Annotated in this window: 51 protein-coding genes and 2 tRNA genes (1 of these 53 running past the window's edge); 42 read left to right on the top strand and 11 right to left on the bottom strand. The window is 54.6% G+C overall.

What is annotated here, in order from left to right; translation table 11 throughout:
* The 3 genes from xni to queF form a co-directional block, all read right to left on the bottom strand.
* Positions 1-235, bottom strand: the start of a protein-coding gene (gene xni / locus VH86_RS18175) for a flap endonuclease Xni (protein WP_045833717.1). It extends 521 nt beyond the left edge of the window; 235 of the gene's 756 nt are visible here — the first part of the coding sequence; the start codon lies at positions 233-235; the stop codon falls past the left edge of the window.
* Positions 236-273: 38 nt separating this feature from the next.
* The gene (gene ppnN, locus VH86_RS18170) at positions 274-1,629 is read right to left on the bottom strand and encodes a nucleotide 5'-monophosphate nucleosidase PpnN (protein ID WP_045833716.1); all 1,356 of its coding nucleotides are present in this window, start codon (positions 1,627-1,629) and stop codon (positions 274-276) included.
* Positions 1,630-1,815: 186 nt separating this feature from the next.
* Positions 1,816-2,661: an NADPH-dependent 7-cyano-7-deazaguanine reductase QueF gene (gene queF, locus VH86_RS18165; protein ID WP_045816415.1), complete on the bottom strand. Its 846-nt coding sequence runs from the start codon at positions 2,659-2,661 to the stop codon at positions 1,816-1,818.
* A 62-nt stretch (positions 2,662-2,723) separates the two neighbouring features.
* Between queF and syd the strand changes: the two genes are divergently transcribed.
* The 4 genes from syd (at position 2,724) to VH86_RS18140 (ending at position 5,425) form a co-directional block, all read left to right on the top strand.
* Complete coding sequence (gene syd / locus VH86_RS18160) at positions 2,724-3,272, top strand: SecY-interacting protein (RefSeq protein ID WP_045833715.1); 549 nt, start codon at positions 2,724-2,726, stop codon at positions 3,270-3,272.
* Positions 3,273-3,860: 588 nt separating this feature from the next.
* Positions 3,861-4,187 carry a YqcC family protein gene (locus VH86_RS18150; protein ID WP_045833713.1) on the top strand — a complete coding sequence of 109 codons (327 nt, stop codon included), beginning with the start codon at positions 3,861-3,863 and terminating at the stop codon, positions 4,185-4,187.
* Complete coding sequence (truC, locus tag VH86_RS18145) at positions 4,187-4,966, top strand: tRNA pseudouridine(65) synthase TruC (RefSeq protein ID WP_045816417.1); 780 nt, start codon at positions 4,187-4,189, stop codon at positions 4,964-4,966. The genes VH86_RS18150 and truC overlap by 1 nt, the downstream gene beginning before the upstream one ends.
* 12 nt (positions 4,967-4,978) lie before the next feature.
* Positions 4,979-5,425: a flavodoxin gene (locus VH86_RS18140; RefSeq protein WP_038645126.1), complete on the top strand. Its 447-nt coding sequence runs from the start codon at positions 4,979-4,981 to the stop codon at positions 5,423-5,425.
* 126 nt (positions 5,426-5,551) lie between these two features.
* Here VH86_RS18140 and garD read toward each other — a convergent pair whose 3' ends face one another.
* A complete protein-coding gene (garD, locus tag VH86_RS18135) occupies positions 5,552-7,111 on the bottom strand; it encodes a galactarate dehydratase (protein WP_045833712.1) in 1,560 nt (519 codons plus the stop codon).
* Positions 7,112-7,617: 506 nt separating this feature from the next.
* Between garD and VH86_RS18130 the strand changes: the two genes are divergently transcribed.
* From VH86_RS18130 to VH86_RS18105, 6 genes are all read left to right on the top strand, one after another.
* Positions 7,618-8,964, top strand: a complete 1,347-nt coding sequence (locus tag VH86_RS18130) for an MFS transporter (RefSeq protein WP_038645129.1) — start codon at positions 7,618-7,620, stop codon at positions 8,962-8,964.
* A gap of 9 nt (positions 8,965-8,973) precedes the next feature.
* Positions 8,974-10,320, top strand: a complete 1,347-nt coding sequence (locus VH86_RS18125; RefSeq protein WP_045833711.1) for an enolase C-terminal domain-like protein — start codon at positions 8,974-8,976, stop codon at positions 10,318-10,320.
* Positions 10,321-10,330: 10 nt separating this feature from the next.
* On the top strand, positions 10,331-11,662 hold the full coding sequence (gene gudD / locus VH86_RS18120) for a glucarate dehydratase (protein ID WP_045833710.1): 1,332 nt from the start codon (positions 10,331-10,333) through the stop codon (positions 11,660-11,662).
* Between the two features lie 52 nt (positions 11,663-11,714).
* The gene (gene garL, locus VH86_RS18115) at positions 11,715-12,482 is read left to right on the top strand and encodes a 2-dehydro-3-deoxyglucarate aldolase (protein ID WP_038645135.1); all 768 of its coding nucleotides are present in this window, start codon (positions 11,715-11,717) and stop codon (positions 12,480-12,482) included.
* 19 nt (positions 12,483-12,501) lie between these two features.
* Positions 12,502-13,386 carry a 2-hydroxy-3-oxopropionate reductase gene (gene garR, locus VH86_RS18110; protein ID WP_034823058.1) on the top strand — a complete coding sequence of 295 codons (885 nt, stop codon included), beginning with the start codon at positions 12,502-12,504 and terminating at the stop codon, positions 13,384-13,386.
* 85 nt (positions 13,387-13,471) lie between these two features.
* Positions 13,472-14,611, top strand: a complete 1,140-nt coding sequence (locus tag VH86_RS18105; RefSeq protein ID WP_045833709.1) for a glycerate kinase — start codon at positions 13,472-13,474, stop codon at positions 14,609-14,611.
* 196 nt (positions 14,612-14,807) lie between these two features.
* On the opposite strand, the gene barA is transcribed toward VH86_RS18105, so the two are convergent.
* Positions 14,808-17,537, bottom strand: coding sequence for a two-component sensor histidine kinase BarA (barA, locus tag VH86_RS18100; RefSeq protein WP_038645139.1), 2,730 nt, complete (start codon positions 17,535-17,537; stop codon positions 14,808-14,810).
* A 90-nt stretch (positions 17,538-17,627) separates the two neighbouring features.
* Between barA and rlmD the strand changes: the two genes are divergently transcribed.
* The 6 genes from rlmD to queE all read left to right on the top strand — a co-directional run bounded on the left by rlmD (position 17,628) and on the right by queE (position 26,260).
* A complete protein-coding gene (gene rlmD / locus VH86_RS18095) occupies positions 17,628-18,944 on the top strand; it encodes a 23S rRNA (uracil(1939)-C(5))-methyltransferase RlmD (RefSeq protein WP_045833708.1) in 1,317 nt (438 codons plus the stop codon).
* Positions 18,945-18,976: 32 nt separating this feature from the next.
* Positions 18,977-21,211 carry a GTP diphosphokinase gene (gene relA, locus VH86_RS18090; RefSeq protein WP_034823050.1) on the top strand — a complete coding sequence of 745 codons (2,235 nt, stop codon included), beginning with the start codon at positions 18,977-18,979 and terminating at the stop codon, positions 21,209-21,211.
* A gap of 176 nt (positions 21,212-21,387) precedes the next feature.
* Positions 21,388-22,179, top strand: a complete 792-nt coding sequence (mazG, locus tag VH86_RS18085) for a nucleoside triphosphate pyrophosphohydrolase (RefSeq protein ID WP_045833707.1) — start codon at positions 21,388-21,390, stop codon at positions 22,177-22,179.
* Positions 22,180-22,428: 249 nt separating this feature from the next.
* Entirely contained in the window at positions 22,429-24,066 is a 1,638-nt protein-coding gene (gene pyrG, locus VH86_RS18080) for a glutamine hydrolyzing CTP synthase (RefSeq protein WP_034823046.1), read from the top strand.
* A 77-nt stretch (positions 24,067-24,143) separates the two neighbouring features.
* Positions 24,144-25,439, top strand: a complete 1,296-nt coding sequence (gene eno / locus VH86_RS18075; protein ID WP_034823037.1) for a phosphopyruvate hydratase — start codon at positions 24,144-24,146, stop codon at positions 25,437-25,439.
* Positions 25,440-25,588: 149 nt separating this feature from the next.
* Positions 25,589-26,260: a 7-carboxy-7-deazaguanine synthase QueE gene (queE, locus tag VH86_RS18070; protein ID WP_038645147.1), complete on the top strand. Its 672-nt coding sequence runs from the start codon at positions 25,589-25,591 to the stop codon at positions 26,258-26,260.
* Between the two features lie 106 nt (positions 26,261-26,366).
* On the opposite strand, the gene VH86_RS18065 is transcribed toward queE, so the two are convergent.
* Entirely contained in the window at positions 26,367-26,966 is a 600-nt protein-coding gene (locus VH86_RS18065; protein ID WP_045833706.1) for an inorganic diphosphatase, read from the bottom strand.
* A 130-nt stretch (positions 26,967-27,096) separates the two neighbouring features.
* Entirely contained in the window at positions 27,097-27,459 is a 363-nt protein-coding gene (queD, locus tag VH86_RS18060; RefSeq protein WP_176505758.1) for a 6-carboxytetrahydropterin synthase QueD, read from the bottom strand.
* 294 nt (positions 27,460-27,753) lie between these two features.
* Between queD and cysJ the strand changes: the two genes are divergently transcribed.
* The 3 genes from cysJ to VH86_RS18045 are packed head-to-tail and all read left to right on the top strand — an operon-like array spanning position 27,754 to position 32,014.
* Positions 27,754-29,559: an NADPH-dependent assimilatory sulfite reductase flavoprotein subunit gene (gene cysJ / locus VH86_RS18055; protein ID WP_045833705.1), complete on the top strand. Its 1,806-nt coding sequence runs from the start codon at positions 27,754-27,756 to the stop codon at positions 29,557-29,559.
* The gene (gene cysI / locus VH86_RS18050) at positions 29,559-31,283 is read left to right on the top strand and encodes an assimilatory sulfite reductase (NADPH) hemoprotein subunit (protein ID WP_045833704.1); all 1,725 of its coding nucleotides are present in this window, start codon (positions 29,559-29,561) and stop codon (positions 31,281-31,283) included. Before cysJ ends, cysI begins: the two co-directional genes overlap by 1 nt.
* Positions 31,280-32,014, top strand: a complete 735-nt coding sequence (locus tag VH86_RS18045) for a phosphoadenylyl-sulfate reductase (RefSeq protein ID WP_038645152.1) — start codon at positions 31,280-31,282, stop codon at positions 32,012-32,014. Before cysI ends, VH86_RS18045 begins: the two co-directional genes overlap by 4 nt.
* A 99-nt stretch (positions 32,015-32,113) precedes the next feature.
* Here VH86_RS18045 and VH86_RS18040 read toward each other — a convergent pair whose 3' ends face one another.
* On the bottom strand, positions 32,114-32,398 hold the full coding sequence (locus tag VH86_RS18040) for a YciI family protein (RefSeq protein ID WP_045833703.1): 285 nt from the start codon (positions 32,396-32,398) through the stop codon (positions 32,114-32,116).
* Between the two features lie 9 nt (positions 32,399-32,407).
* Entirely contained in the window at positions 32,408-33,427 is a 1,020-nt protein-coding gene (locus tag VH86_RS18035; protein ID WP_038645156.1) for an aminopeptidase, read from the bottom strand.
* 247 nt (positions 33,428-33,674) lie between these two features.
* On the opposite strand from VH86_RS18035, the gene cysG reads away from it, so the two are divergent.
* The 13 genes from cysG to rpoS all read left to right on the top strand — a co-directional run bounded on the left by cysG (position 33,675) and on the right by rpoS (position 45,108).
* On the top strand, positions 33,675-35,090 hold the full coding sequence (cysG, locus tag VH86_RS18030; protein ID WP_045833702.1) for a siroheme synthase CysG: 1,416 nt from the start codon (positions 33,675-33,677) through the stop codon (positions 35,088-35,090).
* 9 nt (positions 35,091-35,099) lie between these two features.
* A complete protein-coding gene (cysD, locus tag VH86_RS18025) occupies positions 35,100-36,008 on the top strand; it encodes a sulfate adenylyltransferase subunit CysD (protein WP_034823008.1) in 909 nt (302 codons plus the stop codon).
* Positions 36,009-36,018: 10 nt separating this feature from the next.
* The gene (gene cysN, locus VH86_RS18020; protein WP_045833701.1) at positions 36,019-37,446 is read left to right on the top strand and encodes a sulfate adenylyltransferase subunit CysN; all 1,428 of its coding nucleotides are present in this window, start codon (positions 36,019-36,021) and stop codon (positions 37,444-37,446) included.
* Positions 37,446-38,051 carry an adenylyl-sulfate kinase gene (gene cysC / locus VH86_RS18015; protein ID WP_034823004.1) on the top strand — a complete coding sequence of 202 codons (606 nt, stop codon included), beginning with the start codon at positions 37,446-37,448 and terminating at the stop codon, positions 38,049-38,051. Before cysN ends, cysC begins: the two co-directional genes overlap by 1 nt.
* A 56-nt stretch (positions 38,052-38,107) precedes the next feature.
* Positions 38,108-38,428 (top strand): DUF3561 family protein, encoded by a 321-nt coding sequence (locus VH86_RS18010; RefSeq protein ID WP_038645163.1) that lies wholly within the window; start codon positions 38,108-38,110, stop codon positions 38,426-38,428.
* A gap of 171 nt (positions 38,429-38,599) precedes the next feature.
* Positions 38,600-38,917, top strand: coding sequence for a cell division protein FtsB (gene ftsB, locus VH86_RS18005; RefSeq protein ID WP_007893240.1), 318 nt, complete (start codon positions 38,600-38,602; stop codon positions 38,915-38,917).
* Between the two features lie 3 nt (positions 38,918-38,920).
* Positions 38,921-39,637 (top strand): 2-C-methyl-D-erythritol 4-phosphate cytidylyltransferase, encoded by a 717-nt coding sequence (ispD, locus tag VH86_RS18000; protein ID WP_045833700.1) that lies wholly within the window; start codon positions 38,921-38,923, stop codon positions 39,635-39,637.
* Positions 39,637-40,113: a 2-C-methyl-D-erythritol 2,4-cyclodiphosphate synthase gene (gene ispF, locus VH86_RS17995; RefSeq protein ID WP_045816453.1), complete on the top strand. Its 477-nt coding sequence runs from the start codon at positions 39,637-39,639 to the stop codon at positions 40,111-40,113. Before ispD ends, ispF begins: the two co-directional genes overlap by 1 nt.
* A 2-nt stretch (positions 40,114-40,115) precedes the next feature.
* Positions 40,116-41,159 carry a tRNA pseudouridine(13) synthase TruD gene (gene truD, locus VH86_RS17990; RefSeq protein ID WP_045833699.1) on the top strand — a complete coding sequence of 348 codons (1,044 nt, stop codon included), beginning with the start codon at positions 40,116-40,118 and terminating at the stop codon, positions 41,157-41,159.
* Between the two features lie 217 nt (positions 41,160-41,376).
* Positions 41,377-42,138, top strand: a complete 762-nt coding sequence (surE, locus tag VH86_RS17985; protein ID WP_038649911.1) for a 5'/3'-nucleotidase SurE — start codon at positions 41,377-41,379, stop codon at positions 42,136-42,138.
* Positions 42,132-42,758 carry a protein-L-isoaspartate(D-aspartate) O-methyltransferase gene (locus tag VH86_RS17980; RefSeq protein WP_038645170.1) on the top strand — a complete coding sequence of 209 codons (627 nt, stop codon included), beginning with the start codon at positions 42,132-42,134 and terminating at the stop codon, positions 42,756-42,758. Before surE ends, VH86_RS17980 begins: the two co-directional genes overlap by 7 nt.
* A 166-nt stretch (positions 42,759-42,924) precedes the next feature.
* Positions 42,925-44,064, top strand: coding sequence for a murein hydrolase activator NlpD (nlpD, locus tag VH86_RS17975; RefSeq protein ID WP_038645172.1), 1,140 nt, complete (start codon positions 42,925-42,927; stop codon positions 44,062-44,064).
* A 51-nt stretch (positions 44,065-44,115) separates the two neighbouring features.
* Complete coding sequence (gene rpoS / locus VH86_RS17970) at positions 44,116-45,108, top strand: RNA polymerase sigma factor RpoS (RefSeq protein ID WP_045833698.1); 993 nt, start codon at positions 44,116-44,118, stop codon at positions 45,106-45,108.
* 112 nt (positions 45,109-45,220) lie between these two features.
* On the opposite strand, the gene mutS is transcribed toward rpoS, so the two are convergent.
* Positions 45,221-47,782, bottom strand: coding sequence for a DNA mismatch repair protein MutS (mutS, locus tag VH86_RS17965; RefSeq protein ID WP_072050622.1), 2,562 nt, complete (start codon positions 47,780-47,782; stop codon positions 45,221-45,223).
* A 348-nt stretch (positions 47,783-48,130) separates the two neighbouring features.
* Between mutS and mltB the strand changes: the two genes are divergently transcribed.
* Both mltB and VH86_RS17955 read left to right on the top strand, forming a co-directional pair.
* Positions 48,131-49,213 (top strand): lytic murein transglycosylase B, encoded by a 1,083-nt coding sequence (mltB, locus tag VH86_RS17960; protein WP_038645215.1) that lies wholly within the window; start codon positions 48,131-48,133, stop codon positions 49,211-49,213.
* Positions 49,214-49,299: 86 nt separating this feature from the next.
* Positions 49,300-49,635, top strand: coding sequence for a zinc ribbon domain-containing protein YjdM (locus VH86_RS17955; protein ID WP_038645217.1), 336 nt, complete (start codon positions 49,300-49,302; stop codon positions 49,633-49,635).
* A 35-nt stretch (positions 49,636-49,670) separates the two neighbouring features.
* Here VH86_RS17955 and VH86_RS17950 read toward each other — a convergent pair whose 3' ends face one another.
* Positions 49,671-50,558, bottom strand: coding sequence for a dihydrodipicolinate synthase family protein (locus VH86_RS17950; RefSeq protein ID WP_045833696.1), 888 nt, complete (start codon positions 50,556-50,558; stop codon positions 49,671-49,673).
* Positions 50,559-50,725: 167 nt separating this feature from the next.
* Here VH86_RS17950 and tam point away from each other — a divergent pair, with 167 nt between their 5' ends.
* The 8 genes from tam to VH86_RS17910 all read left to right on the top strand — a co-directional run bounded on the left by tam (position 50,726) and on the right by VH86_RS17910 (position 57,568).
* Positions 50,726-51,502: a trans-aconitate 2-methyltransferase gene (gene tam / locus VH86_RS17945; protein WP_045816440.1), complete on the top strand. Its 777-nt coding sequence runs from the start codon at positions 50,726-50,728 to the stop codon at positions 51,500-51,502.
* A gap of 101 nt (positions 51,503-51,603) precedes the next feature.
* On the top strand, positions 51,604-52,098 hold the full coding sequence (gene pncC / locus VH86_RS17940) for a nicotinamide-nucleotide amidase (RefSeq protein ID WP_045833695.1): 495 nt from the start codon (positions 51,604-51,606) through the stop codon (positions 52,096-52,098).
* Between the two features lie 94 nt (positions 52,099-52,192).
* Positions 52,193-53,263, top strand: a complete 1,071-nt coding sequence (gene recA / locus VH86_RS17935) for a recombinase RecA (RefSeq protein ID WP_034822205.1) — start codon at positions 52,193-52,195, stop codon at positions 53,261-53,263.
* 110 nt (positions 53,264-53,373) lie between these two features.
* Positions 53,374-53,889 (top strand): regulatory protein RecX, encoded by a 516-nt coding sequence (locus VH86_RS17930; protein ID WP_231647285.1) that lies wholly within the window; start codon positions 53,374-53,376, stop codon positions 53,887-53,889.
* Positions 53,890-54,023: 134 nt separating this feature from the next.
* Positions 54,024-56,651 (top strand): alanine--tRNA ligase, encoded by a 2,628-nt coding sequence (gene alaS, locus VH86_RS17925; RefSeq protein WP_045833693.1) that lies wholly within the window; start codon positions 54,024-54,026, stop codon positions 56,649-56,651.
* Positions 56,652-56,901: 250 nt separating this feature from the next.
* On the top strand, positions 56,902-57,087 hold the full coding sequence (gene csrA, locus VH86_RS17920) for a carbon storage regulator CsrA (protein WP_004155916.1): 186 nt from the start codon (positions 56,902-56,904) through the stop codon (positions 57,085-57,087).
* A 303-nt stretch (positions 57,088-57,390) separates the two neighbouring features.
* A tRNA-Ser gene (locus VH86_RS17915) sits at positions 57,391-57,483 on the top strand.
* Between the two features lie 8 nt (positions 57,484-57,491).
* A tRNA-Arg gene (locus tag VH86_RS17910) sits at positions 57,492-57,568 on the top strand.
* The last annotated feature ends 103 nt before the right edge of the window (positions 57,569-57,671 follow it).

The raw sequence follows: 57,671 nt of genomic DNA, 5'->3' as shown, positions 1-57,671 counted from the left end.
TCTGCAAATCATCCGGCATCGGTGGGCGGCCCGCTTTGTAGTCGGGTAGCAGCTGATGCCGCCAGCCAGGGTGACGATCGTGGCTATCAAATACCGCGACGACGTGCGTCGGTTGCGTGTGGCCTAATAGCTGATGCAGCGCTGCGATGCAGGCTTCGCGGCAGGGCGTGCCTTGCACGGCATGCAAACGGCGGATCAGGTTCAGCGCATCAATAATCAGAAGATGAAACGACATAGTGATAGTGGCAGCCCGCAGGCTGCCTTCCTGATGGGTTATTTAATGATTTCGTAGCAGGGGATGTAGGCGCTGCCTGGCAACTTCATACGCTGCTGGGCGACGAAGCCCTGCAGCAGTTCATCCATGCGATGCATAATGTCGGCGTCGCCGTGCAGTTTGTAAGGCCCCTTCTCGCGGATTTCGCGAATGCCGACCTCCTTAACGTTGCCGGCAACAATACCAGAGAAAGCGCGACGCAAATCTGCAGCCAGTTTTTCCGCTGGCTGGTTCGGGAACAGTTTCAGGTTAGCCATGTTTTCGTGCGTCGGTACAAACGGTACCTGCAACTCTGGCGCGATGCGAATCGACCAGTTAAAACTGTAGGCATCGCCAGTTTCGCGACGATACTCTTTGACCTGCGGCATGGCCTTCTTCATCAGACGTGCCACTTCAGCAGCATCATCAATGATGATCTTGTAGTGCTGACGTGCGGTTTCACCCAGCGTATTAACGATGAAATCATCCAGCACCCGGAAGTAGTCGGCGCTCTCTTTCGGGCCGGTGAGAATCAGCGGCAGGACCTGGTCGCTGTTGTGTGGATTCATCAGGATCCCCAACAGATACAGCAACTCTTCTGCGGTGCCGACACCACCCGGGAAGATCACGATGCCATGGGCAATACGTACAAACGCCTCAAGACGCTTTTCGATATCCGGCATGATGATCAGTTCATTCACCAGCGGATTTGGGGGCTCAGCCGCGATAATTGACGGTTCGGTCAGGCCAATGAAACGACTGTCGTGGTAGCGTTGCTGTGCATGACCTACTGCGGCACCTTTCATCGGCGCTTCCATCACGCCAGGTCCACAGCCGGTGCAGATGTTGAGTTCACGCAGGCCCATTTGCGTGCCGACATTGCGGCAATACTGATACTCCACTGCGTTAATCGAGTGACCACCCCAGCACACCACGGTGTTGGGATATTCACCAATGTGCAGCGCACGCGCGTTACGCAGAATTGAAAACACCTGATTCGTGATGTGAGCGGAATCGTCAGCGTTTTTCTGATCGCTGCGCTCAAGCTGGCCATTCACAAACAGAATATCGCGTAGCACGGCAAACAGGTTGGCCTGCAATGAGCGGATAATACGGCCATCAACAAAGGCTTCTTCCGGCGGATTAATCAGTTCGAGTTTGACGCCACGCTCACGGCGCAGCACGTTGATGTCGAAATTTTCAAAACGGGAGAGCAGTTCCTGACTACTGTCGGTCTGGCTGCCGGAGTTGAGCACCGCGAGTGAGCAGTTGCGAAAAAGCTGGTAAAGGTCGCTGCTGGCCGTTTGCTTCAGCATGTCGACTTCCAACTGGGAGAGCAGATCCATTGAGCCAAGCGGGCTGATATGTGTAATCAAGAGAACTCCTTTACACGCAAATGCGTGACGGGTGACGCTGCGCTTAACTTGCTGAACGCAGTGACGAAAATCCTTCGGAACGCAGGTTTAAACCTTAGCGCCTTTGACAGAGTAACGTTGTCCGCAGTGAATGCTCAAGTGGAACCGCGCATCCGTGCTGCGGCCTGCGAGGCGTCTCGCAATCTGTTACTGACGTACCAGGCGGGAAAACCCAGGAGAGAAGGGAACGTTGCTGCGCCACGGATTAATATCCAGTCCACCACGGCGCGTATAACGAGCATAAACGGTCAGGGATTCTGGTTGGCAAAAGCGTTGAATGTCGTTGAAAATGCGCTCAACGCACTGTTCATGGAACTCATTGTGCTGACGGAATGAGATCAGGTAACGCAGCAGGGCTTCACGATCGATACGTGGGCCTTTGTAGCGAATCATTACGGAACCCCAATCAGGCTGATGGGTGATCAAACAGTTGGATTTCAGCAAATGGCTCACCAGCGTTTCTTCCACCACTTCACTGCCCGCAGCCTGCGCTAAATAATCGGCGTTAAAAGCATAGTCGTGAATCTCGATATCCTGCTCGTCGATGACATCGCCATTGAAATGGCCGATTGGCTGGCCTTCCACTTCGCCCAGACGGAACAGTGCCACGCTGACTTCGCCATTAGCGCAGGCGCGCAGATCACGTTCGAGTGTCTGGCGCACGTCGCCCCAGTCCGCGAAACGCGTCTGGTTAAAGCTGTTAAGATAGAGCTTAAAGCTCTTGGACTCGATCAGGTTTTCGCTATCAGCGCGCAGCACCACTTCGCCCACCGCCACCTGCGGCACGCCCTTGCTGTTGAGCCAGGAGAGTTCGTACAGCGTCCAGATATCTGCGCCCTGGAACGGCAGATTATCCGGGTAGAGCCCCAGCGGTTCACGATTCAGGCTGCGCGGCACCGATTGCAGCAGCGTGTTATCGTAACGATCAACATAAGCCGTGGGCTTACCTAACGTCAGGCCGCTTAACGCCTGATCGCGGTTTTCAGAAGACATATCGGTTACCACTAAATTCCATCAAAGTGGCTAAGTGTAACCGATCACAAGCGAGAAGAAGAATGATGCAACAAACCGCAGACGCCCTGCGTGAGTTTACCGCCCGTTATGTGCAACATTGGCAGCAGCAGGCTGGACATCTGCCGGCAAGCACGGATCTACTGGGGGTGCCATCCCCCTGTATTGTCAGCACACTGGATGATCGTGTGTTGTGGCAACCACAACCGTTCACCTTGCCAGCCACGCTGGAAGCGGTTGAGCGTGCACTGGATATCCAGTTGCAATCGGAAATCAGTGCTTTTTACACGTCGCAGTTTGCCGGGGATATGACCGCAACCTTTCAGCAGCAGCAGATTACCTTGTTACAGGTGTGGAGCGAATCAGACTTTACCCGCTTGCAGGAGAATCTGATTGGACATCTGATCATGAAGCGCCGCTTAAAACAGAGTCCAACATTATTCATTGCGACGACTGAATCGGAGCAGGATGTGATTGCTCTGTGTAACCTTTCCGGTGAAGTGATTCTGGAACAGCCTGGTAGTAAAAAGCGTCAGGTACTGGCTGCGAGCATTAAGATATTTCTTAATGATTTACAACCGGTTAGTGCCTGAGTGACAGACTTCGCTGGCGAGGCTTGTAAGAGATCTCTCACATTAGGTGTGAGAGATCGCTTGATCATTTTGCAGCCATCCGGAAAACAAGGATGTAAAAATATTGTGAATCATAAGCTTATGGCATCACTCCTAAAATTAGTAGTGTGAGAAATCTATTAACGCGTCTTACTAACTTGTTATTACGATGGTTTCTGACAGAATAGTCACCACTGGCAGGATGCTGGGGATGAAGAGACATTCAGGAGAATGTCAGCCAGGAGGCAGGAACGTAACGGAGTTTACGGCACATGGAAGGCTTCTGGATGAAGCAGGACACTCAGGATTGAGTCAGGGACACCTCCAGGACGGAGAATGAGAGCCACGCGGATTGTGGTGGGCCAGGATGCTAAGGATAACTGTCACGATGACAGGCAATGGAAAGCAGAGGACGAGTTGTCATGGATGAGCAGGGAGCACAGCGGTGGCGGGAATGCTGCGAACGAAACCGGGAGCACTGTAATCACAGTGCTCCCTTTTTTTATGCTTTTTTGCACGTTGAACGACTAATGGTATGCTTGCCGCCCAATTTTTCTCTGGAGGTGGCGTATGTCGTCGCACATGATTATTCAACAGCTGCAGCAGATCGAAGCGGTGATGCGCGAACACGGCCACTGGCAGACGCAATCCCCTGAGCCGGCAGCCTTCGCCAGTACCGAGCCTTTTTGCCTCAATACCATGGAGCCGCTGGAGTGGCTGCAGTGGGTACTCATCCCACGTTTCCATGCGTTAATCGAAGCCGGTGCGCCGCTTCCGCAAAATTTCTCTGTAACGCCTTACTATGAAGTGGCGTTACCTGCCACCACACCCGGCCATGCGGTCCTGTTGCTGACATTAGGCCTGTTCGATGCGCTTTTTCAGGACCCGACCTCTTAATGCTGGAAATCCTTTATCAAGATGAATGGCTGGTCGCCGTCAACAAACCGTCCGGCTGGCTGGTGCATCGTAGTTGGCTCGATCGCGACGAAAAAGTGGTGGTGATGCAAACGGTACGCGATCAAATTGGTCAGCACGTATTTACCGTGCATCGCCTCGATCGCCCCACCTCCGGCGTGCTGTTAATGGCGCTCTCCAGCGAAGTGGCGCATTTACTGTCGCAGCAGTTCGAGCAGCATAAAATGCAGAAAACCTATCACGCGGTGGTGCGTGGTTGGCTGGATGGCAGCGCGACACTCGACTACCCGCTGGTCGAAGAGCTGGATAAGATTGCCGATAAGTTCGCGACTCAGGAACGTACCGCGCAGCCTGCCGTCACTGATTATCGCTCACTGGCGCAAGTAGAAATGCCGGTGGCGATCAGCCGTTACGACAGCGCGCGTTATACCCTGGTGGAGATGTCGCCGCATACCGGCCGTAAACATCAGCTTCGCCGCCATATGGTGCATCTGCGCCACCCGATTATTGGCGATAGCGCCCATGGTGATTTGCGGCAGAATCGGGGGGCAGCAGAGCACTTTGGTATGAATCGATTGATGCTGCATGCCAGTGCGCTGAGCCTGACGCATCCGGTCACCGGAGAACCTCTGGTGATTCGCGCCGGGCTCGATCGCGTCTGGCAAGGCATGCTGCAACAGTTTGGCTGGCAGGATCAGATCCCTGAGGTTCCCAGGGTTGAGTTTGCCGACGAGGCAGTCCAGGATAAGCCAACAGAATAAAGGAGCAGCAAGATGGCAAAGATTGGCATTTTTACAGGTACGGTTTACGGCAATGCATTGCTGGTGGCGGAAGAAGCGCAGCCGGTACTGGAAGAGCAGGGCCACGAAGTTAAAGTTTTTGAGGATGCCTCACTGGCGGATTGGCAGGCTTACAGCCAGGAGGTCATTCTGATTGTCACCTCCACCACTGGACAGGGCGACTTCCCGGACAATATTGCCCGCTTGTATGTGCAGGTACGCGATGAGGTGGGGTATCAGCCAGCGTTGCGCTACGGCGTGATTGCGCTGGGTGATAGCAGCTATGAAAACTTCTGCGGCGCGGGCAAAACTTTTGATGCCACCTTGCAGGAACAAAGCGCCAAACGCATCGGTGATGTGTTGCTGGTGGATGCCACTGAAGATCCAGAACCTGAGTCAGTGACCACGCCGTGGGTCGAGAGCTGGGGTAAACTGCTGTAATTCTGCCTTCGCGTTGGCTCTTGCAAGCGACCATAGGCAATCTAAAGAGCCTGAAAATGAGGTGATGATTTTTCAGGCACCCCAGATTGTTCCCCTCTCCGATGTTGGGAGAGGGGCAGATGACCCTCAGGTCACCGGTGCCGGATTAAAAACCGCCAGCTGATTGCGAATGCCCCAGCGATCGGACCAGGTTTGTTTGCGACCACTGGCGATATCCAGAATCAACTCAAACAACCGCCAGCCCACCTGCTCAATACTCTCCTCGCCGGTGGCAATAGTGCCCGCATTGATATCCATCAGATCGTGCCAGCGGTCAGCCAGCGCATTGCGTGTCGCCATTTTAATCACCGGAATCGCAGCCAAACCGTAGGGTGTGCCGCGTCCAGTAGTAAACACCTGCAAGGTAATACCTGACGCCATCTGCTGGGTGCCGCAGACAAAATCACTGGCCGGTGTCGCCGCGTAGATTAAACCGCGTTGAGTCGGGCGCTGTCCGGGTGACAACACTTCTACAATCGGACTGCGTCCTGATTTGGCAATCGATCCCAGCGCTTTCTCCACCACGTTCGCCAGGCCGCCTTTCTTATTACCCGGCGAGGGATTGGCACTGCGGTCGGTTTGGCCCTGGCTGAGATAATCGTCATACCACGCCATCTCTTCCAGCAGACGTTTACCCACATTTTCATCGATCACGCGCGGCGTCAGCAGATGTATTGCATCACGCACCTCGGTGACCTCAGAAAACATCACGGTGGCGCCACAGCGCACCAGCAAATCCGAGGCGAAGCCGACAGCCGGGTTGGCGGTGACGCCGGAAAACGCATCGCTGCCGCCGCACTGCGTGCCAATCACCAGTTCTGATGCCGGGCAGATTTCGCGCTGGCGCTGATTAAGCTTCTTCAAATGGCGTTCGGCGACCTGCAGAATTTCATCGACCATCGCGCCGAAACCGACATGCCGTTCATCCTGCAAACGCACAATGTCATGATCATCCAGCGAGATGGCCTGCACATCCGGCGTGCCGGTCAGCAGACGCTCCGGCTGTAATTTCTCGCAGCCGAGACTGACAATCATCACTTCCCCCCCAAAATTGGGGTTCAGCGCGAGGTTATGGATAGTGCGGATCGGCACCACCGCAGCGGGCGCATTAATCGCTACACCACAGCCATAAAGATGATTGAGTGCCACTACGCCATCCACGTTGGGATAGCGTGGCAGCAGATCGCGCTCGATCATTTGCACCACGTAATCCACTACGCCAGCCACACAGTGCACGCTGGTGGTGATACCGAGCAGATTGCGCGTTCCGACGCTGCCATCGGCGTTGCGATAACCCTCAAAGGTGTAACCTTCGAGCGGTGGCAGAGCGGGGGGCACATTGTTCGCCAGGGGCAAACTGTTGAGCGGAGGCGCTTCGGGTAGCGCCACCAGAGATTCTTCAATCCAGCTCCCTTGCGCAATCGGGCGCAAGGCGGTGCCAATCACTTCGCCGTAGCGCAGGATGACGCCGTTTTCAGGAATATCCACCAGCGCCACTTTATGTCCCTGCGGGACATGTTCCGTCAGCTGCAGGCCATCTTCAAAGCGGGTGCCAGCCGGCAATCCCTGATTGTTGACCACGATCGCCACGTTGTCGGCATCGTGTACTTTTATATAAAGCGGTTTCTCTGTTAGCGGTCGGTTCATTGCTCACCTTCCAGTGCGTCGCGCTGTGCATGGCAGCGCGTTGTAAATGCTTCTATCACGTCATCATTTTTTGCCAGCCTCAGTATATGCAGGGGTATTGGCCAGCGCATTGTGCAACTGACTGGCTTTTGGTGGTTTTAATCGCGGAGTTTGGTTCGTTTATCCAAATACAAGTGAACGGACTCACAAAGCGCAGGTTAGCTGGCTGCTTCTTAATCAATTCATGGGTGAAAAATCAGGTTCCGTGAGCTAAGCCGCAGGGATATGTGCAATTGCCATAAAAACAGCATGAATCAATGCTCATAATCATGCTTTCTTCCAATGCCTCGTGGTGGGGCTGTTCCTATACTGATTCTCGTTCTTCAACGTTTGGTTATTCGTCACGACGCATCATCGTTTTGCCATAACAACAATCGCCGTGTTTAACCCGACATCATTCTGATACTCAACGCGATGTGTATGCAGTCAGAGTGGATGTAGCGTTCGCTATATTTCAGGAGTGCATCATGAATAGTTTCAGCCAGACAGCGGAAGCGGTGCAAAAACGCACCAACGCCCGTTACTGGATTGTGGTGATGTTATTTATCGTCACTTCATTCAACTACGGTGACCGTGCAACCATCTCGATTGCCGGTTCCGCGATGTCTAAAGATATCGGCCTCGATTCGGTCGGTCTGGGATATATCTTCTCCGCCTTCTCATGGGCGTATGTCATCGGTCAGATTCCTGGCGGCTGGCTGCTCGACCGCTTTGGCTCAAAACGCGTTTACTTCTGGAGTATTTTCCTCTGGTCGCTGTTTACCCTGCTGCAAGGCTTTGTTGACCTGTTCAGTGGCTTCGGCATCGTGATCTCACTGTTCCTGCTGCGCTTTCTGGTTGGTCTGGCGGAGGCACCTTCTTTCCCCGGCAACAGCCGTATTGTTGCGGCCTGGTTCCCGGCGCAAGAGCGTGGCACCGCCGTCGCGATTTTCAACTCGGCACAGTATTTCGCCACGGTGATCTTCGCACCGATCATGGGCTGGCTGGTGGCGGAAGTGGGCTGGGCGCACGTGTTCTGGTTTATGGGTGGACTGGGCATCATCCTCAGCTTCGTCTGGCTGAAGTTCATGCATGATCCGAACAATCATCCGGGCGTGAATAAGGCTGAGCTGGAGTACATGGAACAGGGCGGCGCGCTGATCAATATGGATGCCAAAAAAGCCGACCGCAAAGTGAGCTGGGATGAGAAATGGTATCAAATCAAACAGCTGCTCTCGACTCGCATGATGTGGGGTATCTATCTCGGACAATATTGCGTTAACGCACTGACCTACTTCTTCATTACCTGGTTCCCGGTGTATCTGGTACAAGCGCGCGGCATGTCGATTCTGAAAGCAGGCATGATCGCCTCGATTCCCGCTATCTGTGGCTTCCTCGGTGGTGTGTTAGGTGGCGTGATTTCCGATTACCTGATGCGCAAAACCGGTTCGCTGAATATTGCGCGTAAGACGCCAATTGTGGTCGGCATGCTGCTCTCCATCAGCATGGTGATGTGTAACTACACCGAAACTGAGTGGGTAGTGGTGCTGTTTATGGCGCTGGCGTTCTTCGGCAAGGGCATCGGTGCGCTGGGCTGGGCGGTGATGGCAGATACCGCACCGAAAGAGATCAGTGGATTGAGCGGTGGCTTGTTCAACATGTTCGGCAACTTCTCCGGCATCGTCACGCCCATTGCTATCGGCTACATCATCGCCGCTTCCGGTTCTTTCGAAGGTGCGCTGATTTATGTCGGCATCCACGCCTTTGTTGCTGCGTTTAGCTTCCTGTTCATTACGGGTGATATCAAACGTATTGAACTGAAACACCGAGCATAAGGACGAACTATGAATACGCAAAGTAGCCCGGTGATCACCGATATGCAGGTGATTCCGGTTGCCGGTTACGACAGCATGTTGCTGAACATTGGTGGAGCGCACAGCGCCTGCTTCACCCGCAACATCGTGGTATTGACCGACAGTGATGGTCATACCGGCGTCGGTGAAGCGCCGGGTGGCGAAACCATTTACCAAACCCTGGTAGAGGCGATTCCACAGGTCAAAGGCCAGCAGGTGGCGCGCATGAACCGCCTGGTGCAGCAGGTGCACAAAGGCAATCAGTCGGCGGATTTCGATACCTTCGGCAAAGGGGCCTGGACCTTCGAACTGCGCGTCAACGCGGTGGCGGCACTGGAAGCCGCACTGCTGGATTTACTGGGCCAATGTCTGGGCGTGCCGGTGGCAGAACTGCTCGGGCCGGGACAGCAGCGCGATGAAGTCACGGTACTCGGTTATCTGTTCTATCTCGGCGATCGTCGCAAAACCGATTTACCGTATCTGACGGGCGAAGGTGCCAGCCATGACTGGTATCACCTGCGCCATCAGGAAGCCTTAACGCCGGAAGCGGTGGTGCGCTTAGCCGAAGCGGCGCAGGACAAATATGGATTCAAAGATTTCAAGCTGAAGGGCGGCGTGTTGCCGGGTGAGCAGGAGATTGAATCCGCGGCCGCACTGAAAAAACGCTTCCCGGATGCACGTATCACCGTCGATCCCAACGGCGCCTGGACGCTGGATGAAGCGATTGGCTTGTGCAAAGGCATGGGTGATGTGCTGACCTACGCCGAAGATCCGTGCGGTGCCGAACAGGGTTATTCCGGCCGTGAAGTGATGGCGGAGTTCCGACGCGCCACTGGATTGCCGGTCGCCACCAATATGATCGCCACCAACTGGCGCGAGATGAATCACGCGGTGATGCTCAATTCGGTGGATATCCCGCTGGCCGATCCGCACTTCTGGACGCTGAGCGGAGCGGTGCGTGTGGCGCAACTGTGCGACGACTGGGGCTTAACCTGGGGTTGCCACTCCAACAACCACTTCGATATTTCGCTGGCGATGTTCACCCACGTTGGTGCTGCCGCACCGGGCAAACCCACCGCTATCGATACCCACTGGATTTGGCAGGAAGGCGATCAGCGCCTCACTAAAGAGCCGCTGCAAATCCGCAACGGCAAAATCGCGGTGCCGGATAAGCCCGGCCTCGGCGTTGAGCTGGATTGGGATCGTCTGCATCAGGCCAATGCCCTCTACAAATCTCTGCCGGCAGGTGCGCGTAATGACGCCACCGCGATACAGTATCTGGTTCCCGGTTGGTCATTCGACCGCAAGCGCCCGGCCTTCGGTCGCCGTCATGCATAAGGAGCAGGAAATGAGTCAGACCCCGAAAATTACATCGTTGCAAGTCATTCCGGTGGCCGGTCACGACAGCATGTTGCTGAATCTGAGCGGCGCACACTCGCCGTTCTTCACCCGCAACATCGTCATCATCAAAGATAACTCAGGCCATACCGGCGTCGGGGAGATTCCGGGCGGCGAAAAGATTCGTCAGACGCTGGAAGACGCGGCGGCGCTGGTGGTGCAGAAAACCGTGGGTGAGTACAAGAACATCCTCAATCTGGTACGCAGCACCTTTGCCGACCGCGATTCCAGCGGACGCGGCAATCAAACCTTTGACCTGCGTACCACCATCCATGTGGTGACCGGCATTGAAGCGGCACTGCTGGATCTGCTTGGTCAGCATCTGGGCGTCAACGTCGCGTCACTGCTTGGAGATGGGCAGCAGCGCGATCGCGTGGAGATGCTGGGTTACCTGTTCTACGTCGGCGATCGTAAGAAAACCTCGCTGCCTTATCAGAGCCAGGAAGATGAGAAATGCGACTGGTATCGTCTGCGTCATGAAGAGGCATTGACGCCAGATACCGTAGTGCGTCTTGCCGAAGCCGCCTATGAAAAATATGGCTTCAACGATTTCAAACTCAAAGGCGGCGTGCTGCGCGGTGGCGAAGAAGCCGAAGCCGTCACTGCTCTGGCGAAACGCTTCCCGCAGGCGCGTGTGACGCTCGACCCTAACGGTGCCTGGTCGCTGAATGAGGCGATTCTGCTCGGTAAACAACTTAAAGGCGTGCTGGCGTATGCGGAGGATCCGTGTGGCGCTGAGCAGGGCTATTCCGGGCGTGAAGTGATGGCGGAATTCCGTCGCGCGACTGGCTTGCCAACGGCCACCAACATGATTGCCACCGACTGGCGTCAAATGGGCCACACGCTGTCGCTGCAATCGGTGGATATCCCGCTGGCCGACCCGCATTTCTGGACCATGCAAGGTTCGGTGCGCGTGGCGCAGATGTGCCACGACTTCGGCCTGACCTGGGGTTCGCACTCCAACAACCATTTCGATATTTCGCTGGCGATGTTCACCCACGTAGCCGCTGCTGCGCCAGGCGCCATTACCGCCATCGATACCCACTGGATTTGGCAGGAGGGCAACCAGCGCCTGACCAAAGAGCCGTTCCAAATCAAAGGCGGCATGGTACAGGTGCCGCAGAAACCCGGTCTCGGCGTCGAGCTGGATATGGATCAGGTGATGCAGGCTAACTCGCTGTATCAGAAACACGGTTTGGGCGCGCGTGATGATGCGCAAGCGATGCAGTACCTCGTGCCGAACTGGACTTTCGATAACAAGCGTCCTTGCCTGGTGCGCTAACGTTTCCGGCGCCCCGTGCGGGCGCCTGTTGTAACCGACTGGAGTAATCACAATGAGCAATGCCTGGCCGAACACTTTTCGTCGCCGTTTACTGGCAGGGGAAACCCTGATTGGTAGCTGGTGCGCGCTTGCTAGCCCGATTTCCACCGAAGTTCTGGGCCTGGCGGGCTTTGACTGGCTGGTGCTGGATGGCGAGCACGCGCCAAACGACATCACCACCTTTATCCCGCAGTTGATGGCGCTGAAGGGCAGCCACAGTGCGCCGGTAGTGCGTCCGCCGTGCAATGAGCCGATTATCATCAAACGCCTGCTGGATATTGGTTTCTATAACTTCCTGGTGCCGTTTGTGGAGACCGAGGAAGAGGCGATTCGCGCCGTAGCGTCAACGCGCTATCCGCCAGCGGGCATTCGCGGCGTGTCGGTTTCGCATCGCAGCAACATGTACGGCACGCTGCCGGATTACAACGCCACCATCAATGACAACATCACCGTGTTGGTGCAAATCGAAACTCAGCAGGCCGTGGATAACATCGACGCGATCGCTGCCGTTGACGGCGTGGATGGCATTTTTGTCGGCCCGGGTGACTTGTCTGCCGCACTCGGCTATCTCGGCCAGCCTGCGCATCCTGAAGTGTTGAAAGTGATTAAACACATTTTTGAACGTGCCAAAGCAGCAGGTAAACCCAGCGGCATTCTGGCGCCGGTGGAAGCTGACGCACGTCGTTATCTGGAATGGGGTGCCACCTTCGTTGCTGTGGGCAGCGATCTGGGTGTTTTCCGCAACGCCACGCAGGCGCTGTGCGACAAATTTAAGAAATAACTGACGAAGGGGAAAGGCAATGAAAATTGGATTTATCGGCCTCGGTATTATGGGCAAACCGATGAGTAAAAACCTGGTGAAAGCCGGTTATTCGCTGGTGGTGCGCGACCACAACGTTAGCAACGAAGCTGAACTGGTGGAACTGGGCGCCACCGTGGCGAAAACGCCAAAAGAGGTCGCCGAACAGGTTGATGTGGTGATCACCATGGTGCCGAACTCACCGCAGGTGAAAGAGGTTTGCCTCGGCGCCAACGGGATTATCGAAGGCGCGAAGCCTGGCCTGATTGTGATCGACATGAGTTCGATTGCGCCACTGGCCAGCCGTGAAGTGCACGATGCGCTGGCAGAAAAAGGCATCAAGATGCTGGATGCGCCGGTCAGTGGTGGCGAGCCGAAAGCGATTGAGGGCACGCTGTCCGTGATGGTCGGTGGCGATAAAGCGGTATTCGACCAATGCTACGACATCATGAAAGCCATGGCGGGTTCCGTGGTGCACACCGGTGATATCGGTGCAGGCAACGTGACCAAGCTGGCGAACCAGGTGATTGTGGCGCTGAACATCGCGGCGATGTCCGAAGCGCTGTCGCTGGCAACCAAAGCCGGTGTAAACCCAGAACTGGTCTATCAGGCGATTCGTGGTGGGCTGGCAGGCAGCACGGTACTGGATGCCAAAGCGCCAATGGTGCTGGATCGTAACTTCAAGCCGGGCTTCCGCATCGATCTGCACATCAAGGATTTGGCGAATGCGCTGGACACTTCACACGGCATTGGCGCGCATCTGCCGCTGACGGCTGCGGTGATGGAAATGATGCAGGCACTGAAAGTCGACGGCAAGGGCACTTCTGACCATAGTGCGCTGGCTTGCTATTATGAAAAATTAGCTCAGGTCGAGATCACCCGGTAGTTTGCCTGTCCGGTGTCTGCGGATGCCGGACGGCTCACTGCTTTAGCAGGACGGAATTCCGTCACCCATCGCGCTCGGATTGCCTATGAAAATTGTCATCGCACCGGATTCATATAAAGAGAGTTTGTCTGCCCTGGAAGTGGCTGCGGCGATTGAAGCGGGATTTAGCGAGATTTTTCCCGACGCCGAATACGTGAAAATACCGGTCGCCGACGGTGGTGAAGGCACGGTAGAAGCCATGGTGGCGGCGACGCAAGGAAGTATTGTCAGATTAACCGTGACCGGACCGCTCGGCGCGCCGGTTGAAGCTTTTTACGGATTATCCGGTGATGAGCGCAGCGCATTTATCGAAATGGCGGCAGCCAGCGGTCTGGAACTGGTGCCGGCCGCGCAGCGTGACCCGCTGATCACCAACTCTTATGGCACCGGCGAGCTGATTAAAAACGCGCTCGATCGCGGTGTTGACCACATCATTATTGGTATTGGTGGCAGCGCCACGAACGATGGAGGATCCGGCATGATGCAGGCGCTGGGCGCTCGCTTGCTGGACCAGCAGGGCAATGAGATTGCCTTTGGCGGCGGCGCACTGCCGCAGCTGGCGCGGATTGAAATCGATCAGCTGGATAAACGTATTCAGCAGTGCCGCATAGAAGTGGCCTGCGATGTTACTAATCCTTTGACCGGTGAAGAAGGTGCCTCGGCGATCTTTGGTCCACAAAAAGGAGCCACGCCGGAACTGGTGCATCAACTGGATAACGCGCTGGCGCATTACGCTGAGATTATCCATCGCGATTTAGACATTGATGTGCTGCACATTGCGGGCGGCGGTGCGGCGGGGGGCATGGGCGCGGCACTGCATGCGTTTTGCCAGGCCGAGCTGCGTCGCGGTATCGAGATCGTCACGGAAGCCCTTGAGCTAGCGGATCAGGTGCAAGATGCCGATCTGGTGATTACCGGCGAAGGACGCATTGATAGCCAGACGATTAACGGCAAAGTGCCGATTGGTGTGGCGAAGGTGGCGAAGCAATTTAACAAGCCGGTGATTGGCATTGCGGGCAGTTTAACCGCAGATGTTGGCGTGGTGCATCAGCACGGGCTGGATGCGGTTTTCAGTGTGCTGTTCAGCATTGGCTCGCTGGAGGATGCGTTAGCCAATGCGGCGCAAAATGTGCGACTGACCGCGCGCAATGTGGCGGCAACGATCAAGGTGGGGCAGGCCTTATAGATGCGGCTGATCGCGCGCAATGTCGTGGCAGTGAACAATGTGGGGCTGGCCTTACAGGCGCGGTCACCTCACCCTAACCCTCTCCCGTGATCGGGCGAGGGGGACTGTTGGTTGCGATGATGGAGGCGACGAGTCATTCTTTAACCTGGCTCGTTTAACTCTCTTTGGTGAGTGGCAGAGGGCATGAAACGTTCCCTTATCCCACGCCCAACACTTTCCTGGCCTCACGCGCCACGTTCGCCATCTCATCACTCAATTCCAGCAATTCCGGCTCCAGCGCTTCGATATCACTCTCCTGATGCAGACTCTTCTCCAGCTGCTGACACAGCTGTTTCAGTCTGGGCACGCCGCTGTAGCTGGCGCTGCCGTGCAGCTTGTGGATGATCTCGCGCAGGCCATTAACATCATTACTGGCCATGGAACTCTCCACGCGCGCCTCCACTTCCGGCAGGAAATCCAGCAGCATCTGCAGCAGATCGCGCGCCAGATCCGGTTTGTTGGCGGCCTGACGCAGTGCCAGCGCCCAGTCGAGCGACGGCGCAACATCTGGCAGCGGTGTGGGTGCCGCCGTGGGGTTCGGGGCATAACGCTGCAACAGCTGGCTCAGTTTGCCTTCGTCAATCGGCTTCGCCAGATAATCATTCATCCCGGCACCAATCAGCTGCTGGCGCTCGCCATCCAGTGCATGTGCAGTGACCGCGACAATCGGGGTATTCGCATGCAGCGGCAGGCTGCGAATGATTTCACTGGCGCGAATGCCGTCGATATCCGGCATCTGGATATCCATTAAAATCACATCCAGCTTGTGTAACCGCGCCTGGCGGATGGCCTGTTCCGCGTTGTCGCACAGAATGATGTGCTGAACCTGCTCCTCCAGCAGCGCACCAATTAATTTCAGATTGGCAGGATTGTCATCCACCGCCATCACCGTCAGCGGCTGGCGGGTACTGTGCGGTAAGGCATCGTTATGCAAACTGTGTAAATCCAGCAGCATCGGCAACAAGCGCGTCAGTGAGACGGGTTTGGCGATACAGCCGGCGATGCCACGTGCGCGCAAATCGTCGGCGAACAGCATCATCTCGCTGGGCAGCGCCAGCAGTACCGAATCGGCATGCGCGCGCAGCCGCTGAATTAACGCATCCGGCAGCGTGGCAGGGTGAGGATCGTTCACCGGCAATCCCATCAACAACAGCGGGAAGCGGGTATCCGGCAGCGCTTCCAGTGAAGTGAAATGCTGAACCTGCAGCGGCGTGATGCTGAGCATCTCCTGTACCGCTTTCGCCACCGCAGCATGGGGTTCGATATAGGCTAACGGGATGGCACGCAGATCTTCCAGCATGCGCGGGATGGGCGGCGCGTTGGGATTGAGATCGAGATGAACGTGCACCCAGAAAGTGGATCCCTGATTTTGACGGCTGTGGAATGCAATCTCTCCGCCCATCTCCGACACCAGTTTTTGCGTGATCACCAGACCCAAACCGGTGCCGCCGTGGCGGCGGGAAATACTCGCATCGGCCTGACGGAACGCCTGGAACAGCTGTGACTGTTGCTGCTCAGAAATGCCAATGCCGGTGTCGTGTACCTGAATTTCCAGTTCAACGCGCGTGGTGCTCAGGCTACGCAGCTCAACACGCAAATCGATGTGCCCCTGCTCAGTAAACTTAATGGCATTACCAATCAGGTTAATCATGATCTGCTGTAAACGCAGCGGGTCGCCAATCACATTATCCGGCACCTGTTTTTCCAGACAAACGGTGATCTCCAGCCCTTTGTCATGTGCTGAAGGTGCCAGCAGCACCAGGGTTTCATCCAGCGTGGCGCGGAGCGGGAAGGGGATCGATTCCAGCACCAGCTTGCCGGCTTCGAGTTTCGAGAAATCCAGCACATCGTTGATGATGCTCAGCAGGTTATTGGCCGAGCGCTCAATAGTGCTCATATAATCGCGCTGGTTGGTGCTCAGTCCGGTTTTCAGCATCTGACGGGTAAAGCCAATCACTCCGTTGAGCGGTGTTCGTAATTCATGCGACATATTGGCGAGGAATTCGGATTTGATACGCGCCGCTTCCTGCGCGCGCTTCTTCGCTAAATCCAGCTCGACGTTTTGAATCTCCAGCTGTTCCAGGGTTTCACGCAGATCGTAGGTGGCCTGATCGATATTCTGCTGCATCTCTTCGTGATAGGCAGTGAGCGACATCGCCATGGCATTGATGCCGTTTTTCAGAATGCTCAGTTCGCCCAGCATGTAGCCATCAACGCGGCTGTCGAGTTGGCCGCGACGGATGCGGTCCACGGTGGAAACCATGTTCCGAATCGGCCCGGTGACGTCGCGCATCAGACGATAGGCAAACAGCATGGCGATGCACAAACAAAACAGTAAGAGCAAAGTGGCCACAAACACCTCTTTGTACTGCTCCAGCCGCACCGATTGCAGATCGAGTTCAATTGCCACATACCCCAACGGATTCCCCGCGGGTTTGGCATCTTCACCGGGCAGTTCGTCTACGGAATAGCGTTCGGAGATAATCGGGGTTCGCAGCACCATCAAATTGCCGTGGCGCTCCACCGATACACCATCTTCCAGCGTCGAGATGTCTTCTTTTTGCAATAACGCGAGGTTTTGGTTGTTGTTCGAGGTGACGTAGATGTGATTGTTGTTGTCGAAAATGGTAATGGCACGGACAATATCGGAATGACGACGATGCAGCAGGCTGACCAGCTCGCGAATCGCATCACGATTGTGCCAGGTCATGCCGTATTCGCTGGAGACAGCCAGCGGTTCAATAATGTTCGATCCGGCATCGCGCACCTGATGTTGTAATTCGTTATAACGGTGCACCACGAAGAAGGTACTGAGCAGCAGACCAATCATTAACGTTGGCGCCAGTATCAAAATCATCATTCGCGCCCGCAGGCTATATTTGGTCATAATTGTGGCCTGGCAACTCCTGGCATTGATATCCCTGTGCACAATCCGCTTGCGATGGCACACCCATTAATTTAGAGAATTCACAACACTATGGCGCAATTTTACTCCGCAAAACAGCGTGTGGCGACAAAGCAGCGTATTACCGTCACTATCGAAGACCTTGACCCCTTTGGACAAGGTGTTGCGCGCCATAATGGCAAAGCGATGTTTGTCAGCGGCGCACTGCCGGGTGAACAGGCCGAAGTCATGGTCGTGGAAGATAAACGTCAGTTCTCGCGGGCCAAAGCCAAAAAGATTACTCAGCCAAGCGCACAGCGGGAAAAACCGCGCTGCGTGCACTTTGGAATCTGCGGCGGCTGCCAGCAACAGCATGCCGCGATCGCGTTACAGGAGGAGAGTAAAGCACGTGCGCTGAGCCGAATGCTGAGTCGGGATGCGCCTTTGCCGGTGCAGGTGAATGAGATCATCAGTGGCAACACCTGGGGCTACCGCCGCCGCGCTCGCCTGGGACTGCAATGGCAGCCTAAACAGCAGCGTTTGCTGATGGGTTTCCGCCAGGCAGCAACCAATGATTTAGTGGCGCTAAGCCAATGCCCCATTTTGGTGCCCGAGCTTGAGGCGTTACTCCAGCCATTGCACCACTGCCTCAGCACCCTGCAGGCCGCACGGCGACTGGGCCATGTCGAGTTAGTGCTGGCGGACAATGGCCCGGTAATGGTGCTGCGTCATCTTGATGCATTGTCCGCAGGCGATCGTGCAAAACTGGAACGCTTTTCGCATGAGCATCAGCTGATGCTGTATCTGGCCGACGGCGGCGACACTTTGCAGCCGCTGGGGGATTATGCACCGTTCTACCAATCGTTTGATTTGAAACTGACTTTCAGCCCGCAGGATTTCATTCAGGTGAATGATGGCGTGAATCAGCAGATGGTGGCAAAAGCCATTGAATGGCTCGATTTACAGCCCGAAGATCGGGTGCTGGATCTGTTTTGCGGTATGGGTAATTTCACTTTGCCTGTAGGAAAGTTCGTACAAAATGCTGTGGGTGTGGAGGGTGTTGCAGCTTTAGTCCACCAGGCAGCGTATAATGCTGAGCTGAATAATCTTAAAAATGTCCGCTTTTTCCAGCACAACCTGGAAGAAGACGTTGCCCACCAGCCGTGGGCAGCGCAGGGATTTAACAAGGTGTTACTGGATCCAGCACGTGCTGGGGCCGCGGGTGTGATGTCGCATATCGTTAAACTTGCGCCACAACGCGTGGTCTATGTTTCCTGTAACCCAACAACACTTGCGCGCGACAGTCAGGCATTACTGTCGGCGGGCTACCATTTGGAAAGGGTCGCGATGCTGGATATGTTCCCTCATACCAGTCATCTCGAGTCCATGGTGCTGTTTAGCAAAGCATAAGCGGCGTTTTCGTCGTTATGGCAGGAGAGGATATGGTTGCGGTTAGAAGTGCGCATTTGAATACGGAAGGGGAATTTGCCCTCGACCAGTGGATCGCCAGTTTAAATATCAATAATCCGCAATCCTGTCAGCGATTGGCGGATACCTGGCGCTACTGTGAAACCGAAACGCACAACCATCCAGATCAGGCTCTGCTGCTGTGGCGCGGTATTGAGATGGTGGAAATACTCACCATGCTCAGTATGGACAACGATAGCCTGCGTGCGGCCTTACTGTTCCCGCTGGCCAACGCGGATGTGGTCAGTGAAGAAGAGCTGGAAAAGTCGTTCGGCAAAGGCATTGTCTCGCTGGTACACGGCGTGCGCGATATGGACGCGATCCGCCAGCTGAAAGCCATCCACAATGATTCGATGGCCTCCGAGCAGGTGGATAACGTGCGCCGCATGCTGCTGGCGATGGTGGAAGATTTCCGCTGCGTGGTCATCAAGCTGGCGGAGCGTATCGCCCACCTGCGTGAAATGAAGGATGCACCAGAAGATGAACGTGTGCTCGCTGCCAAAGAGAGCACCAACATCTATGCGCCGTTAGCCAATCGTCTGGGTATCGGTCAGCTCAAATGGGAGCTGGAAGATTACTGCTTCCGCTATCTGCACCCCGATGAGTACAAACGCATCGCCAAACTGCTGCATGAGCGCCGTATTGACCGCGAAGGTTACATTGATAACTTCGTGAGTAACTTACGTGCAGAGATGCAGAAGGAGGGCGTGCGTGCTGAAGTCTATGGCCGCCCGAAACATATCTACAGCATCTGGCGCAAGATGCAGAAGAAGTCGCTGGCGTTTGATGAGCTGTTCGATGTGCGCGCGGTGCGCATCGTGGCGGAACGTTTGCAGGATTGCTATGGCGCCCTGGGCACCGTGCACACGCTGTATCGCCATCTTCCCAGCGAGTTCGACGACTACGTTGCCAATCCAAAACCCAACGGTTATCAATCCATTCACACGGTGGTGCTCGGTCCGCAGGGCAAGACGGTAGAGATCCAGATTCGTACTCGCCAGATGCATGAAGATGCGGAGTTGGGCGTGGCCGCGCACTGGAAGTACAAAGAAGGCCCGACTTCCAGCAACGCGCGCGGTGCGGCAGGGCACGAAGAACGCATTGCGTGGCTGCGTAAGCTGATTACCTGGCAGGAAGAGATGGCGGATTCCGGCGAGATGCTGGAAGAGGTGCGCAGCCAGGTCTTTGACGATCGGGTGTACGTGTTTACCCCGAAAGGCGATGTGGTCGATCTGCCATCCGGTTCAACACCGCTGGACTTCGCTTATCATATTCACAGTGATATCGGCCATCGCTGCATTGGTGCCAAGATCAGCGGCCGTATCGTGCCGTTCACCTATCAATTGCAGATGGGCGATCAGATTGAGGTCATTACCCAGAAGCAGCCGAACCCGAGCCGCGACTGGCTAAACCCGAACCTCGGCTATATCACCACCAGCCGTGGCCGTTCAAAAATTCATGCCTGGTTCCGCAAACAAGATCGCGACAAGAACATTCTGGCTGGCCGCCAGATTCTTGAAAGCGAGTTGAGCCAGCTGGATATCAGTTTCCGCGATGCAGAAAAAATTCTGCTGCCGCGTTATAACGTCAGCTCGCAGGATGAGCTACTGGCGATGATTGGCGGCGGTGATATTCGCCTCAATCAGATGGTCAACTTCCTGCAGGCCAAGCTCAACAAGCCGAGTGCGGAAGAGGAAGATCGTGAAGCGCTGCGCCAGCTGACGCAAAAATCACATCAGCCTTCCTCTGCGCGCAGAGAGAGTGGGCGCGTGGTGGTGGAAGGTGTGGGCAATCTGCTACACCACATTGCGCGCTGCTGCCAGCCGATTCCGGGTGACGATATTGTGGGCTTTATCACCCAGGGGCGCGGAATTTCCATTCACCGTGCCGACTGTGACCAGCTCAGCGAACTGATCTCCCATGCGCCTGAGCGTATTGTCGATGCGGTGTGGGGCGAAGATTACTCGAGCGGCTATTCGCTGGTGGTACGCGTCACCGCCAACGATCGCAGCGGGTTACTGCGTGATATCACCACCATTCTGGCGAATGAGAAGGTTAACGTGCTGGGTGTTTCCAGCCGCAGCGACACCAAAAAGCAGCTGGCAACCATTGATATGGATATCGAAATCTACAACCAGCAGGTGCTGGGTCGCGTGCTGGCGCGTCTTAACCAGGTGCCGGATATCATCGACGCACGCCGTCTGAACTGATGTGGTCAGGCCGCCATGAAAGGGCAGCCAGGCATTTACCGTACGCCCGAAATGGCACGTCTACGTTGTTTTGGGTGCAGGGTATGGCCATCAATGACGTGTCGACCTGATTTCGGTGCGCCTCAGGGTCGCCATTTTGGCGACCTTTTCCATTTTTAACCCCTAAGGATTTCCCCATGACCGCCCTGAATCGTCTGCTCACCATCATGCAAACCTTGCGCGACCCGGAACGTGGCTGCCCGTGGGATCGTCAGCAGACCTTCGCCTCCATCGCCCCTTACACGCTGGAAGAGACCTACGAAGTGATCGACGCGATTCAGCGCGAGGACTTTGATGACCTGCGCGGTGAACTGGGCGACCTGCTGTTTCAGGTGGTGTTTTATGCGCAGATGGCCGATGAGCAACAGCGTTTCAATTTCGATGACATCTGCAACGCCATCAGCGACAAGCTGGAGCGCCGTCATCCGCATATTTTTGGTGATGTGCAGGCTGAAACCACACAGGAAGTGCTGAAAAACTGGGAAGCGATCAAACACAGCGAGCGCGCAGAGAAGTCACAGAATTCGGTGCTGGATGACATTCCTAAGGCCTTACCTGCACTGATGCGTGCTCACAAAATCCAGAAGCGCTGTAGCACGGTGGGATTCGACTGGAACAACCTGGGGCCAGTGCTCGATAAAGTGCATGAAGAAATCGATGAAGTGATGCACGAAGCGCAACAGGCGGTGGTCGACAATGACAAGCTGGAAGAGGAGATTGGCGATTTGCTGTTTGCCACCGTCAACCTTTCTCGTCATTTGGGCAGCAAGGCCGAAATCGCCTTACAAAAAGCCAATGATAAATTTGAGCGTCGCTTCCGCCAGGTTGAATCCATCATCAGCGGGCAGGGACTGGCGATGCAGGATGCGACCCTGGATCAAATGGAAGCCGCCTGGCAGCAGGTGAAATGCAGTGAGAACAAAGACTAAGCGGTTATTCTTTAAATCGTCGATTATTCCTGCATTGCGCATAAATTGTCCGCTTGAGCTTACTCGATTCAGCCAAGCGGCAACTTTGTGACGCACATCAACATTTCACCCTCGCCTATTCGCTATGTTATCGGCTGCAATGCGGGGGGGTGATGTGATTCATCAATTGTGGCTGAGGACGACTTCGGGTATACTATTTTCCCGTCTTGGTTATTCCACCGTCTTTAAACCTAAACTCTCAGGTTCAGCATGACAACGAATTATATTTTTGTGACCGGCGGGGTCGTATCCTCTCTGGGCAAAGGCATTGCCGCAGCCTCCCTCGCAGCCATCCTTGAAGCACGTGGTCTGAATGTGACCATCATGAAACTCGATCCGTACATTAACGTCGATCCGGGTACCATGAGCCCAACGCAGCACGGTGAAGTATTTGTTACCGATGATGGGGCCGAAACCGATCTGGACTTGGGTCACTACGAGCGCTTCATCCGTACCAAAATGTCGCGCCGCAACAACTTTACGACCGGTCGTATCTACTCAGAAGTGCTGCGCAAAGAGCGTCGCGGTGACTATCTGGGTGCCACGATTCAGGTCATCCCACACATCACCAACGCCATCAAAGAACGCATTATTGAAGGCGGCGAAGGTCATGATGTCGTGCTGGTGGAAATCGGCGGTACCGTAGGCGATATCGAATCCCTGCCGTTCCTCGAAGCGATTCGCCAGATGGCCGTTGATGTGGGCCGTGAACACACCATGTATATGCACCTGACGTTGGTGCCGTATATGGCCGCTGCAGGCGAAGTGAAAACCAAGCCAACCCAGCATTCAGTGAAAGAGCTGCTGTCGATCGGTATCCAGCCTGATGTGCTGATCTGCCGTTCTGACCGTGCTGTGCCGGCCAACGAACGTGCGAAGATCGCTCTGTTCTGTAACGTGCCAGAGAAAGCGGTTATTTCCCTGAAAGATGTGGATTCCATCTACAAGATTCCTGGCCTGTTGAAATCACAGGGTCTGGATGACTATATCTGTAAGCGTTTCAATCTGAGCGCACCGGAAGCGAACCTGGCCGAATGGGAACAGGTTATCTATGAAGAAGCCAATCCGGGCGGCGAAGTGACCATCGGGATGGTCGGCAAGTATGTCGAGCTGCCAGATGCTTACAAATCAGTGATTGAAGCACTGAAGCACGGTGGCCTGAAAAATCGTGTGACCGTGAACATTAAGTTGATCGACTCGCAGGATGTGGAATCACGCGGTGTCGAAATTCTGAAAGATCTGGATGCTATCCTGATCCCGGGTGGCTTCGGCTACCGTGGTGTGGAAGGCAAAATGCTCACGGCGCAGTACGCGCGTGAGAACAACATCCCTTACCTTGGTATCTGCCTGGGTATGCAGGTTGCGCTGATGGAATTCGCACGCAACGTGGCCGGGATGGCAGACGCCAACTCAACGGAATTTGTGCCAGACTGTAAGTACCCAGTGGTCGCGCTGATCACTGAATGGCGTGATGAAGAAGGCAACGTTGAGCAACGTACTGAGCAGAGCGATCTGGGCGGCACCATGCGTCTGGGTAGCCAGCAGTGCCAGCTGACGCCGGAAAGTAAAGTGCGCCAGCTATACGGTTCTGACGTGATTACTGAACGTCACCGTCATCGTTATGAAGTGAACAATCTGCTGTTGAAGCCGATTGAAGCGGCGGGTCTGCATATTGCGGGCCGTTCCGGCGACGACCAGCTGGTGGAAATCATCGAACTCCCAAACCATCCGTGGTTTGTAGCTTGTCAGTTCCACCCGGAATTCACGTCGACCCCGCGTGATGGTCATCCGCTGTTCGCTGGCTTTGTTAAAGCCGCGCAGGAGCACCAGAAGCGGTTAGCGAAGTAAGAGTTTAACGAACAGCGCGCGAACTTTTCGCGCGTTGTTTGTCTTAGGATTGACTAACTTGTACTGAGGAAAATCGAATGTCCAAAATCGTAAAAGTCATCGGTCGTGAAATCATCGACTCCCGTGGCAACCCGACTGTAGAAGCAGAAGTGCATCTGGAAGGCGGTTTCGTTGGTCTGGCTGCTGCGCCATCAGGTGCTTCAACCGGTTCTCGCGAAGCACTGGAGCTGCGTGACGGTGACAAATCTCGTTTCCTGGGCAAAGGCGTGACCAAAGCGGTTGCCGCTGTTAACGGTCCTATCGCTGCTGCGGTAACCGGTAAAGATGCCAAAGACCAGGCGAACATCGATAAGATCATGATCGAGCTGGACGGTACTGAGAACAAATCCAACTTCGGCGCTAACGCCATTCTGGCGGTTTCGCTGGCAGCAGCTAAAGCGGCTGCGGCTTCTAAAGGCCTGCCACTGTATGCGCACATCGCAGAACTGAACGGCACCCCAGGCAAATTCTCTATGCCACTGCCTATGATGAACATCATCAACGGTGGTGAGCACGCGGATAACAACGTTGATATCCAGGAATTCATGATTCAGCCAGTTGGCGCGAAAAACGTGAAAGAAGCCATCCGTATGGGTTCTGAAGTTTTCCACAACCTGGCAAAAGTTTTGAAAGCCAAAGGCATGAGCACTGCGGTCGGTGACGAAGGTGGCTACGCGCCTAACCTGGGTTCTAACGCCGAAGCACTGGCTGTTATCGCTGAAGCGGTAAAAGCAGCAGGCTACGAGCTGGGCAAAGACATCACCCTGGCGATGGACTGTGCAGCGTCTGAATTCTACAAAGACGGCAAATATGTGCTGGCTGGCGAAGGCAACAAAGCTTTCACCTCTGAAGAGTTCACGCACTTCCTGGAAGACCTGACCAAACAGTACCCAATCGTGTCTATCGAAGACGGTTTGGACGAGTCTGACTGGGCGGGCTTCGCTTATCAGACCAAAGTACTGGGCGACAAAATTCAGCTGGTAGGTGACGACCTGTTCGTGACCAACACCAAGATCCTGAAAGAAGGTATCGATAAAGGCATCGCTAACTCCATCCTGATCAAATTCAACCAGATCGGTTCTCTGACCGAAACTCTGGCTGCAATCAAGATGGCAAAAGATGCAGGTTACACCGCGGTGATTTCACACCGTTCAGGTGAAACTGAAGATGCGACCATCGCTGACCTGGCGGTCGGTACTGCAGCAGGCCAGATCAAAACCGGTTCTATGAGCCGTTCTGACCGTGTTGCTAAGTACAACCAACTGATTCGTATCGAAGAAGCGCTGGGCGACAAAGCCCCGTTCAACGGTCTGAAAGAAGTTAAAGGCCAGTAAGGGCCTGTTGATGTGGCCGGATTGGCCGCATCATCGCTGATAAAGCCCCGCCTTGTGCGGGGCTTTTGCTTTTTAGGCACGAAGCAGCTGTGAACCGGCGGTGAAAATCTGCCATAATCTGCGCCTCGAATTTTAGACGTGAGTAAAAAATGTTCTACCCGATTAACGAAATGTTCCAGACCCTGCAGGGCGAAGGATTTTACACCGGTGTTCCGGCGCTGTTCATCCGCTTACAGGGATGTCCGGTGGGCTGTAGCTGGTGTGATACCAAGCATACGTGGGAAAAACTGGCCGATCGGGAGACCTCGCTGGGCGATATTCTGGTGAAAACCGTGGAGAGTGATGCCTGGGGCAGTGCCGATGCGGCGATGCTGATTGAGACTATTCAACGTCAGGGCTGGACTGCACGCCATGTGGTGATCACCGGTGGCGAACCGGCTATTTTTGATTTGCGCCCGTTGACCGAGGCGTTGGAAGCAGCCGGTTTCGAGTGCCAGATTGAGACCAGTGGTACGCATGAAGTGCACTGTTCTGACAGCACCTGGGTGACGGTCTCACCGAAGGTGAATATGCGCGGTGGTTACGATGTGCTGCCACAGGCGTTGCAGCGTGCCGATGAAATTAAACATCCGGTGGCGCGTGAGCGAGATGTGGAAGCTTTGGATGGGCTGCTGGCAGGCTTGCACGATGACAAGAAGCGCATCGTGGCGCTGCAACCGATCAGTCGTGGCGATGCCGCCACCAAACTGTGCATTGAGACCTGCATTGCGCGTAACTGGCGTCTTTCGATGCAGACACATAAGTATTTGAATATCGCCTGATGAATTCGGTGCGCATCAATGCGCACCCGGCGAAATTTGCACCGATTCCGCAAGGTCGCCGTTTATGGCGACCTTGTTCAAGCCCGTACCGGTGCAGCCGAACGTATTACTGCTTCGCTTTATACGCGTCGAACGCCTGTTTGATCTCAGCTTTGGCTTTCGCCGCATCCTCAAAACCATTCAGCTCAACTTTTTTACGACCATCTGGCAACTGCTTATACACGCGGAAGAACGCCTGCAGACGCTCCTGCTCCATCTTCGGCAGGTCTTTCATCTCTTTGATGTCGTCATCGGTTGGATCGATTTTGCTGGTTGGAACCGCAACAATCTTGTCGTCCACTTCGCCACCATCAATCATTTTCAGCACGCCAATCGGGCGCAGTTTGATCAGTGTGCCCGGTTGCAGTGGCGCGCGGGTGTAGAAGATCACGTCCAGCGGATCGCCATCACCGCCAAGCGACTGAGTCAGTGAACCGTAGTTCGCCGGATAGGCAACCGGCATCGACTGGAAACGGTCAGCAACGATAAAACCGGTTTTCGCATCGGTTTCGTATTTAATCATCCCGCCTGCAGGAATCTCAGTCACGGCATAGAACTCATCCGGGACTTTCTCTGGTTGCGGAAAATCCAGTACGTTTTGCGCCTGAACGGCAGCAGAGGCTGAAACAAGCAAAGCAATGACAGAAAGGCGTTTAACGAAGTTCATTGTTGATTCTCTTGATCTTTAATGAAGGAGACAACAACGTAGAGGGGACAGATGACAGCGAGATGAAGTGAACGTAAAGAAGCGTATAGCAGGAAAGTCAGGCTGCACAGCGGCAGCCCGTTAACCGTGATTAACCTTTATAAGTACACCCAGCGGTACAGGTTTCTTTGATCATCACTGCACTCAGTTCTGGCAGGATCGGCTTCATCTGATCCCAAATCCATTTTGCCAGCACTTCGCTGGTTGGATTTTCCAGGCCTGGAATATCATTCAGATAGTGATGATCGAGACGATCATAAATCGGCATAAACGCCGCTTTTAGTTCGGCAAAATCCATTACCCAACCGGTATGCGCATCCACTTCACCGGTGATTTCTAATCGCACCAGGAACGAATGGCCATGCAGACGACCACATTTATGCCCCTCAGGCACATGCGGCAGGCGGTGGGCAGATTCGAACTGGAACTCTTTAAACAGCGTGGTAGACATAATGGCTCTCAGACTTAAAAACCGCCGAATTTTACCTGAATCACAGATTTTTCGCACCCGCTTACGATGAAAAGGGCATTTTGCGCACGCCCATGCCGCAACAAGTTGATTAACGTATTGAATAAACGCATCTTTATTTACCACTTTTGCCGATTAACATTACCCGAAAAACCACTTAGTCATTTTGGTTATTAATTATGTCGAAGGCGTATTTAATCGTTAATATACAGCCCGGTAACCTACCCACTCTTCCGCCATATATCGGTCCGGACTTCAGACACTGGAATTTTTAACGCGATGACGACTCAGGCACCAGGTTCAATGCTTCCGCTTAATCCGGAGCAACTCGCGCGCTTACAGGCAGCGACCACGGATTTTAACACCACTCAGATGGCCTGGCTTTCCGGCTACTTCTGGGGCATGGTCAACCAGACGCCGGGCGCCGTTGCCGCACCTGCGCCGGTGCAGGCCGAGGTGCCAACCATCACGCTGATCTCCGCATCGCAGACCGGTAACGCACGTCGCCTGGCTGAACAGCTGCGTGACGACCTGTTGGCCGCTAAGCTGAGCGTTAATCTGGTCAACGCCGGTGACTACAAGTTTAAGCAAATCGGTCAGGAGAAATTACTGGTTGTTGTCACTTCCACTCAAGGTGAAGGTGAGCCACCAGAAGAAGCCGTGGCGTTGCACAAATTCCTGCTGTCGAAAAAAGCGCCGAAATTTGCTGCTGGCGCCGCGTTTGCGGTGTTCGGCCTCGGCGATACCTCTTACGAATTCTTTAGCAAAGCCGGTAAAGATTTTGATGAGCGCCTGGCGGAACTGGGTGCAGAACGCCTACTGGATCGTGTTGATGCCGATGTGGAATACAAAGAGCAAGCTGCGGCCTGGCGTCAACAGCTGACCGAGATTTTGAAAGCGCGCGTGCCAGGTGAGCCTTCAGTGGTGGCGGCCGTGACGGCTTCCGGTGCAGTGAATGACATTCACAGCAGCCCTTACACCAAAGAAGCGCCGCTGACCGCCAGTTTTGCCGCTAACCAAAAAATTACCGGTCGCGATTCGGATAAAGATGTTCGCCATATCGAAATCGATCTGGGTGATTCTGGTCTGCGCTATCAGCCCGGCGATGCGCTGGGCGTGTGGTTTGTGAATGACGCCGAACTGGTGCAGGAACTGCTGCAATTGGTGTGGCTGAAAGGCGATGAGCCGGTTGAGGTTAACGGTGAAAACCTGCCACTGGCTGAAGCGCTGCAAAAGCATTATGAGTTGACGGTGAACACGCCGCAGATCGTTGAGCAGTATGCTGCGCTGTCACGCAATGATGCGCTGCTGGCGCTGTCGGGTGATAAACCGAAATTACAGAGCTATGCGCAGAGCTTCCCGATTGTCGATATGGTGCGTCAGGCACCGACTGAACTCAATGCAGAACAGCTCACTGGTCTGTTGCGTCCTCTCACACCGCGCCTCTATTCGATTGCTTCATCGCAAGCGGAAACGGATACCGAAGTACATATTACTGTCGGTGCGGTGCGTTACGAGATTGATGGTCGTCAGCGCGGCGGCGGTGCTTCAACCTGGCTGGCAGATCGAATCGAAGAAGAGGGCGATATCCGCGTGTTCATCGAACACAACGACAACTTCCGCTTGCCGGCGAATCCGGAAACTCCGGTGATCATGGTCGGCCCCGGCACGGGTATCGCGCCGTTCCGTTCCTTTATGCAGCAGCGTGATAACGACGGCGCAGGCGGCAAAAACTGGCTGTTCTTTGGCAATCCGCACTTCACCGATGATTTCCTCTATCAGGTGGAATGGCAGAAGTACGTCAAAGACGGTTTGCTGACCCACATTGATTTAGCGTGGTCACGTGACCAGGCTGAGAAAATATATGTACAAGATAAAATCCGCGCCAAAGGGGCGGAAGTGTGGCGCTGGATTGAAGAAGGCGCGCACCTTTACGTCTGCGGCGACGCTAATCGCATGGCGAAAGACGTTGAGCAGGCATTACTGGATGTGGTGGTCGAACACGGCGGCATGGATCGTGAAACGGCTGACGAATTTTTAAGTGAGCTGCGCATTGAGCGCCGTTATCAGCGAGACGTTTACTAATGAGCGAAAAACATCCTGGACCGCTGGTCGTTGAAGGCAAGCTGACCGACGCAGAGCGTCTGAAAAAACAGAGTAACTACCTGCGCGGCACCATTCTCGAGGATCTCGATGATGGTCTGACCGGCGGCTTCAGTGGCGATAACTTCCTGTTGATCCGTTTCCACGGCATGTACCAGCAGGACGACCGCGATATTCGTGCGGAGCGTGCGGCGCAGAAACTTGAGCCGCGCCACGCGATGATGTTGCGTTGCCGCCTGCCGGGCGGGATTATCACGCCAACGCAATGGCTGGCGATTGATAAGTTCGCCACCGATAAAACCATTTATGGCAGCATCCGTCTGACTAACCGTCAGACCTTCCAGTTTCACGGCATTCTGAAAAAGAACGTGAAGCCAACGCACCAGATGCTGCACGAAGTTGGCCTCGATGCATTGGCAACGGCGAATGACGTTAACCGTAACGTGCTCTGTACCTCGAATCCGGTCGAGTCGGAACTGCACCAGGAAGCCTACGAGTGGGCGAAAAAGCTCTCTGAGCACCTGCTGCCGCAAACCCGCGCATACGCTGAGATTTGGTGGGATAAAGAAAAAGTTGCCACCACGGATAAAGAGCCGATCCTGGGTGAAACCTATCTGCCGCGTAAGTTCAAAACGACCGTGGTGGTGCCACCGCATAATGATGTCGATCTGCATGCGAATGACCTGAACTTCATCGCTATTGCTGAGAACGGCAAGCTGATTGGCTTTAACCTGTTGGTTGGCGGTGGGTTGTCGATCGATCACGGTAATAAAGCGACTTATGCGCGTACTGCGAGTGAGTTTGGCTTCCTGCCGGTAGAGAAGATCCTTGATGTGGCGGCTGCGGTAGTGACCACGCAGCGCGACTGGGGTAACCGTACCGACCGTAAGAATGCCAAAACCAAGTACACGCTGGAACGTGTAGGTGTCGAAACCTTCAAAGCGGAAGTTGAAAAGCGTGCTGGCCTGACGTTTGAACCGATTCGTCCTTACGCGTTTACCACACGTGGCGACCGCGTTGGCTGGGTGAAAGGCATTGATAAGAAATGGCACCTGACGCTGTTCATTGAAAACGGCCGTCTGCTGGATTATCCAGGCCGTCCGCTGAAACGCGGCATCGCTGAAATTGCCAAAATTCATCAAGGCGATTTCCGTCTCACTGCCAACCAGAACCTGATCGTGGCTGGCGTGCCGGAGAAGCAAAAAGCGCAGATCGAAGCTATCGCCCGTGAACACGGTTTGATGGAAGCGGTGACGCCGCAGCGTGAAAACTCAATGGCCTGTGTGGCTTTCCCAACCTGCCCATTAGCGATGGCCGAAGCCGAACGCTTCCTGCCCTCGTTTGTGACCAAGGTGGAAGAGATCATGCATAAGCATGGCGTTGGTCAAGAGCACATAGTGCTACGCGTTACCGGTTGCCCGAACGGCTGTGGCCGTGCTTTGCTGGCTGAGTTAGGTCTGGTGGGTAAAGCACCTGGCCGCTACAACTTACACATTGGCGGCAATCGCATGGGTACACGCATTCCACGCATGTATCGCGAAAACATCAACGAAGGCGAAATTCTGGCCAGCATCGACGAGCTGGTGGCGCGCTGGGCAACCGAGCGTCAGGCCGATGAAGGCTTCGGTGACTTCGTGATTCGCGCTGGCATCATCAAAGCCGTGGTGGATCCCGCCCGTGATTTTTGGGACTCGGAGGCAGTATGACGGTACTTGATCTCGCAGCACTGAATAGTGGCAGCAAAGTCGATCGCATCATGGCATTGGCCGAAAGCAACGTGCAGCTGGAGAAACTCTCCGCTGAGCAACGCGTGAGCTGGGCGCTGGAGAATATGCCGGGCGCGTTCGTGCTGTCCTCCAGCTTTGGTATTCAGGCGGCGGTTCTGCTGCATATGGTGACGCAGCAGAAACCGGATACGCCGGTGATCCTGACCGATACCGGCTATCTGTTCCCGGAAACTTACCGCTTTATTGATGAGCTGACTGAGAAGCTCAATCTCAATCTGCAAATCTTCCGTGCTGAGACTTCTCCTGCATGGCAGGAGGCGCGCTACGGCAAACTGTGGGAGCAGGGCGTCGAGGGGATTGAGCAGTACAACCAGATCAACAAGGTCGAACCGATGAATCGCGCGCTGGAAACGCTGGGTGCGCAGACCTGGTTTGCGGGTCTGCGCCGTGACCAGTCAGGCAGCCGCGCCAGTTTGCCAGTGCTGGCGGTGCAGCGCGGCGTGTTCAAGATTCTGCCGATCATTGACTGGGACAACCGTCAGGTGCACCAGTACCTGAAACAACATGGCCTCAAGTATCATCCGCTGTGGGATGAAGGCTATTTGTCAGTGGGCGATACGCACACCACTAAGAAGTGGGAGCCGGGCATGGCAGAAGAAGAAACTCGCTTCTTTGGCCTGAAGCGCGAGTGCGGATTGCACGAAGGTTGATGCATCAATAAAAGGGTAGCGGCGTGATTTATCGCGCCTCCCTGTAGCGCATCTAACGCTGACAGGTACACGATAAATCGCGCCGCTACTATGTCGTCCTTAAATCCCTTTTAACCCTTCAAACGCCTCCGCTGCACGCGTCACGTTCACTTTGGTCACGTTATAATGCGCCACCGCGACAAAAGGATCTTCCGCGAGGATAGTATCCAAACGGGCGCGATCCATCTCCTTCACCAGCACCATGCCGCCGGTGCGCGGATCTTTACGGCCTGCTGCAATAAAGTCACCGCTGTCAAAGTAACGATCCAGCCACTCAATGTGTGGCGCCAGCAGCGCATCGGCTTCTTCTGCCGGACGGAAATAGTTGAGATACACCACGTACATAGCAAATCCTTAAGTTGTTGGGTTAGCCAGCTCGGTGACCAGCGGCAGTAAGATCTTTACGCTATCACGCGTGCGTTGCGTAATCCGGCCCGGTAGCCAGCGATCCAGATAATTGAGGTTATCACGGTCGGTTTGATGGCGTACGTTGCCCTCCGGGAAGTGGCTACTGTGTGCCCGCTGCTGCTGTCCGTCTTTATTACCCAGCGCCCAGTTGGCGGCGGTGACATCCAGCAGCGGCATGCCGGCTTTATCAAAGGGATTCACGCCCGGATAGTCGCGTGCCGTCAGGGTGTGGCTGGCGGCGGAAATACCGTAACGATGCGCGAGCTGCACGGCGCGTGCGCTGGTCTGCTTGCGTACCGCTGAGGGCGTATTGGCACCACTGTTAAAATAGAGGTGATCGCCGACGATCAGGCTGTTGAGATCAATCACCAGCAGCGTGTTCTTTTTCTCCTGCGCGCTCATGCGCGACAGGTAGTCATCCATCCCGTGCAGCCCGGCTTCACCAGCGCTAAGCGCGACAAAGCGCACGCCGTAGTGCAGTGGCGTTTTACTCAGCTGTTGCGCCAGTTCCAGCATCACACCCAGACCGGATGCATTGTCGTCCACACCTTGTAAACGCAGGCCGCCCAGATTGCTATCCGCTTCATGGCGGCTGAGAGGCGTCCAGGTGTCGAGATGCGTGACGATCAGGATTTCTTGTGGCACCGCACCGCTGCGCGCGGCGATCACCGACGTGGCGGAGACTTTACGTGCGCGGGTTTCGCCCTTGCGCTCTAACCAGTTGTAGCTGGTATTGAACTGGCGGGTATTACTCTTATAGCCAAGCTCGGTGAATTGCTGCTGCAAATAGTCGGCCGTCATCAGCTCAGCAGGGCTGCCGCTCATACGGCCAGGGAAGTAGGTGGCGATGTGGCGTAGCTGCTGTTCGGCAAAATGCCCTGGCGCGTAGCTTGCAGCATGGGCAAAGAGAGGCAAACCGCCCGCGATCAGTGCAGCCAGCACGGTGCGGCGGAGAGTGGCAAACATAGTAATTGTCCTTTTATGTCATCCCGTGATGCTAAAAAATTCCGGGTTAGTATGAAACTGTGACCGCGATTGCACAATTTGAATTGCTCCGAAACACCAGCAATATCATCTGTTAAGCACAAATTGTTATCAGCAATCCTGGGGCGTTATTCCATTCGGTAACTACTAATGCCAATTCGTAATTTCATCTGCCAGAAGGTGGGAAAGTATAGTCGCGTTAACTTATTGTAAAACTAACAAGGTTAACGTGGATTATCTGCCTCTCTTTGCCGATCTCAAAAACCGTCCAGTGCTGGTTGTTGGCGGTGGTGAAATCGCGGCGCGTAAAATCGAACTGCTGCGACGTGCCGGTGCGCGTGTGCGGGTAGCAGCGCGCGACCTCGGCCATGAGTTGCAGGCGCTGCTGGAAATCGATGCCATTGAGTGGATTGCACATCACTTCGATCCAGTTCAACTGGATGGCGTCTTCTTAGTCATCGCTGCCACTGATGATAACGCGCTCAATGCGCAGGTTTTTGATGCCGCTAATGCCCGCCACAAGCTGGTCAACGTCGTCGACGATCAGCCCAAGTGCAGTTTTATCTTCCCTTCAATTGTCGATCGCTCCCCGTTAGTGGTGGCGATCTCCTCTAGCGGTACCGCGCCGGTGTTGGCTCGTTTACTGCGTGAAAAAATTGAGTCGTTGTTACCTGCCAATCTCGGTCAGATGGCTGAAGTGGCGGGGCAGTGGCGTGACAAGGTTAAACAGCGCTATCACAGCATGTCGGAACGTCGTCGTTTTTGGGAGCGGGCATTTAACGGTTTGTTCGCCAGCCAGATGTCAGCCGGTAACGTCAATGAAGCCCGCCGCACGCTGGATCGTGAGTTAGAGAACAGCAGCGACAATCAGGGTGAAATCACGCTGGTGGGCGCGGGTCCAGGTGACAGCGGTTTACTGACGTTACGTGGCCTGCAGGTAATGCAACTGGCGGATGTGGTGCTGTATGACCATCTGGTGAGTGACGAAGTATTGGAACTGGTACGCCGTGATGCTGACCGCATCTGCGTCGGTAAACGCGCTGGAGCACACTCCGTATCTCAGGAAGAGACCAATGCGATGCTGGTCGAGCTGGCGCAGCAGGGTAAACGCGTGGTGCGTCTGAAAGGTGGCGATCCCTTTATCTTTGGTCGCGGCGGCGAAGAGTTGCAGGCGGCGAAGGCAGCGGGCATTCCGTTCCAGGTGGTGCCGGGCATTACCGCAGCGGCGGGTGCCACCGCCTATGCCGGGATTCCGTTAACCCATCGCGATCACGCGCAGAGCGTGCTGTTTGTCACCGGCCATTTACGCAGTGATAGCGAAGGCATCGACTGGCCAACCCTGGCGCGTGCGCGTCAGACCTTAGCGATTTATATGGGCACGTTGAAAGCGGCAGAAATCGCGGCGGGCCTTATCGAACATGGACGCGCGGCTTCCACGCCAGTGGCAGTGATTGGCTGTGGCACGCGACAGGATCAGCAAGTGCTGACCGGAACATTAGATCAACTAGAGGCGCTGGCAGTGGCCGCGCCCACGCCAGCACTCATCGTGATTGGCGAAGTGGTGAATTTACACGGGCAATTAGCCTGGTTCCAACATTCGGCACAGCAGGGGGCTCGCGAGTCCGCCGTTGTCAATTTGGCTTGAGGAAAAATTATGGACCAAAATCGTCTTACTCATCTGCGCCAACTGGAGGCAGAGAGTATCCATATCATCCGCGAGGTGGCGGCCGAGTTCAGCAACCCGGTGATGATGTACTCCATCGGTAAAGACTCCTCGGTGATGCTGCATCTGGCGCGTAAGGCCTTCTATCCTGGCACGCTGCCATTTCCGCTGCTGCACGTTGATACCGGCTGGAAATTCCGCGAAATGTACGAGTTTCGCGATCGCACCGTGAAAAACATGGGCGCGGAACTGCTGGTTCACCGTAACCCGGAAGGCGTGGCGATGGGCATCAACCCGTTCGTCCACGGTAGCGCCAAGCACACCGACATCATGAAAACCGAGGGCCTGAAACAGGCGCTGAATAAGTACGGTTTTGATGCTGCCTTTGGTGGTGCACGTCGTGACGAAGAGAAGTCACGTGCCAAAGAGCGTATCTACTCGTTCCGCGACCGTTTCCATCGTTGGGATCCGAAAAATCAGCGTCCAGAGCTGTGGCATAACTACAACGGCCAGATCAACAAAGGTGAAAGCATTCGCGTGTTCCCGCTCTCCAACTGGACCGAGCTGGATATCTGGCAGTACATCTTCCTGGAAAACATCGAAATCGTGCCGTTGTACCTTGCTGCGCCGCGTCCGGTGTTGGAGCGCGATGGCATGCTGATGATGATTGATGACGATCGCATTGATCTGCAACCTGGCGAAGTGATCAAACAGCGTATGGTGCGTTTCCGTACCCTCGGCTGCTGGCCGCTGACCGGTGCTGTCGAATCCGAAGCGCAAACGTTGCCGGAAATTATTGAAGAGATGCTGGTCTCCACCACCAGTGAACGCCAGGGGCGCGTGATTGACCGCGACCAGGCCGGTTCGATGGAAATGAAGAAACGTCAGGGTTATTTCTAAGGAGACGCAGATGAATACCGTAATTGCACAACAGATTGCCGATCAGGGCGGAGTCGAAGCCTGGCTGACCGCGCAACAACACAAAAGCCTGCTGCGTTTCCTGACCTGCGGTAGCGTCGACGACGGCAAAAGTACGCTGATTGGTCGCCTGCTGCACGATACCCGTCAGATTTATGAAGATCAGCTCTCTTCGCTGCACAACGACAGCAAGCGTCACGGCACCCAGGGCGAGAAACTCGATCTGGCGCTGCTGGTGGATGGCCTGCAGGCTGAGCGTGAGCAGGGCATCACCATCGACGTGGCGTATCGCTACTTCTCCACCGAGAAACGCAAATTCATCATCGCGGATACGCCGGGACATGAGCAGTACACCCGTAACATGGCGACCGGCGCATCCACTTGTGATCTGGCGATTCTGCTGATCGATGCGCGCAAAGGCGTGCTGGATCAGACTCGTCGTCACAGCTTTATCTCGACGCTGCTGGGTATCAAGCATTTGGTCGTCGCCATCAACAAGATGGATTTGGTGGATTACAAGCAAGAGACTTTTGAACAGATCAAACAGTCTTACCTCGATTTTGCTGGTCAGCTGCCGGAAGATCTCGATATTCGCTTTGTGCCGATGTCTGCGCTGGAAGGCGATAACGTGGCGACGCCAAGTGTGACCATGCCATGGTACAGCGGCCCGACGCTGCTTGACGTGCTGGAAACCGTGGAACTGAACCGCGTGGTGGATCATCAGCCGATGCGCTTCCCGGTGCAGTATGTGAACCGTCCAAACCTCGATTTCCGTGGTTATGCCGGTACGCTGGCATCAGGCACGGTGCAGGTGGGACAGCGCGTGAAAGTGCTGCCATCCGGCGTCGAATCAACGATTTCGCGCATTGTGACTTTTGACGGTGATTTGCAGGAAGCGGCAGCGGGTGAAGCCATTACGCTGGTGCTGAAAGATGAGATCGACATCAGCCGTGGCGACCTGTTGGTCGATGCCGCTGCTGAGTTGCAAGCGGTGCAATCTGCCACGGTTGACGTGGTATGGATGGCAGAACAGCCGCTACAGCCGGGTCAAAGCTATGAAGTGAAGATTGCCGGTAAAAAAGCGCGCGGCCGCGTGGAAAACATCATTCACCAGGTGGAGATCAACACGCTGGAAAAACGTGCGGTGGAAAGCCTGCCGCTGAACGGTATCGGCCTGGTCGAGATCACGTTTGATGAGCCGATGGTACTGGATGCGTATCGCCAGAACCCGGTCACGGGCGGCATGATCTTTATCGATCGCCTGAGCAATGTCACGGTCGGTGCGGGGATGATCAATCAACCGCTGACTGATGTGCGTGGGCAAGCCGGTCAATACAGTGAATTTGAGCTTGAGTTGAATGCACTGGTGCGTCGTCATTTCCCACACTGGAATGCGCGCGACCTGCTGGGTGGCAAGTAATGGCCCAACACGACGAAAACGTGGTGTGGCATGACCATCCGGTCACCCGAGAAGAGCGGGAACAGCAGCACGGCCATCAAGGCGTGGTGCTGTGGTTTACCGGGTTATCAGGCTCGGGAAAATCCACGGTGGCCGGTGCGCTGGAGCAGGCGCTGCATCGTGCTGGCGTCAGCACCTATCTGCTGGATGGCGATAACGTGCGTCACGGCCTGTGCCGTGACCTCGGCTTCAGTGATGACGATCGTAAAGAGAACATCCGGCGCGTAGGAGAAGTGGCGAAACTGATGGTGGATGCCGGTTTAGTGGTATTAACCGCCTTTATTTCGCCGCATCGCGCGGAGCGTCAGATGGTGCGTGACTTGCTTGGTACCGGGCAGTTTATCGAGGTGTTTGTCGATACGCCGCTGGCCGTGTGTGAAGCGCGCGATCCCAAAGGTTTGTACAAAAAAGCCCGAGCCGGTGAGCTGCGTAATTTTACCGGTATCGACAGTGTTTATGAGGCGCCAGACGCGCCGGAAATCCATCTTGATGGCGAACAATTGGTTACAAAACTGAGTGCCCAATTGTTAGACCTCCTGCGTCACCGCGATATCATCAGATCCTGAACCGACAGCGGCAAATCTCATCAGGTTTGCCGCGTTTAAGCGTCAACAGGATCTCTATGCAGAACGTTACCCCCATGCTGGCACGTAAAGATGAACGCACCCCGGATGAGTCTCGCTCATCATTACCGGGCGGCGTGATTGGCTTTCTCTCGTACTGGTGCGCGCTGGCGATTCCGTTCATGCTCTACGGCTCCAATACGCTGTTCTTCTTTCTCTACACCTGGCCTTTCTTCCTCGCGCTGTTACCGGTTTCGGTGCTGATTGGCATCGTGCTGAGCTTAATGATTCGTGGGCGCTTGGTCTGGAGTGGGGTGATCACCGCGATTGTTGTTGTCTGCCTGTTTTGGCTGCTGTTCTCATTTCTCTCGGGTTGGTAGTCCGATCCTGATGTGCAAACGCATCGGCAGGTTACAAAACTTTACCTGCCGTCCCGCTTTTAGCCTTGCCGTTTTTTGTACAGACAATCGTCTGCTGCTGGCATTTTCACTGTCACTGTGGAGTCCTGTGCGAAGTTATGGGATGATTGGGCCGTTTTTCAGGGGGCGGGGATGGGAAAACTGACGTTACTGTTGCTCGTGCTGCTGGGATGGCTCCAATATTCCTTGTGGCTGGGTAAGAACGGTATTCATGACTATACGCGCGTCAATGAAGACGTCGCGTCGCAACAGGCGAATAACGCCAAACTCAAAGCACGTAACGATCAGTTGTTTGCCGAAATTGATGACCTCAATGGCGGTTCAGAAGCAATTGAGGAACGTGCACGTAATGAACTGGGTATGATTAAGCCCGGTGAGACTTTCTATCGTCTGGTGCCAGACCAGAATAAACGTAACGCGCAACAAGCTGCGCAAAATCAACAACGATAAACCATGAACAACCTCTCTTCCCTTGCGGATGTGATTGCCGTGGTGCCTGCCGCAGGCGTGGGCAGCCGTATGCAGGCTGCCTGCCCAAAACAGTATCTGACCATTGGTCAATTTACCCTTCTTGAACACAGCGTTGCGCGCTTGCTGGCTCATCCAGCCGTTAAACAAGTGATCGTGCCCATCAGTCCTGATGATGGCTGGTTTGATTCGCTGCCATTGGCGCAGGATTCGCGCGTACTGCGCGTGACAGGTGGCGACACGCGTGCGGAGTCGGTGCTGGCAGGTTTGCAGGCAATTCAACATAGCGAATGGGTACTGGTGCACGATGCCGCGCGGCCATGCTTACACCCGGATGACCTGGCGCGCCTGCTGGCGGTTCGTGAGCACAGCAAAGTCGGGGCGATTCTGGCGGCACCGGTGCGTGACACCATGAAGCGTGCTGAACCCGGTAAAGCGGCGATTGCGCATACCGTTGAACGCGAAGATCTTTGGCACGCACTTACGCCACAATTTTTCCCGCATCAGCTGCTGACGGCGTGTTTAACGCGTGCACTTCATGAAGGCGCTACCATTACCGATGAAGCGTCGGCGCTGGAATATTGCGGCTATCATCCAGAGCTCGTTAGCGGACGCAGCGACAACATTAAGGTGACGCGGCCAGAAGACCTGGCGCTGGCGGCCTTCTATCTAACCCAGATTCAGTTAAAGGAGAGCGCATGATGCGTATCGGTCACGGTTTTGACGTTCACGCTTTTGGCGGCGAAGGTCCGTTAGTGATTGGCGGGGTGCGTATTCCCTTCGAACACGGTTTTATTGCCCATTCAGATGGCGATGTGGCGCTGCATGCATTAACGGATGCACTGCTCGGCGCGGTGGCGATGGGCGATATCGGTAAGCTATTCCCGGACACCGATCCCGCCTTCAAAGGGGCGGACAGCCGTGGCTTGCTGCGTGAAGCCTGGCGTCGCATCCAGCAGAAAGGTTATCGCATTGGTAACGTCGACGTGACCATCATCGCGCAAGCGCCGAAAATGCTGCCGCATGTGCCGCAGATGCGCGTCAACATCGCCGAAGATCTGGGCTGCCATATGGATGATGTCAACGTCAAAGCGACCACGACCGAGAAGCTCGGATTTACCGGCCGTGGCGAAGGCATTGCCTGTGAAGCCGTGGCGCTGCTGGTGAAGGCCGATTAAGTATGAGCGAACTGCTTTACCTGCACGGCGTTCCGAGCGCCACCGCCGTGATCAAGGCCAATCCCGAAGATTTCGTGGTGATTGAAGACCTCGGCTATCCCTATGATGGCGAAGGCGAGCAGGTGCTAGTGCGCATCCGCAAGATCGGTTGCAATACGCGCTTTGTCGCTGAAGCAATCGCGAAATTCCTCGGCGTGCATCAACGTGATATGAGCTATGCCGGAATGAAAGACCGCCATGCGGTGACCGAGCAGACGCTGTGTTTCCGCGTGCCGGGTAACGCGATGCCGAATTTGGCCGGTTTCCAGCTGGAAGGGGTGGAAATTTTGCAGGTGATCCGCCATAAGCGCAAATTGCGCACTGGCGCGCTAGCAGGTAATGCGTTCCGCTTGGTTGTGCGTCAGATTTCGGATCGCGCTGAAGTGAAAGCGCGCTTGCAGCATATCCAGCAAAGCGGCGTGCCTAACTACTTTGGTGAACAACGCTTTGGCCGCGGCGGTAATAACCTGACGCAGGCAAAATTGTGGGCAGAAGATAAGTTCCGCCCGCGCGATCGCAGCATGAAAGGTATTTTGCTGTCCGCTGCGCGCAGCCAGCTGTTTAATCAGGTCACCAGTGCGCGGTTGCAGCGTGATGGCGTGTTGGATCAGGTGCAGGCGGGCGATGCGCTGCAGCTGGCCGGACGCGGCAGCTGGTTTGTGGCGCGGGCGGAAGAGTTGGCGGAATTGCAGCAGCGTGTGAATCATCATGAATTGCGCATCACCGCGCCGCTCGCCGGGCGAGGTGAGCTGGGCCCCCAGGGAGACGCGCTGGCCTTTGAGCAGGCTAATCTCGCACCTGCTGCGGATTTGCTGGCGCTGCTGGAGCGTGAACGCGTCGATGCGGCACGCCGCGCTATGCTGGTGGTGCCGAAAGATCTGCGCTGGAACTGGTGGGATGACGTGACGCTCGAGATGCAGTTTTGGCTGCCAGCCGGGAGTTTTGCCACCAGCGTGGTGCGCGAACTGCTGAGTAACGGTGCCGCTGCGCCTATCAGCGAGGAATAACCCCACTTTACCCGGCCTTAACGCCGGGTAAATCTTTACTCCGGCTGCGTAATGTTGCGGCAAACGCCGGAAGTTCCGTGATTTACGCCTACCACTTCCCGCGCCTCACCGCTAGAATGCAAACATCTTCGTCTCGCCAGATCTTCTTTATTCGGCACCCTAACAACGGATGCCAGGCGAGTTGAGGGCCAGTTGAATGAACAAAGGTCAGGAACAGATGCGGATATTGCTCAGCAACGACGATGGAATTCATGCCCCCGGCATTCAGACGCTGGCTCGCGCACTGCGTGAGTTTGCGGAGGTGCAGGTTGTCGCGCCCGATCGCAATCGAAGTGGCGCATCAAATTCCCTGACGTTAGAAACCCCGCTGCGTACTTTTACCCATGAGAATGGTGACATCGCCGTACAGATGGGTACGCCGACGGATTGTGTGTTTCTCGGGGTTAACAAACTGATGCAGCCACGTCCGGATATTGTGGTTTCAGGGATCAACGCCGGCCCCAATCTGGGTGATGACGTGATTTACTCTGGCACCGTGGCCGCCGCAATGGAAGGGCGCCATCTCGGACTGCCCGCGCTGGCGGTTTCACTCAATGGCCATCAACACTATGCCACCGCAGCGGCAGTGACCTGCACACTGCTGCGTGCGCTGTCCCGTGCACCGCTGCGCACCGGGCGTATCCTGAATATCAACGTGCCTGATCTACCGCTATCGGAAATCAAAGGTTTTCGTGTGACACGCTGTGGCAGCCGTCATCCTGCCGATCAGGTGATTTGCACGGAAGATCCGCGCGGCCATACGCTGTACTGGATTGGTCCACCGGGGGATCAACTGGATGCGGGCCCCGATACCGATTTCGCGGCGGTGGATGCAGGTTATGTGTCGCTAACGGCACTGCATGTCGATCTCACTGCACATGCGGCACAAGAAGTATTACGCGACTGGTTAATCGAGGCTGAGGTAAATCTGGCATGGTGAACCGCCGCATCGAAACGCTGTTAGAGCAGCTGCGTGCCCAGGGAATTCACGATGAGCACCTGCTTAAAGCCATCGCCGATGTCCCGCGTGAACGCTTTATCGATGAGGCGTTTGAACATAAAGCCTGGGAAAACGTTGCGCTGCCGATTGGCAGTGGGCAGACGATTTCACAGCCCTACATGGTGGCGCGGATGACCGCGTTACTTGAACTGAACCCGGAATCTCGCGTGCTGGAAATTGGCACTGGTTCGGGCTATCAGACCGCTATTCTGGCCCATCTTGTTAATCACGTTTATTCCGTGGAACGCATCAAAGGGTTGCAGTGGCAGGCCAAGCGCCGCCTGAAACAACTCGACCTGCACAATATTTCGACGCGCCATGGCGACGGCTGGCAAGGCTGGGCAGCGCGTGGCCCGTTTGATGCCATCATTGTCACCGCCGCCCCCCCTGAAATTCCGACTGCGCTGATAGCGCAATTAGGTGAGGGTGGCAAAATGGTGCTGCCAGTAGGCGAAGATCAGCAGGTCTTAAAGCGTTTACATCGCCAGGGTGATGAATTAATTGAAGAAATCATCGAACCCGTCCGCTTTGTGCCGTTAGTTCAGGGCGATCTGGCCTGAGCCATTGCTACGTAAATCTTCACAACTGTTACATGGCATGGCGCAGTTGATATTGTTACTATCCTTGTTAATCAATGTGAAAGACCGTATTTCGCCTGTTGCGCAGTGAATAATGCGGTCACATCCACGACACAGTTACATCCAGGTTTGCCATAACGGGGGATCAATGAGCACGGGAAGCACAGTATTTCAATTACGCCGTTTGGCGGCACTTTCACTGGTAGGTTTTTGGCTGGCGGGCTGTAGCTCAGGCGACAACACGCAGGCTCCGATTAGCCAGATTGGCGGCGGCGGGGACAGCGGTATGATGTCCTCAGGCGGCGGCATGACGTCTGCACCCAGCAGCGGTGGCATGCTCTCATCGCAGAACAGTACCGTACCCGCCATGCCACACGGCGGAATGTTAAGCGGCGGTACACCATCGGCTGCACCCTCCGGTGGAATGGTTAGTGGCAATAATAATGTTGTCACGCAAAATGGTCGTATCGTGTACAACCGTAATTATGGGAATATTCCTAAAGGTAGTTACGGTGGTGAGACCTATACCGTCAAACGTGGCGATACCCTGTTTTATATTGCCTGGATTACCGGCAATGACTTCCGCGATCTGGCGCAACGCAACAACGTCGCGGCCCCGTATGGCCTGGAAGCCGGGCAAGTGCTGCAGGTTGGCAACGGTAATGGCCAGACCATCACCGGTGGCAATGCGATAACCGCAGCGGACGCCACGCAGGGCGGGGTGCCGGTTGCATCCAACCAGACGCAAATTAAATCTGCCCCTGTTGCACAGCAACCTGTTATTACGTATTCTGATGATTCGGGTTCGACAGGCGGTAAAATGCTGCCGTCGAAAGGAGCAAATAATGTGGCAACGACCACAGCTCCGGTTACCGCACCGCCTACAGTCAGCAGCACGACTAACAGCACAACCCCAGTGGGAAGCTGGCGTTGGCCGACTGATGGGAAGATCATCGATAACTTCTCCGCTGCGGAAGGCGGAAACAAAGGGATCGATATCGCCGGTTCGCGTGGACAACCTGTTGTCGCCACTGCTTCAGGAAGGGTGGTATACGCAGGCAACGCGCTCCGTGGGTACGGTAATTTAATCATCATCAAACACAATGATGATTATCTGAGTGCTTACGCCCATAACGATTCCATGCTGGTCCGGGAACAACAGGAAGTTAAGGCGGGGCAAAAAATCGCTACCATGGGTAGTACCGGAACCAGTTCGGTTAGATTACATTTTGAAATTCGTTACAAGGGGAAATCCGTAAACCCGTTGCGTTATTTACCGCAGCGATAATCCGGCAGAACCTTAGGTGTTCTGCCCTTGGATCACGGGTAGGAGCCGCTTATGAACCAGAATACGCTGAAAGTTAACGAGTTACATGAAGATGCGGAATTCGAGGAGAACGGAGCTGAGGTTTTTGATGAGAAGGCTCTCGTTGAGAACGAACCTGGTGATAACGAAGTAGCTGAAGAAGAGCTGTTGTCACAGGGTGCGACGCAACGCGTTTTGGATGCGACGCAGCTTTACCTTGGTGAGATCGGTTACTCTCCACTACTGACGGCGGAAGAAGAAGTGTTCTTCGCTCGTCGTGCACTACGTGGTGACATTCCTTCTCGCCGCCGCATGATTGAAAGTAATTTACGCCTGGTGGTGAAAATTGCCCGTCGTTATAGCAATCGTGGTCTCGCACTGCTGGATCTGATTGAAGAGGGTAATCTCGGCCTGATTCGTGCCGTGGAGAAGTTTGACCCAGAACGTGGGTTCCGTTTCTCAACATACGCCACCTGGTGGATTCGTCAGACTATTGAACGGGCGATCATGAATCAAACCCGTACTATTCGTCTGCCGATCCACATCGTTAAAGAGTTGAATGTTTATCTGCGTACCGCGCGCGAACTTTCGCACAAGCTTGATCATGAGCCGAGTGCTGAAGAGATTGCCGAGCAGTTAGACAAGCCGGTTGATGATGTAAGCCGTATGCTGCGTCTCAACGAGCGTATTACCTCGGTTGACACACCGCTGGGTGGAGATTCCGAAAAAGCGCTGCTGGATATCCTGGCCGATGAAAAAGACAACGGCCCGGAAGACACCACGCAGGACGATGATATGAAACAAAGCATCGTTAAGTGGTTGTTTGAATTGAATGCCAAGCAGCGTGAAGTGCTAGCGCGTCGTTTCGGCCTGTTAGGCTATGAAGCGGCAACGTTGGAAGATGTGGGCCGTGAAATCGGGTTGACCCGTGAGCGCGTCCGTCAGATTCAGGTTGAAGGTCTGCGTCGTCTGCGTGAAATCCTGCAGACTCAGGGCCTCAACATTGAAGCACTGTTTCGCGGATAAGCTGTAACCGGCAATAAAAAACGGTGACCCCTGGGTCACCGTTTTTTTATGTGCATTATCAGGCCGTTACGCTAATGAGCGGCGTCATTACCCGCCGATCATCAGAAGCGAACTAAACCAAAGTTTTAAGGCGGTAAATCCACTCCAGCGCCTGTTTTGGCGTGAGGCTATCCGGGTCCAATGCTTCCAGCGCGTCTACGGCTGGCGATGTTTCTGCCACCAGCAGCTGCATTTGCGACCCTTCTACAGTGGATGCCGCTGAACTGCCGGAGAGCGCTTCCAGCTCTTTCAGCTTGTTGCGCGCACGTTTGATCACGTCTTTCGGCACGCCCGCTAACGCAGCAACGGCTAAACCATAACTTTTGCTGGCTGCGCCATCTTGTACGCTGTGCATAAATGCAATGGTATCGCCATGCTCCATGGCATCAAGATGCACATTCACTACGCCTTCCATTTTTTCCGGCAGGGTCGTCAGTTCGAAGTAGTGGGTGGCAAACAGCGTCATTGCTTTGATGCGGTTTGCCAGACTCTCCGCACAAGCCCATGCCAGCGACAGCCCATCGTAGGTCGATGTGCCGCGACCGATTTCATCCATCAACACCAGGCTGTTCTCCGTGGCGTTGTGCAGGATGTTGGCCGTTTCCGTCATCTCAACCATAAAGGTTGACCGTCCAGACGCCAGGTCATCAGCCGCACCGACGCGAGTAAAGATGCGATCGATGGGACCCATTATGGTTTCTTCGGCTGGCACATAGCTGCCAATCCACGCCATCAGCGCAATCAATGCAGTCTGACGCATGTAAGTACTTTTACCGCCCATATTGGGGCCGGTGATGATCAGCATGCGTCGTTGATTTGACAACGATAGCGGGTTAGCAATAAACGGCTCTTTCAGGACCTGTTCCACGACCGGATGGCGGCCTGCGGTGATGCGAATGCCCGCTTTTTCCTGCAACACCGGGCGGCAGTAATTCAGTGTCCAGGCACGCTCTGCCAGGTTAGTCAGCACATCCAGTTCAGCCAGTGCCGCCGCGCTGATCTGCAGTGCTTCAAGGTGTGGCAGAAGACGGTCGAGCAACGCCTCGTACAGTCCTTTTTCCAGCGCCAGCGCTTTCCCTTTCGAGGTCAGTACTTTGTCTTCGTACTCTTTCAATTCAGGAATGATGTAGCGTTCGGCGTTCTTCAGCGTCTGGCGGCGTACATAGTGAATCGGCACCAGGTGACTTTGGCCGCGGCTGACCTGAATGTAGTAACCATGAATCGCGTTAAAACCTACCTTTAAAGTATCCAGCCCTAGCTTCTCTCGTTCGCGAATTTCCAGTCGGTCGAGATAATCAGTGGCACCGTCGGCCAGCGCACGCCATTCATCTAATTCAGCGTTATAGCCGGGTGCAATCACACCACCGTCACGCACCAGCACGGGAGGGGATTCAATGACGGCTTGTTCCAGCAGCTCGCGCAATTCAGTAAATTCACCCATCTGCGAACGCAAATTGACCAGTTGAGTCGCCTCGACACCTTCCAGCTGCTGGTTTAATTCCGGCAGTTGCTGGAATGCATGTCGCATGCGAGCTAAATCACGCGGGCGCGCGGTGCGCAGTGCCAGACGCGCCAGGATGCGTTCCAAATCGCCCACCTGGCGCAGTACCGGCTGCAGTGCTTCACTCAGGGATTGCAGTTCGGCAATCGATTCCTGGCGACGACTGATGGTGGTGACGTCGCGCAGTGGCATATGCAGCCAGCGCTTCAGCATACGGCTGCCCATCGGGGTCACGGTTTTATCCAACACTGCCGCCAGGGTATTTTCGGTACCCCCGGCCAGATTTTGCGTGATTTCCAGGTTGCGGCGAGTGGCTGCATCCATGATTACGCTGTCCTGCTGGCGCTCCATACTTAACGAGCGAATATGTGGCAGGGAGGTGCGTTGGGTATCCTTGACATATTGAAGCAGACAACCTGCAGCACGTAGCGCCAGATGAGCCTGTTCAACACCAAAGCCGCTGAGATCACGCGTGCCAAATTGCAGGTTTAATTGCTGGCGTGCGGTGTCGATTTCATATTCCCATAGCGGACGACGGCGCAGACCACGGCGCTGATCGATCAGCGCCATGGCCTGGAAATCTTCGGGATAGAGCAGTTCGGCAGGATTAGTGCGCTGGAGTTCTGCCGCCATGGTCTCCTGATCGACCGGTTCGCTCAGGCGAAAACGCCCCGAACTGATATCGAGGGTGGCATAGCCAAACCCGCGCTGGCTCTGGAAGATTGCCGCCAGTAAATTGTCCTGACGCTCCTGTAGCAGCGCTTCATCACTGATGGTGCCGGGCGTCACAATGCGCACGACTTTACGCTCAACCGGTCCTTTGCTCAGTGCCGGGTCGCCAATCTGTTCACAGATCGCCACGGATTCACCGAGCTGGACCAGTTTTGCCAGATAACCTTCAACAGCATGGTAGGGCACGCCCGCCATCGGGATTGGTTCACCCGCTGACGCGCCGCGTTTCGTGAGTGAAATCTCCAGCAGTTGTGATGCTCGCCTGGCGTCGTCGTAGAACAGCTCGTAAAAATCGCCCATGCGATAAAACAGCAGGATTTCGGGATGGTCAGCCTTCAGGCGCAGGTATTGCTGCATCATGGGCGTGTGGCCAGTAAAGTCCATTTGCGCTGCTCCTTTCATCTCGTTTTCGCTCAAAATTCACTCGTTCAATCAGGGCTGCCCGATATGAGCAGGCCAGTGTGGTGCGTTATCTCACAGACGGATAACCAAGGCGCAGATATTAGCATTTTGCCCTGCGCGCATCATCCGCCCGCAATGGATTCTGGCTGCCGACCTTAACAAATTGCGATAAGCAGTAAAAAGTAAAATCGGGGGATAAAGATAAAGTGTGGAGCTGTTCCGCAAATTTTCGCTGCAACCCACTGAAACAAGGGAAAAGCGGCGTAAATTTAAGATATTGCTCTGTATCCCGCTTTGATGAACGATTACCATGTTGGCTTCCGGTTTCATCTGGCTTATGGATATCTAATGCGTTTTAAGGTTGCTTTTCTTCCACTTATCGCCTTGCTTGCTGCCTGCAGCAGTAAGCCTGCAACCCAGCAGCAAACCGCCGTTGTGCCTGCACCAAAAGGTGGTTTCTTACTGGAGCCTTCACACGCCGTTCAGCCGATGTTTGGTGATTTCGCGGGGAATCCGGCGGCTGAGCAGTTTATTGATCAAATGGTGGCAAAACACGGTTTTAACCGTGATCAACTGCATGCGGTGATCGGCCAGGCGAAGCGTCTCGATTACGTGCTGCGTCTGATGGACCAACAAGCGCCAAGCTACACGCCGCCGACGGGGCCGAACGGTGCCTGGATCCGCTATCGCAATAAATTCATCACGCCAGATAATGTACAAAATGGCGTGGCATTCTGGGATCAATATCAGGACGCTCTGCAACGCGCTCAGCAGGTTTATGGCGTGCCGCCGGAGATCATCGTCGGAATCATTGGCGTGGAAACACGTTGGGGTCGGGTGATGGGCAAAACGCGTCTACTGGATGCGCTGGCCACCTTATCCTTTAGCTATCCTCGTCGCGCGGCTTACTTCAGCAGCGAACTGGAAACCTTCCTGCTGATGGCGCGCACTGAACAGGATGATCCGCTGGATCTGCGCGGTTCCTTTGCGGGCGCAATGGGGTACGGCCAGTTTATGCCGTCTTCCTATAAAGAGTATGCGGTCGACTTCAATGGTGATGGCCACATTAACTTGTGGGATCCTGTGGATGCGATTGGCAGCGTAGCAAATTACTTTAAAGAGCACGGCTGGCGGGCAGGGCAGAATGTTGCCGTACCGGCAAGCGGGCAGGCTCCTGCGCTGGAAAATGGCTTTAAAACGCTTTATCCGGTGAATACGCTGATGGCGAGCGGCCTGACGCCACAAGGATCGCTGGACGGTAATGACCAGGCGAGTCTGCTGCGCCTTGATCTTGGCACCAGTTATCAATATTGGTATGGCCTGCCTAACTTCTATGTCATCACGCGTTATAACCACAGCACACACTATGCCATGGCGGTATGGCAGTTGGGTCAGGCAGTGGCGAAAGCGCGTCAGGGCAACATGCTTTAATGCTGTCCTTATAAAGAGTGAGGGTATAAGATGGCGCCCCTTTTGCGGTGCCATCTTCACCGCCTTTCGACTTCTGAGGAGTGCTCATGACAACATTACCTGCTTGCCCTGTGTGTCAGGCTGATTATACCTGGCAGGATGGTGAGAACCTGAACTGCCCATCTTGTGGCCATATCTGGTCACCGAGTGCTGATGCAGCATCGGAGGGTTTGGTGGTGCGGGATGCCAATGGCAATCTGCTGGCCGATGGTGACAGCGTTACCGTGGTCAAGGATCTCAAGGTGAAAGGCAGTTCTTCAACCCTGAAGATTGGCACCAAAGTGAAAAGCATTCGTCTGGTTGAAGGCGACCACAACATTGATTGCAAAATCGATGGTTTTGGCCCGATGAAACTCAAATCTGAGTTTGTGAAAAAGAACTGAGTACAGGACGGCTGTCCGGCCGTCCCTTATTGTGATCACATCAGCAAACGATCCAGCTCTGCGCACTGCTCAACCGTGAGTTCGCCGCCATAATTACGTGAATGGCTGCCCATAGAATCATATTTGCGCGCCACTGCGGTTTTGATAGTCGTGACAAAGTCATCGCCGATGGTGTAAATCGCCATCAGCTTACCAATACGCTGTTGAATCTGTGCCAACTGCGCTAACTCTCCCGCTCGCCATGCGTGCATCGCCTCGGCAAACAACTCCGGTACGATGTTGTTTAAGCCGGAAATCACCCCGGCACCGCCTGCCAGCAAATTGGGCAGAAGATATTCGTCATACCCTGAAAGTACGGTGAAATCAGGGCGAACCTTTTTGGTTTCTTCAATCAGGGCTCGATTGTGTGAAAGACAATCCATGGTGTCTTTAATGCCGATAAATTGCGGCAGTTCAGCGGCTAATTCTGCCACCAATGCCGGCGTTAAATCGCAGCCGGTGCGCGCCGGAAAGTTGTAGGCAAACCACTTGCCACCTAACTGTTTATCCAGTGCTTTAAAGTAGCTCAACAGCTGTTTCTGCGTTTGCCCATAGTAATAGGGCGGCAAAACCATCACGGCGTCATAACCATTTTGCCAGGCAGCTTCAGCGAGCTGCAACATGTCGGGAATACAGATACTTGAGATATTCGCGACCATGGTCAGTGGCGAAAGCTGACGAGCTTCGCGAATCAGCATCAGCCGTTCCTGTTGGGTCAGCGAAGCAAACTCCCCGATACTGCCCATCAACAACAGCGTATCAATCCCCGAGGCGTTCAGGCGCGCAAAGTGGCGGCCCAGCGCATCAATATCGAGCTTATTATGTTGATCGAAAGGGGTAACTGAAGGACACCAGACGCCGGTTAATTCAGGTTGTGCAGCCATAACGCGATCCTTGATTTTTAAAAATGAAACCTTGTTTTAACTTAGTGATCGTGACTGACATTAACCAGTGAAAAAGGGTAAAAAGGTGAGACATCGCACTTTTCTCTTCGCTTAGCGATTGAGAAAACAGGTAGTGTGATGCTCTTCAGCCAGACAGGAGCGTTGCCATGCAAGACTGGAATCCACAGCTGTATCGTCAATTTGAATCGGAACGCACGCGCCCTGCGCGTGAACTATTAGAACGTATTCCACTAACCGACGTGCATTTCGCAACTGACCTCGGATGCGGTCCCGGCAACAGTACTGAGCTGCTGGCGCAAGCGTGGCCAGACGCGGTGATTACAGGCATCGATAGCTCTGCAGCCATGCTGGAACAAGCGCATGAGCGGTTACCTGCCTGCACTTTTCTGCAGGCGGATATTCGTACCTGGCAGGCTAACCAGCCACAGCAGGTCATCTATGCGAATGCTTCGCTGCAGTGGCTAACCGATCATCACACGCTGCTGCCGCATTTGGTTGAACAGCTGGATATCGGTGGCGCTCTGGCGATACAGATGCCGGACAATCTTGATGAAGCCTCTCACAGCTTGATGCGTAAAGTGGCGGCCAGTGAACGCTGGCAGGCACATATCTCGCCACAGGCCGCCGATCGCAAACGCCTGCTAAGCACGGAACAATATTATGATTTGCTGAGTGATGCAGGCTGTCAGGTGGATATCTGGCGTACCACGTACTATCACCCAATGGCCGATGCGCAGGCCATCATTACCTGGCTCCGTGCCACGGGCTTGCGTCCCTTCCTCGCCGGATTGACTGAACAGCAACAGGCCGATTTTCTGCATGACTATCATCATGCATTAATGCCGGCTTATCCCCCACGCAGCAATGGTCAGGTTTTGCTGGCTTTCCCGCGTTTATTTATGGTGGCAGTGAGAACGCATTAGTATCATGGAAGCGCGCACGCAAAATGGTGTGACAGAGGTTGAAAAGGGCGCTCTGTTGCACCATTTATGTCTAACGCACAGCGCCAAAACAGGAGAAGGCGATGAACGACCAACAGTTGCAGCAGCTCAGCCAGCGTATTGGTGAACAGCTGAAGAAACGCAAGGCAACGGTGACCGCGGCGGAATCCTGCACCGGTGGCTGGATTGCCAAAGTGTTTACCGATGTCAGTGGCAGCTCTGCCTGGTTTGAGCGGGGTTTCGTGACCTACAGCAACGAAGCCAAACAGCAGATGGTGGGCGTGCAGGCAGCGACTCTGGCGCAGTATGGCGCGGTCAGTGAGCAAACTGTGCGTGAGATGGCTCAAGGTGCCTGCAATGCCGCCGCTGCTGAGTTTGGCATTGCTGTGAGCGGGATTGCGGGGCCAGATGGCGGTTCAGCAGAAAAGCCAGTGGGTACCGTGTGGTTTGCCATTGTCGGACCTGGCGATCGTGTTCTGGCGCAGCGGCAGATCTTTGCCGGAGACCGTGACGCGGTGCGTCGGCAATCCGTCAGTTGGGCGCTGCAAACACTGCTTGATGAATTTCTGACAAATTAAACTTGATACTGTATGGTCATACAGTATAATTACCGGCAACAGAACGAGCAGGCACACAATGATGTCGGCTTACCCAGCATGATTAGGAGTGGAAATGGCGATTGACGAGAACAAACAGAAAGCTTTAGCTGCCGCGCTGGGCCAGATTGAGAAACAATTTGGCAAAGGCTCGATCATGCGCCTGGGTGAAGACCGCTCAATGGACGTAGAAACCATCTCAACCGGTTCACTGTCACTGGATATCGCGTTGGGGGCTGGTGGCTTGCCGATGGGGCGTATCGTTGAGATCTACGGACCAGAATCTTCCGGTAAAACCACGCTGACGCTACAGGTGATTGCCGCTGCACAGCGTAAAGGTAAAACCTGTGCCTTTATCGATGCTGAACATGCGCTTGATCCGGTGTATGCCAAAAAACTCGGCGTTGATATCGACAATCTGCTGTGTTCGCAGCCGGACACCGGTGAGCAAGCGCTGGAGATTTGTGATGCGTTAGCACGCTCCGGTGCCGTTGATGTGATCATCGTTGACTCCGTTGCGGCACTGACGCCGAAAGCGGAAATCGAAGGTGAAATCGGTGATTCGCACATGGGTCTGGCCGCACGTATGATGAGCCAGGCGATGCGTAAGTTAGCGGGTAACCTGAAGCAGTCCAACACGCTGCTGATCTTCATCAACCAGATTCGTATGAAAATTGGTGTGATGTTCGGTAACCCAGAAACTACCACCGGTGGTAACGCGCTGAAATTCTATGCTTCTGTTCGTCTTGATATCCGCCGTATCGGTGCGATTAAAGAGGGCGATGAAGTGGTCGGTAGCGAAACCCGCGTAAAAGTGGTGAAGAACAAAATCGCTGCGCCATTTAAGCAGGCTGAATTCCAGATTATGTACGGTGAAGGCATCAACACCTTTGGCGAGCTGGTGGATCTCGGCGTGAAACACAAACTGGTTGAGAAAGCCGGTGCGTGGTACAGCTACAACGGCGAAAAGATTGGTCAAGGTAAAGCGAACTCGACCAACTTCCTGAAAGAGAACCCAGCGATTGCTAACGAGATCGATAAGAAGTTACGCGATCTGCTGCTGACGGGTGCAACGGCTGGAGCGGGTGCAGCAGAAATTTCTGCTGATGACTACGAAGAAGCTAGCGAAACCAACGAAGATTTCTAAGATTTACCCCCACGGGAGCAGCGATGCTCCCGTTTGCTTTTCCCCGTCAACACTTCCCCTGATCGTTTTCTTGCTTTACCCTGCGCAACAGTCAGAACAAGGTCAAATTCATGTCATCATCACCTTCAACGGCTTCGGTGCCGACATTTTCCCGTTTGCTGGATCGTGCCATGCGTGTCTTATCGCAGCGAGACCACAGTCGTGACGAATTGAAGCGCAAGCTGCAGCTCTCTTCTCAGCGTGCAGCTTATCTGAAGCAAGAAGAAAATGTGCCGATACCTGATGAGCTGCTGGAAAAGGTGCTCGACTGGTGCCAGGAGAGTGGCTGGCTCAACGATCAGCGCTTCACCGAACGCTTTATCCAAAGTCGCGCACGTAAAGGTTACGGTTCACAGCGCGTGCGCATGGAATTACAGCAGAAGGGCATCAGCCGCGATGAGATCAATCAGGCGATGATGGATACTGAAGTGGACTGGAGCCAATGCGCGGCTGATTTGGCTAAGCGTAAGTTTGGTGATCCTTTGCCGCAAACCTGGGCTGAGAAAAGCAAGGTACAGCGCTTTTTAATGGCTAAAGGCTTTGTGATGGAAGATATTCAGGCAGTTTTTAGAAATATTGACGACTGAAAGGCGATGGGATTTTACTTCCCACTGAAGAAAATTTATCTTATTCCCACTTTTTGTTCCTCAATCAGCGGTAAACCTGCAGATGTGGTTTGCCCGCGAAAGGGAACGTTCGTTAGCGTGATTCCAGGAATTATATGAGCAAGAGCACTGCTGAGATCCGTCAAGCGTTTCTCGACTTTTTTCATAGCAAGGGACATCAGGTTGTAGCCAGCAGCTCCCTCGTACCGAACAACGACCCAACGTTGCTGTTTACCAATGCGGGAATGGTGCAGTTTAAAGACGTTTTCCTCGGTCAGGATAAACGCGATTATGCACGCGCAACTACTTCTCAACGTTGTGTGCGCGCCGGTGGTAAGCACAACGATCTTGAGAACGTGGGTTACACCGCTCGTCACCACACCTTCTTTGAAATGCTGGGTAACTTCAGCTTTGGCGACTACTTCAAGAAAGAAGCGATTGCTTATGCCTGGGAACTGCTGACGGGTGAGCAGTGGTTCAAGCTGCCGAAAGAGCGTCTGTGGGTCACCGTTTATGAAACCGATGATGAAGCCTTCGAAATCTGGGCTAACGATGTCGGCGTGCCGCGCGAACGTATTATTCGCATCGGCGATAACAAAGGCAGCGCTTACGCGTCTGACAACTTCTGGCAGATGGGTGATACCGGCCCTTGTGGTCCGTGCACCGAAATTTTCTACGATCACGGCGACCATATCTGGGGTGGCCCGCCGGGTAGCCCGGAAGAAGATGGCGATCGCTATATTGAGATCTGGAACATCGTTTTCATGCAGTTCAACCGTCAGGCTGACGGCACCATGGAGCCTCTACCGAAGCCGTCTGTTGACACCGGTATGGGTCTGGAGCGTATCGCCGCGGTACTGCAGCATGTTAACTCCAACTATGAAATCGATCTGTTTGCCAAACTGATCAAGGCTGTGGCTCAGGTCACAGGTGCAACCGATCTCAACAATAAATCGTTGCGCGTGATTGCTGACCACATCCGTTCCTGTGCATTCCTGATCGCTGATGGCGTCATCCCATCGAATGAAAACCGTGGCTACGTGCTGCGCCGTATCATTCGTCGTGCAGTGCGTCATGGCAATATGTTGGGAGCTAAAGAAGCCTTCTTCTACAAACTGGTTGCGCCATTGATCGACGTCATGGGTGATGCCGGTGAAGACCTGAAACGCCAGCAGAAGCATGTTGAAAATGCTCTGAAAAATGAAGAAGAGCAGTTCGCTAAGACGCTGGAACGCGGCCTGGCATTGCTGGATGAAGAGTTGGCCAATCTGCAAGGCGATACGCTGGATGGCGAAACGGTCTTCCGTCTGTATGACACCTTCGGTTTCCCGGCCGATTTGACGGCTGACGTCTGCCGCGAGCGCAATCTGAAGATTGATGAAGCGGGCTTCGAAACAGCCATGGAACAGCAGCGCCAGCGTGCGCGTGAGGCCAGTGGTTTTGGCGCGGACTACAATAGCGTGATTCGCTTTGATGCTGCCACTGACTTCAAAGGTTATGACCAGATGCAGGCTGAAGGCACCGTGCAGGCGCTGTTCGTTGGCGGTCAGCAAGTTGAGCAGATCGCGGCTGGCCAGGAAGCGGTAGTGATTCTGGATCAAACACCATTCTATGGCGAGTCAGGTGGCCAGGTGGGAGATACCGGCGTGCTGACTGGGCAGAATGCTGAATTTAGCGTCCAGGATACACAGAAATATGGCAAAGCCTTTGGTCATATCGGTAAGCTCAACCGCGGTGAGCTGCGTGTAGGTGACCGCCTCAATGCACAAGTGGATGAAGAGCGCCGTGCGCGTATTATTCTCAACCACTCCGCAACACATCTGATGCATGAAGCGTTACGTGAAGTATTGGGCGATCATGTAGGTCAGAAAGGCTCACTCAACAACGATAAATACCTGCGCTTCGACTTCTCTCATACCGAAGCGATGAAGCCAGAGCAGATTCGCACTGTTGAAGATATCGTTAATACCCAGATTCGTCGCAATTTACTCATCCAGACTGAAGTGATGGATCTGGATGAAGCCAAAGCGCGCGGCGCAACGGCGTTGTTCGGTGAGAAGTATGAACAGCGTGTGCGTGTGGTCAGCATGGGTGAATACTCCGTTGAGCTGTGCGGCGGTACGCACGCAGCGCGCACTGGCGACATTGGCCTGTTCCGCATTCAGTCTGAATCCGGCACGGCGGCAGGTGTGCGTCGTATTGAAGCGTTGACGGGTGAAGGCGCAATGGCTCAGCTGCATGCGCAGAGCGATCAGATAACTGAAATTGCGCAAGTGGTTAAAGCCAACAGCAGTAATCTGAATGAGAAAGTACGCGGTCTGGTTGATCATGTTCGCGCGCTGGAAAAAGAACTGCAGCAGCTACGCGATCAGCAAGCGGCGCAAGAGAGTGCCTCGCTGAGCAGTAAAGCAGTGGACGTGAAAGGTACCAAACTGCTGGTCAGCGAGCTTAACAACGTTGAGCCGAAGATGCTGCGCACCATGATGGATGACCTGAAGAATCAGCTCGGCTCGGCCATCATCGTGCTGGCAACTGTTGCCGAAGGTAAGGTTTCCCTGATTGCTGGGGTGACTAAAGACCTGACTGACCGCGTCAAAGCGGGTGAGCTGGTCGGCGAACTGGCCGCTCAGGTTGGCGGTAAAGGCGGCGGTCGTCCTGATATGGCACAGGCGGGTGGTACAAACCCTGAGGCACTGGCTGGCGCACTGGCTGGCGTGTCGGAGTGGGTGAGTAACCGACTGTAACGAATTAAAATTCAGCATCGTGAGCAGCGCCAGAACCCCCGTGTTCTGGCGCTTTTTAACGCGGTGTGCACCCGATAATGACAAAGTCCGGTTGATGTAGTGTATTTCGGCTAAACTAACTATCAGCAGAATGTATTGGCGTGGCGATGCACAATGGTGTATTTGTCATAGACATTGTTCAGCGTTATATGATGGATATGGCCGGGAGACCGAACAGGCCCGACTCTTTTAATCTTTCAAGGAGCAAAGAATGCTTATTCTAACTCGTCGAGTTGGTGAAACCCTCATGATTGGCGATGAGGTGACTGTAACGGTGCTGGGTGTTAAAGGTAACCAGGTCCGTATTGGCGTTAATGCGCCTAAAGAAGTTTCGGTGCATCGCGAAGAAATCTATCAGCGTATCCAGGCCGAAAAAACTCAGCAAACGAGTTACTAACGGATTCAGCGCCTCGCATCCTGCGAGGCGCTACCGCTTTTATCCCCCCATCTTCATTTTTTCCGTCCTTAACCTCATTTTCTTTCTTCCCATTTTGTTAACTGCAACGTGCTTTCGCTGTTGATTAATCACTCTTTTTGTCGGCAAAACATCCTAATTGCGCGTCATTTGTGCAAACAGAACGATATCCAGAAAAAGTCGGGAAAAATTGTTTGACTTATAAGTGCGGGAAAGTAATATGTGCGCCACGCAGTGCCGATGAGCAGAAAAAAGTTCGGAAGCACGGTTCGGAAGAACGCGTAAGGTGAGGTGGCCGAGAGGCTGAAGGCGCTCCCCTGCTAAGGGAGTATGCGGTCAAAAGCTGCATCCGGGGTTCGAATCCCCGCCTCACCGCCATTTCCGATGCATCCATAGCTCAGCTGGATAGAGTACTCGGCTACGAACCGAGCGGTCGGAGGTTCGAATCCTCCTGGATGCACCATTCGGAAAACTGAAGTAAGAGTGAACGAGCAGTTCCTTTCATGGTGAGTTGTCAGCACCCTGCGTTGTACAAGAATTAACTCGATGCATCCATAGCTCAGCTG

This window comes from Pantoea sp. BL1 (assembly GCF_000963985.1).
GTDB classification, from domain to species: domain Bacteria; phylum Pseudomonadota; class Gammaproteobacteria; order Enterobacterales; family Enterobacteriaceae; genus Pantoea; species Pantoea rwandensis_B.
Note: the sequence above shows the minus strand (reverse complement) of the source record. Positions and strands in the feature narration are given on the sequence as shown.

Coding starts and splice junctions, on each gene's coding strand:
- queF (WP_045816415.1), bottom strand. CDS start 2,661: ATGTCTTCTGAAAACCGCGATCAGGCGTTAAGCGGCCTGACGTTAGGT.
- syd (WP_045833715.1), top strand. CDS start 2,724: ATGATGCAACAAACCGCAGACGCCCTGCGTGAGTTTACCGCCCGTTAT.
- VH86_RS18150 (WP_045833713.1), top strand. CDS start 3,861: ATGTCGTCGCACATGATTATTCAACAGCTGCAGCAGATCGAAGCGGTG.
- truC (WP_045816417.1), top strand. CDS start 4,187: ATGCTGGAAATCCTTTATCAAGATGAATGGCTGGTCGCCGTCAACAAA.
- VH86_RS18140 (WP_038645126.1), top strand. CDS start 4,979: ATGGCAAAGATTGGCATTTTTACAGGTACGGTTTACGGCAATGCATTG.
- garD (WP_045833712.1), bottom strand. CDS start 7,111: ATGAACCGACCGCTAACAGAGAAACCGCTTTATATAAAAGTACACGAT.
- VH86_RS18130 (WP_038645129.1), top strand. CDS start 7,618: ATGAATAGTTTCAGCCAGACAGCGGAAGCGGTGCAAAAACGCACCAAC.
- VH86_RS18125 (WP_045833711.1), top strand. CDS start 8,974: ATGAATACGCAAAGTAGCCCGGTGATCACCGATATGCAGGTGATTCCG.
- gudD (WP_045833710.1), top strand. CDS start 10,331: ATGAGTCAGACCCCGAAAATTACATCGTTGCAAGTCATTCCGGTGGCC.
- garL (WP_038645135.1), top strand. CDS start 11,715: ATGAGCAATGCCTGGCCGAACACTTTTCGTCGCCGTTTACTGGCAGGG.
- garR (WP_034823058.1), top strand. CDS start 12,502: ATGAAAATTGGATTTATCGGCCTCGGTATTATGGGCAAACCGATGAGT.
- VH86_RS18105 (WP_045833709.1), top strand. CDS start 13,472: ATGAAAATTGTCATCGCACCGGATTCATATAAAGAGAGTTTGTCTGCC.
- barA (WP_038645139.1), bottom strand. CDS start 17,537: ATGACCAAATATAGCCTGCGGGCGCGAATGATGATTTTGATACTGGCG.
- rlmD (WP_045833708.1), top strand. CDS start 17,628: ATGGCGCAATTTTACTCCGCAAAACAGCGTGTGGCGACAAAGCAGCGT.
- relA (WP_034823050.1), top strand. CDS start 18,977: ATGGTTGCGGTTAGAAGTGCGCATTTGAATACGGAAGGGGAATTTGCC.
- mazG (WP_045833707.1), top strand. CDS start 21,388: ATGACCGCCCTGAATCGTCTGCTCACCATCATGCAAACCTTGCGCGAC.
- pyrG (WP_034823046.1), top strand. CDS start 22,429: ATGACAACGAATTATATTTTTGTGACCGGCGGGGTCGTATCCTCTCTG.
- eno (WP_034823037.1), top strand. CDS start 24,144: ATGTCCAAAATCGTAAAAGTCATCGGTCGTGAAATCATCGACTCCCGT.
- queE (WP_038645147.1), top strand. CDS start 25,589: ATGTTCTACCCGATTAACGAAATGTTCCAGACCCTGCAGGGCGAAGGA.
- VH86_RS18065 (WP_045833706.1), bottom strand. CDS start 26,966: ATGAACTTCGTTAAACGCCTTTCTGTCATTGCTTTGCTTGTTTCAGCC.
- cysJ (WP_045833705.1), top strand. CDS start 27,754: ATGACGACTCAGGCACCAGGTTCAATGCTTCCGCTTAATCCGGAGCAA.
- cysI (WP_045833704.1), top strand. CDS start 29,559: ATGAGCGAAAAACATCCTGGACCGCTGGTCGTTGAAGGCAAGCTGACC.
- VH86_RS18045 (WP_038645152.1), top strand. CDS start 31,280: ATGACGGTACTTGATCTCGCAGCACTGAATAGTGGCAGCAAAGTCGAT.
- VH86_RS18040 (WP_045833703.1), bottom strand. CDS start 32,398: ATGTACGTGGTGTATCTCAACTATTTCCGTCCGGCAGAAGAAGCCGAT.
- VH86_RS18035 (WP_038645156.1), bottom strand. CDS start 33,427: ATGTTTGCCACTCTCCGCCGCACCGTGCTGGCTGCACTGATCGCGGGC.
- cysD (WP_034823008.1), top strand. CDS start 35,100: ATGGACCAAAATCGTCTTACTCATCTGCGCCAACTGGAGGCAGAGAGT.
- cysN (WP_045833701.1), top strand. CDS start 36,019: ATGAATACCGTAATTGCACAACAGATTGCCGATCAGGGCGGAGTCGAA.
- cysC (WP_034823004.1), top strand. CDS start 37,446: ATGGCCCAACACGACGAAAACGTGGTGTGGCATGACCATCCGGTCACC.
- VH86_RS18010 (WP_038645163.1), top strand. CDS start 38,108: ATGCAGAACGTTACCCCCATGCTGGCACGTAAAGATGAACGCACCCCG.
- ftsB (WP_007893240.1), top strand. CDS start 38,600: ATGGGAAAACTGACGTTACTGTTGCTCGTGCTGCTGGGATGGCTCCAA.
- ispD (WP_045833700.1), top strand. CDS start 38,921: ATGAACAACCTCTCTTCCCTTGCGGATGTGATTGCCGTGGTGCCTGCC.
- ispF (WP_045816453.1), top strand. CDS start 39,637: ATGCGTATCGGTCACGGTTTTGACGTTCACGCTTTTGGCGGCGAAGGT.
- truD (WP_045833699.1), top strand. CDS start 40,116: ATGAGCGAACTGCTTTACCTGCACGGCGTTCCGAGCGCCACCGCCGTG.
- surE (WP_038649911.1), top strand. CDS start 41,377: ATGCGGATATTGCTCAGCAACGACGATGGAATTCATGCCCCCGGCATT.
- VH86_RS17980 (WP_038645170.1), top strand. CDS start 42,132: ATGGTGAACCGCCGCATCGAAACGCTGTTAGAGCAGCTGCGTGCCCAG.
- nlpD (WP_038645172.1), top strand. CDS start 42,925: ATGAGCACGGGAAGCACAGTATTTCAATTACGCCGTTTGGCGGCACTT.
- rpoS (WP_045833698.1), top strand. CDS start 44,116: ATGAACCAGAATACGCTGAAAGTTAACGAGTTACATGAAGATGCGGAA.
- mutS (WP_072050622.1), bottom strand. CDS start 47,782: ATGAAAGGAGCAGCGCAAATGGACTTTACTGGCCACACGCCCATGATG.
- mltB (WP_038645215.1), top strand. CDS start 48,131: ATGCGTTTTAAGGTTGCTTTTCTTCCACTTATCGCCTTGCTTGCTGCC.
- VH86_RS17955 (WP_038645217.1), top strand. CDS start 49,300: ATGACAACATTACCTGCTTGCCCTGTGTGTCAGGCTGATTATACCTGG.
- VH86_RS17950 (WP_045833696.1), bottom strand. CDS start 50,558: ATGGCTGCACAACCTGAATTAACCGGCGTCTGGTGTCCTTCAGTTACC.
- tam (WP_045816440.1), top strand. CDS start 50,726: ATGCAAGACTGGAATCCACAGCTGTATCGTCAATTTGAATCGGAACGC.
- pncC (WP_045833695.1), top strand. CDS start 51,604: ATGAACGACCAACAGTTGCAGCAGCTCAGCCAGCGTATTGGTGAACAG.
- recA (WP_034822205.1), top strand. CDS start 52,193: ATGGCGATTGACGAGAACAAACAGAAAGCTTTAGCTGCCGCGCTGGGC.
- VH86_RS17930 (WP_231647285.1), top strand. CDS start 53,374: ATGTCATCATCACCTTCAACGGCTTCGGTGCCGACATTTTCCCGTTTG.
- alaS (WP_045833693.1), top strand. CDS start 54,024: ATGAGCAAGAGCACTGCTGAGATCCGTCAAGCGTTTCTCGACTTTTTT.
- csrA (WP_004155916.1), top strand. CDS start 56,902: ATGCTTATTCTAACTCGTCGAGTTGGTGAAACCCTCATGATTGGCGAT.